This is a genomic window from Sphingomonas sp. Ant H11, from assembly GCF_000797515.1.
Classification (GTDB): domain Bacteria; phylum Pseudomonadota; class Alphaproteobacteria; order Sphingomonadales; family Sphingomonadaceae; genus Sphingomonas.
The window spans coordinates 1-55853 of record NZ_JSBN01000043.1 but is presented as its reverse complement, the minus strand read 5'-3'; the positions used below and the strand labels follow the sequence as shown (position 1 = coordinate 55853).

Genomic DNA, 55853 nt, shown 5'->3' with positions numbered 1-55853 from the left:
ATTGCTCCTCGCCGTCGGTGCAGGACGGGCAGTGGCCGCAGCTGTCGACCATGCAGCCGACCCCGGCGATGTCGCCGACCGCGAATTTGGTGACGTTGCTGCCGACCGCAGTAACGCGACCGACGATCTCATGCCCCGGCACGCATGGGTATAGCGTGCCGCCCCATTCGCCGCGCACGGTGTGCAGGTCGGAATGGCAGACGCCGCAGAACAGGATGTCGATCGCTACGTCGTCGGGCTGAGGATCGCGGCGTTCGAACGAGAAGGGCGCGAGCGGCGCGTCGGCGGCATGCGCGGCAAAGGCGTGGGTGGTGGTGGTCATGCGAAATCCTTTCGCCGCCGCTACGCGCGGGCACGGAGCGGCTGTGCTTGGATGGTGGTGTGACTAGGCTGCGGTAACTCGCCCGTGATCGACATCGTTCCCGCCTGCGGTCGGGAAAGTTTCCGTCCACCAGCGCTCGACCTGCGTGCGCTCGGCCGCGCTCAGATGCAGCCCCAATTTGGTGCGGCGGAGCAGGACGTCGTCGGTGCTGCGCGCCCATTCGCGATCGTGCAGCCAGCGCGCCTCGAGCTCGGTCAAGCCCCCGCCGAGATCTGCTCCGAGCGCGGCTTCATTGTCGATGCCGTCGAGCATTTCTGCGAGGCGCGAGCCGTAAGCATGCGCCATGCGCTCCGACTGCGCATCGCCCAGAAAAGGCCACCGCGCGCGGACCTGGGCCAGGAACTGCGCAAAGTCCGGAATCGCGCCGCCGGGAAACACCCGCGCCCGCGTAACCGGATGCGCGGTGAAGCCCATCGGGCCCGACAGCTTGCCCAACGCCTCTTCGGCGAGATGCCGCGCCGTCGTGATCTTGCCGCCGAAGATGGAGAGCAAGGTCGGGCCGTTGGTGTCGAGCTCCAGCACGTAATCGCGCGTCACCGCCTTGGCTTCGCTCGCACCATCGTCATAAAGCGGGCGCACGCCCGACCAGGTCGAGGTGACGTCGGCGGGGCTGATCTGCCGGACGAAATGGCGGTTCACTGCCTCGCAGAGATAAGCGATTTCGCCCGCGTCGATCTGCGCGTCTTCGGGGGCATCGACCGGAATGTCGGTGGTGCCGATCTCGGTAAAGGCCCCCTGATAGGGGATGGCGAAGACGATGCGGCCATCGGGCTGCTGCAGGATATAGGCGTGGTCGCCCTCGAACAGGCGCGGCACGACGATGTGGCTGCCCTTGACCAGCCGCACGCCCGAGGCGGCGTTGACGCCGAGGCGCCCGAGCAACTGATGCACCCACGGCCCGGCGGCATTGACCAGCGCGCGGGCGGTGACGGTGCGTCCATCGGACAGCGTCGCACGCCAGACATCGCCCTCGCGCCGCGCCGACTCGAGCGCGGTGCCGACCGCAATTTCGGCCCCGTTGGCGGCGGCATCGACCGCGTTGAGCACGGTCAGGCGCGAATCGTCGACGAAGGCGTCCGAATAGACGAAGCCCTTGCCCGCACCCTTGAGCGGCGCGGTGAAGGCGGTGTCGCTCCGCCGCAGCCCGCGCGAGCGCGCCAGCGTCATCTTGCCGCCCAGAAAATCATAGAGATAGAGGCCGAGCCGTACCATCCACCACGGCCGCAGCGCATTTTCGTGCGGCAGGACGAAGCGCAGCGGATGGATGATGTGCGGCGCGGCCTTCACCAGCCGCTCGCGCTCGCGCAGCGCCTCGGCGACGAGCTTGAACTCATAATATTCGAGATAGCGCAGCCCGCCATGGATCAGCTTGGTCGAGGCCGAGGAGGTGTGCGCGGCGAGATCGTCGCGCTCGACCAGGAGGACCTTGAGGCCAAGCAAGCTGGCCTCGCGCGCGATCGCACAGCCGTTGATACCGCCGCCGACGATGAGGAGATCGTATGTCACCGCTGTCCTGTATCGCACTCGCGCGGCGGATGCGACTGCGGTTTGCGGGAGCCGCGATGCTGACACAATTGCAGGTCTAATTCTGTGGTAACGTTCCAGCTCTTCGAAGGGGCCGACGATGCGAGTAGTGTCTCTTTCGCTTATTTGGCTCGCCGCACTAAGCCCGGTTGCGGCGAGCGCCACGATCGACTCAAGCGCAGCAGCGACCGCACCGGCATCGCACGATATGTGCACGACGCCTGCGGGATGGGCAAAGCCGTTTACCCATGTCTACCACCTGCGAAATCGAGCCAAGCTCGTCTTTGTCGGGGTGGAGCATACCGACGATATCACAGACGAGACGCACCGGCAGATCAAGGCGGCGGTCGAGCACTACAGGCCAGGGTTCGTCTTGGTCGAGGGCGTGTCTTCGGCCAAAAGCGGGTTCGACTGGTATCTGAAGGATATCGCCAACCTTGCACGGCATCGAACGGACGGCGGTGCTGCATCGGAGAATCTGTACGCCGTAAAGCTGGCGCTGGACAGCGGTGCACACTTCTCCGGCTGGGATTTCAGCCCGGATCAGGATTATAAGGTCCTCGTCGAAGATAAGGTCGCCATCGCCGATGCGCTCGGCGCGCATTTGTTACGGTCGAAGGTAAACCCTTTTGATGCCCGGAACGCCGCGGGAACGGTAGAGCGGCAAATGCGCTATGCGGCTACCGTCGCGCCGGTTGCCGGGTTCGATTATGCAGCGTGGTACCGCCAAGCATATGGCGACCAATACGATCCGGCGAACGGCACACCTTGCGGGAAGGGCATTGGCAGTCGGGTCGTAGCGGATCTCAGCTATCGCCGAAACCTCAACCTCACGAGCCTGATCGAGGCGCACGCGCAGCCCGGCCTAACCCTTCTTGTCGAAGCTGGAGCAAACCACTGGCTCGCGCTGAAGGATTGGCTTGCGACCCGATCATTGGCTTCGAGCTGAGTGGTCTCGGTAGCGGGCTCGCATTTGGTCGTTTGAACGGAAGCTAGCGCTCGGAAAATCTATAGATCTTGAACCAGTCCGACCTGCCCACCCTAGGCGCGGGGTAGACGCGGCTACTGTGCGGTGGATGCTCCTCGGCAAAGACAACGAGTCCGTCGTAAATGTCTGCCCAGCGTGCTGATTGATAGGTGTGATAGTCAGGCGCGGCGGGCGCGATGCCTCGGGCGCGCAAGGTTGCGCTGTTGAGATAGGCGGTCCGATTATCGCCTGGCGATGCCAGTTCCAGCGCGTCTGGCGGCGGTGCCGGGACTGGTCGGTTTTCCTTGCGGCTCCAGCGATACGATCCGCCCCGCGCTGAAAAAGCGAGCGCGAAGGCGCGGCTCGCATACGCTTGATGGAGGAGCGTTCCGAAGGTGAGGGCACCGTTTAGATCGGGGCGGATCGCCGGGCTCTTTGCGGCATGGAAGCTGTGCGTCCAAACGATGATACGGGTGCGTTTGGGCAGGTTGGCGGAAAAGCGAGCGAACGCGTAATACATCGCTCGATCCCGATCCTTCGCATAGTCCTCGGATGAAAGGCGATCGCGCGCGAGTTGACGATCGATGCCGTCGAGCATTTCGATCCGCTCGGCGGTTTCTCCCTCGGCAAGGTTCTGCTTGGAGAGCGCGCTGCGCATATCCATGGCACATGCATCGATCCGGTTCTTAAAGTCTGGAGAATTTGGATGGTCATCATCAAAAGCGAGGTACGTGCGTCGATGGAAAGCCTCGACACAGGCCGTCCTGCGATCCACCGGTAACCCTTGGGTCAGCAGCGCCGCCATCGTCTCGTTCGCGAACGGCTGCTCAAAACCGCCCAATTGGTCGTCCATCCCGCCAAGCGTGATCCGGCCAGCCATCGCCTCGGTGTACAGGAAATGCGTCAGCGGCTTGATCTCAGCCTCGAACTTCCAGAGTCCGCCGATCGCGTTGCCGACCATCGCTTCAGTCGCCCGGCCATCGCGCCTCGCGCGGTTGAAACCCAGGAACTCGTAGAGACTGCCCTCGAACACGACGGCGCGAAATCCGCATTGTTTCACCAGCCGCTCGACAAGCGCCACCTTGAAGGCTTCGGTATGCCCATCTGCGTGCGTGGCCTCCCCCAGAACCCCGACGTCGCGATGACACAAATCTCGCATCACCGCATGCATTGCCGGTCGGTCGGTGCGCTCTACCGGCGCAAGTGCGGACGCAAACGCAGCGGGTATGACAGAGGGGACGAGCACGAGCAGCGTCACGAACGCCAGCATTGCCAAATGCGTCCGGCGCAGCCACCGCATCGCCATTCTCCCAAAGATGCGGAGAGGCTAGGGTCAGAGCGGGCGATTGTCGACAGGGCGCGCTGGTGCGCCGCTCACCGCGAGCGACTCAGTTGACCCCGCCCCCAAGGCGCTGTATGCGCACCTCCGCTTGACCGGGGCTTGCTCCGGGACAGTGCTTGAACATTGCTGGATGCATTCCAGGGCCCAGGGGGTGGTTTCACGCCCAATGGCCCTTTTTGTATTCCCCATTTTGTTCGGGGGGGCGTGATGGCTCCAGCAAAGTAACCAACAGTCAAGGTGAAGAGATTCAATGCCGACGATCAACCAGTTGGTCCGCAAGGGCCGCGATCCGCAGAAGGCCAAGTCCAAGGTCCCTGCCATGGAGCAGAACCCGCAGAAGCGTGGCGTTTGCACCCGCGTCTATACGACGACCCCTAAGAAGCCGAACTCCGCACTGCGCAAGGTGGCCAAGGTCCGCCTGACCAACAGCCGCGAAGTCATCAGCTACATCCCCGGTGAGGGCCACAACCTGCAGGAGCACTCGGTCGTGCTGATCCGCGGCGGTCGCGTTCGCGATCTTCCCGGTGTGCGCTACCACGTTCTGCGCGGCGTGCTCGATACACAGGGTGTGAAGGATCGTCGCCAGTCGCGTTCCAAGTACGGCGCCAAGCGTCCGAAGTAAGCCGGTCGGCTCACATAGCCGATCCTCGTATGGCTGAAGTTTAGAAGGAAGAATTGAAATGGCACGTCGTCGTCGCCCAGAAAAGCGTATCATCCTCCCCGATCCTAAGTACGGTGATGAGGTCCTCTCGAAGTTCATGAATTCGGTGATGCTTGACGGCAAGAAGTCCGTCGCGGAACTGATCGTGTACGGCGCGATGGAAACCGTCGAAGCCCGTGCGAAGAAGGATCCCGTCGCGGTTTTCCATGACGCGCTCACCAACGTGAAGCCCGGCATCGAAGTCCGCAGCCGCCGCGTCGGCGGTGCGACCTATCAGGTCCCGGTCGAAGTGCGCCCCGAGCGCGCCCAGGCCCTGGCGATCCGCTGGCTGATCGCCGCTGCGCGTGCGCGCAGCGAAAACACCATGTCGGCACGCCTGTCGGGCGAGCTGATGGATGCCGCGAACAACCGTGGCAATGCCGTGAAGAAGCGCGAAGACACGCACCGGATGGCGGAAGCCAACCGCGCCTTCTCGCATTATCGCTGGTAAAGACTATATGAGGGCGAAGGGATATACCTTCGCCCTCATTACCGTTCGCCCTGAGCTTGTCGAAGGGCTGCACTTCCTCGGAAGATAGGGCAGGGCCTTCGAAGGCTTGGCCCGAACGGTGTTGAGAGTGCACCTTTCAGAATTTTGACTGCCGCACAGGCACCAGGAGTGACGTATCATGGCCCGCAGCCATCCGTTGAACATGTACCGCAATATCGGCATCATGGCGCATATCGACGCCGGTAAGACGACGACGACCGAGCGTATCCTGTATTACACCGGCAAGTCCTACAAGATCGGCGAAGTGCATGAAGGCACCGCGACGATGGATTGGATGGAGCAGGAGCAGGAGCGCGGGATCACGATCACGTCGGCTGCTACGACGTGCTTCTGGAACGACCATCGCATCAACATCATCGACACCCCCGGCCACGTCGACTTCACGATTGAAGTCGAGCGTTCGCTGCGCGTGCTCGATGGCGCGGTTGCGTGCTTCGACGGCGTTGCCGGTGTTGAGCCGCAGTCGGAGACGGTGTGGCGCCAGGCGGACAAGTACAAGGTTCCGCGGATGTGCTTTGTCAACAAGCTCGACCGTACCGGTGCCTCGTTCGACCGTTGCGTGGAGATGATCAAGGATCGTCTCGGCGCGCGTCCGGCGGTGCTGTATCTCCCGATCGGCCTTGAGAGCGATTTCAAGGGTCTGGTCGACCTGGTCGAGAACCGCGCGATCATCTGGCTCGAAGAGTCGCTGGGCGCGAAGTTCGAATATCAGGACATTCCCGCCGACATGGCTGACGCTGCCGCGACCGCGCGCAGCGAGCTGATCGAAATGGCCGTCGAGCAAGACGACGACCTGATGGAAGCGTATCTCGAAGGCACCGAGCCGACGACCGAGCAGCTTAAGGCGCTGATCCGCAAGGGCACGCTCAGCTTCTCGTTCGTGCCCGTGCTGTGCGGCTCGGCGTTCAAGAACAAGGGCGTGCAGCCCTTGCTCGACGCCGTGGTCGATTACCTGCCGAGCCCGCTCGACGTTCCTGCCATCCAGGGCCTCAAGCTCGACGGCGAGACCCCCGATTCGCGTCCGGCCGACGACAATGCGCCGTTCTCGGCGCTGGCGTTCAAGATCATGAACGATCCGTTCGTGGGTACGCTGACCTTCGCCCGCATCTATTCGGGCAAGTTGGAGACCGCGTCGCAGGTCACCAACTCGGTCAAGGACAAGAAGGAAAAGGTTGGCCGCATGCTGCTGATGCATGCGAACGACCGTGAGGACATTCAGGTGGCCTATGCCGGCGACATCGTCGCTCTGGCGGGGCTGAAGGACACGACCACCGGGGACACGCTCTGCGCCTCCAACGCGCCGATCATCCTCGAGCGGATGGAATTCCCCGAGCCCGTGATCGAGCTGTCGGTGGAGCCGAAGACCAAGGCCGACCAGGAAAAGATGGGCATCGCGCTCAATCGCCTGTCGCGCGAGGATCCTTCGTTCCGCGTGTCGTCGGATGCCGAGAGCGGCCAGACCATCATCAAGGGCATGGGCGAGCTCCATCTCGAAATCCTGGTCGACCGCATGAAGCGTGAGTTCAAGGTCGAGGCGAATGTCGGTGCGCCGCAGGTGGCGTATCGCGAGTATCTCGCAAAGCCGGTCGAGCTGACCTACACCCACAAGAAGCAGTCGGGTGGTTCGGGCCAGTTCGCAGAAGTCCGCGTCAAGCTGACGCCGGGCGAGCGTGGTTCGGGTTTCGTGTTCATCGATTCGGTGAAGGGCGGCAACGTCCCGAAGGAATATATTCCTTCGGTCGAAAAGGGCATGCGCGAGACCGCCGAGACCGGATCGCTGATCGGCTTCCCGATCATCGATTTCTCGGTGGAGCTGACCGACGGCAAGTATCACGACGTCGACTCGAGCGCGCTGGCGTTCGAAATCTGCGCCCGTGGTTGCATGCGTGAAGCCGCGCAGAAGGCCGGTATCAAGCTGCTCGAGCCGATCATGAAGGTCGAGGTCGTGACCCCGGAAGATTATCTGGGTGACGTTATCGGCGACATGAACAGCCGTCGTGGCCAGATCCAGGGCACCGACAGCCGCGGCAATGCGCAGACGGTCGAGGCGATGGTGCCGCTGGCCAACATGTTCGGCTACGTCAACCAGCTGCGGTCGTTCACGCAGGGGCGCGCGCAGTACAGCATGCAGTTCTCGCATTATGACGAAGTCCCCGCCAACGTTGCCGACGAAGTTAAGGCGAAGCTGGCGTAAGGCACCCCGCCCGGTGCTAGGGCTGGCGTAACCTGAAAACTCCCGCTATGGGGCCCCCTTCGCGTGGCGCTGTGGCGAACCGAAAACGATCAATAAGGTAGGAAAAATGGCAAAAGCAAAGTTTGAGCGGACCAAGCCGCACCTCAACATCGGCACGATCGGCCACGTCGATCACGGCAAGACCTCGCTCACGGCTGCGATCACCAAGGTGCTCGCGGAAACCGGCGGTGCGACGTTCACCAGCTATGCCAACATCGACAAGGCTCCCGAAGAGCGCGAGCGCGGCATCACCATCTCGACCGCACACGTCGAGTATGAGACGACCGAGCGTCACTATGCGCACGTCGATTGCCCGGGCCACGCCGACTATGTGAAGAACATGATCACCGGTGCGGCGCAGATGGACGGCGCGATCCTCGTCGTTTCGGCGACCGACGGCCCGATGCCGCAGACCCGCGAGCACATCCTGCTCGCTCGCCAGGTCGGCGTGCCGACGATGGTCGTGTTCATGAACAAGGTCGATCTGGTCGACGATCCCGAGATCCTCGAGCTCGTCGAGCTGGAAATCCGCGAATTGCTCTCGTCGTATGATTTCGACGGCGACAACATCCCGGTCATCCAGGGTTCGGCCGTGTGCGCGCTCGAAGACAAGCAGCCCGAGATCGGCCATGACGCCGTCCTCAAGCTGATGCAGGCTGTCGACACGTACCTGCCGCAGCCCGAGCGTCCGCTCGACAAGCCGTTCATGATGCCGATCGAAGACGTGTTCTCGATCTCGGGTCGTGGTACGGTCGTCACCGGCCGCGTCGAGACCGGCGTCGTCAAGGTTGGCGAAGAAGTCGAGATCGTCGGCATCAACGACACCCGCAAGACCACCGTCACGGGCGTCGAAATGTTCCGCAAGCTGCTCGACCAGGGCCAGGCAGGCGACAACATCGGCGCGCTGATCCGCGGCGTTGGCCGTGAAGAAGTTGAGCGTGGCCAGGTGCTCTGCAAGCCCGGCTCGATCAAGCCGCACACCGACTTCCAGTCGGAAGTGTACGTGCTGTCGAAGGACGAAGGTGGCCGTCACACGCCGTTCTTCGCCAACTATCGTCCGCAGTTCTACTTCCGCACCACGGACGTCACCGGCACCGTCGAGCTGCCTGAGGGCACCGAAATGGTTATGCCTGGCGACAACATCGCGCTTGGCGTCAAGCTGATCGCACCGATCGCTATGGACGTTGGCCAGCGCTTCACGATCCGCGAAGGCGGCCGTACCGTTGGTTCGGGCATCGTCTCGGGCATCTCGGCCTAAGCGTTACAAGAAAAGTACAGCCCGCACCTCCAAAGGGAGGTGCGGGCTGTTGCTATTTTATGGAGGCCGCTGTAGTGGCCCGCCTCCAGTTTTGGTTTTGAACAGCAAGAGCCCCGCTACGGGGCCCGCTCTTTCGCATCGGTAGGGACTATGGACAGCAATATCCGCATCCGCCTCAAGGCGTTCGATCATCGCGTGCTCGATCAGGCGACCGGCGACATCGCCGACACCGCGCGCCGCACCGGCGCTCTCATCCGTGGTCCCATTCCGTTGCCGACGCGCATCGAGAAGTTCACCGTGAACCGCGGTCCGCACATCGACAAGAAGTCGCGCGAGCAGTTCGAAGTCCGCACCTACAAGCGCATGCTCGACATCGTGCAGCCGACCCCGCAGACGGTCGACGCGCTTATGAAGCTCGACCTCGCCGCAGGCGTTGACGTCGAGATCAAGCTGGCCTAAAGGCCGCTCTTCCGAGAGATTCGGCCCCGGATTCGGGGCCAAATAGACGGGATACCGCCGGGCTTGCCCGGGTCTGCGTCCCCCGACACGCTCCACCGCCAACGCGGGGAGCACCAGCCCGGGTCGGGGCCGCAGTATAAAATAAAGTTTGGGCTGAGTACGCACCCTTCGGAATGGTCCGAGGGGTGCCTCTGCATTGAATGGAGCATTGATCATGCGCACTGGCGTGATCGCGAAAAAGATGGGGATGACCCGCTGGTTCCAGGACGATGGGCGCCATGTGCCCGTGACCGTTCTGGCGCTGGAAAATCTGCAAGTTGTGGCCGTTCGCGAGGCCGATCGTGATGGGTATGTCGCAGTCCAGTTGGGCGCGGGTACCGCAAAAGCAAAGAACGTTGCCAAGCCGCAGCGTGGCCATTTCGGCAAGGCCGAAGTTGAGCCCAAGGCGAAGCTCGCCGAATTCCGCGTGAGCGAAGATGCGCTGCTCGAAGTCGGCGCGACCATCTCGGCCGACCATTATGTCGCTGGCCAGATCGTCGATATCCAGGGCGTGACCCAGGGTAAGGGCTTCCAGGGCGGTATGAAGCGTTGGGGCTTCGGCGGTCTGCGCGCAACGCACGGCGTTTCGGTCTCGCACCGCTCGCTGGGTTCGACCGGTCAGCGCCAGGATCCGGGCAAGGTCTTCAAGAACAAGAAGATGGCCGGGCACATGGGCGACAAGAACCGCACCCAGCAAAATCTCGAAATCGTTTCGACCGACGTCGAGCGTGGCCTCATCTTCGTCAAGGGCTCGGTCCCTGGCTCGAAGGGTGGCTGGTTGCTCGTCAAGGATTCGGTGAAGGTCGCGCGTCACGCTGATGCGCCGTATCCCGCCGGCCTGAAGCAGGTCGCCAACAACAACGACACCGCTCCCGCCGAGACGCCTGCTGACGTCGCGACCGTGGACGCGACCGACGGCCAGGAGGGCTGAACATGAAGGTCAAGGTTCAATCCTTCGCCGACACCGCAGGCGCGGACATCGAGCTCAACGACGAGGTCTTCGGCCTCGATCCGCGCGCCGACATCCTGCACCGCGTTGTCACCTGGCAGCTCGAAAAGCGTCGCGCGACCGCAAGCGGCACGCGTGAGCGCGCTGACGTTGCTCGCACCGGCAAGAAGTTCGGTCGCCAGAAGGGCGGCGGTACGGCTCGTCACGGCGATCGCCGCGCTCCGATCTTCGTCGGCGGTGGTAAGGCGCACGGTCAGCGGACCCGCGACTTCAACCCCGGCCTGAACAAGAAGGTTCGCGCGCTCGGTCTGAAGATGGCGCTGTCGAGCCACGCTCAGGCGGGCACGCTGGTTGTCATGGACAGCCTGACGGTCGCAGAGAGCAAGACCAAGACGCTGATCGCGGATTGGGCAAAGCTCGGCACGGGCAAGACCGCGCTCGTCATTGACGGCGCAGCGGTCGAGACCAGCTTCGCGCTGGCAGCGGGCAACCTGCACACGATCAACGTGATGCCGGCGGCTGGTGCCAACGTCTATGACATCCTTAAGCACGACACGCTGGTCCTGACCCGCGCTGCCGTCGAAATGCTGGAGGCGCGCTTCAATGGCTAAGCAGAAAGCCGCGATCGACGCGCGTCATTATGACGTGATCGTCGCACCGCACATCACCGAAAAGGCCACTTTGCTCAGCGAGCATAACGCGGTCGTCTTCAAGGTCACTAACGACGCGACCAAGCCGCAGATCAAGGCTGCAGTCGAGGCGCTGTTCGACGTGACCGTCCTGGGCGTGAACACGATCGTCCAGAAGGGCAAGACCAAGAAGTGGAAGGGCGCGCCCTACACCCGCTCCGACATCAAGAAGGCGATCGTGACGTTGAAGGACGGCCAGTCCATCGACGTGACGACGGGGATCTGATCCGATGGCATTGAAGCATTATAATCCGACCAGCCCGGCACGACGCGGACTCATCCTCGTCGACCGTTCCGGCCTGCACAAAGGCGGCCCCGTCAAGGCGCTGACCGAAGGCAAGCGCAAGACCGGTGGGCGCAACAACAAGGGCCATGTGACCTCGCGCGGCATCGCCGGCGGCCACAAGCAGCGCTACCGCATCATCGACTTCAAGCGCCGTAACTGGGGCGTCGATGGCGTGGTCGAGCGGATCGAATATGATCCCAACCGCACCGCCTTCATCGCGCTGATCAACTATGGTCAGACCGCCGATGGCAAGGAAAACGTCGCGTACATCATTGCGCCGCAGCGCCTCGCCGTTGGCGACAAGGTGATCGCGGACAAGAAGACCGACGTGAAGCCGGGCAACGCGATGGAACTGGGCCAGATGCCGGTTGGCACGATCGTCCACAACGTCGAGATGAAGCCGGGCAAGGGCGGTCAGCTCGCACGGTCGGCCGGCACCTATGTGCAGGTCGTCGGTCGCGACAAGGGCATGGTCATGGTCCGCCTCAACTCGGGCGAGCAGCGTTACATCCACGCCAATTGCATGGCGACGGTTGGCGCGGTTTCGAACCCCGACAATGGCAACACCAACCTCGCCAAGGCGGGTCGCAATCGCTGGTTGGGCATCCGCCCGCTGACGCGCGGCGTCGCCAAGAATCCGGTCGACCATCCGCACGGCGGTGGTGAAGGCCGGACTTCGGGCGGCCGTCATCCGGTTACCCCGTGGGGCAAGCCGACCAAGGGTGCGCGCACCCGTCATAACAAGGCGACGGACAAGATGATTATCCGCAGCCGTCACGCCAAGAAGAAGGGCTAAACGATGGCTCGTTCCGTCTGGAAGGGTCCGTTCGTGGACCTTCACCTGCTGAAGAAGGCAGAAACCGCGCAGGAAACCAACGCGCGTGGTGCGATCAAGACCTGGTCGCGCCGCTCGACGATCCTGCCGCAGTTCGTTGGCCTGACCTTCAGCGTCTATAACGGCCGCAAGTTCGTGCCGGTTTCTGTCAACGAGGACATGGTGGGCATGAAGCTCGGCGAGTTCGCGCCGACGCGCTATTTCCCCGGCCATGCCGCGGACAAGAAGGGCAAGCGCTAATGGCTAAGGCAAAAGCTCCCCGCCGCGTGGCGGATAACGAGGCGCTGTCGGTCGGCACGCAGATCCGTGGTTCCGCGCAGAAGCTCGGCCTCGTCGCGGCATTGATCCGTGGCAAGAAGGTCGGCGATGCGATGAACATCCTGCAGTTCTCGACCAAGGGCATGGCGGTTGACGCGCGCAAGGTGCTGGCGTCGGCCATCGCCAACGCCGAGAACAACCACAATCTCGACGTCGACTCGCTCGTCGTCGCAGAGGCTTCGGTTGGCAAGTCGATCGTGATGAAGCGCTTCGCGACCCGCGGTCGTGGCAAGTCGACGCGCATCCTCAAGCCGTTCAGCCGTCTGCGCATCGTCGTGCGCGAGCAGGAAGAAGCATAATGGGTCAGAAATCGAACCCGATCGGTCTGCGCCTGCAGATCAACCGCACCTGGGATAGCCGCTGGTATGCCGAGGGCGCCGATTACGGCCGTCTTCTGCTCGAAGATCTCAAGATGCGTGCGTACATCCTGAAGACGCTGCCACAGGCTGCGATCTCCAAAGTGGTCATCGACCGTCCGGCCAAGCTGTGCCGCGTTTCGATCTTCGCTGCCCGTCCCGGTGTCATCATCGGCAAGAAGGGTGCGGACATCGAAAAGCTGCGCCGTACGCTCGGCAAGATGACGACGTCCGACGTCAGCCTGAACATCGTCGAAATCCGCAAGCCGGAAGTCGACAGCAAGCTGGTTGCGCAGGGCATCGCCGATCAGCTCGAGCGTCGTATCGCCTTCCGCCGTGCCATGAAGCGTGCGGTGCAGTCGGCGATGCGTCTCGGTGCCGAGGGCATCCGGATCAACTGCGGCGGCCGTCTTGGCGGCGCCGAGATCGCACGGTCGGAATGGTATCGCGAAGGTCGCGTGCCGCTCCACACGCTGCGCGCGAACGTTGATTACGCTGAAGCGACTGCACACACCGCCTATGGCGTGTGCGGCGTGAAGGTCTGGATCTTCAAGGGCGAAATCCTGGGTCATGACCCGATGGCGACCGACCGGCTGATGATGGAAGCACAGACTTCCGGCGTCCGGCCTGATCCGCGCCGCTAAGGAATAGATCATGCTGCAACCGAAAAAGACCAAGTTCCGCAAGGCCTTCAAGGGCCGCATCCATGGCGACGCCAAGGGTGGCACCACGCTCAACTTCGGGTCGTACGGCCTGAAGGCGATGGAGCCGGATCGTCTCACCGCACGCCAGATCGAGGCGGCTCGCCGCGCGATCACGCGTCACATCAAGCGCCAGGGCCGTTTGTGGATCCGCGTTTTCCCGGACGTTCCCGTCTCGGGCAAGCCCGCTGAAGTCCGCATGGGTAAGGGCAAGGGTTCGCCGGAATATTGGGCAGCCCGCGTCAAGCCCGGCCGTATCCTGTTCGAACTGGACGGCGTTCCGGGCGACATCGCGGCAATGGCGTTCAGCCGTGCAGCGATGAAGCTGCCGATCAAGGTGAAGGTCGTTGCCCGTCTCGGCGACACCTCGCATCTGGGAGTTGCATAACATGGCGAAGATCGACACGCGTCGCTCCGACCTCAAGGCGAAGACCGAGGACCAGCTGGGCGAAGAGCTCGGCAACCTGAAGCGCGAGGCGTTCAACCTCCGTTTCCAGGCCGCGACCAACCAGCTCGAAAAGCCGAGCCGGGTCAAGGAAGTCCGTCGCGACATCGCTCGCATCAAGACCCTGCAGTCCGCGCGTTCGCGCGACACTGCGGCAAAGTAAGGATTTAGACATGCCAAAGCGCGTGCTGACGGGGCTGATCGTCTCCGACAAGGGCGACAAGACGGTGGTCGTGAACGTGGAGCGTAAGGTCAAGCACGCGCTCTATGGCAAGATCATCCGCCGTACGAAGAAGTATCATGCCCATGACGAGGGCAATGAGTTCAAGCAGGGCGAGACCGTGCGGATCGAAGAGACCGCGCCGATTTCCAAGCTGAAGACCTGGAAGGTGATCGATCGGGTCAACACCCACGCGACGCCTGACCGGGTCGACGTCGACGCATAAGAGCGGGGCCGCGTTAGCGCGGCTCCATTGATCGAGGCGGGGTCCGGTCGGTATCGGCCCCAGATGAGAAGGAAGCGGATCTATGATCCAGATGCAATCCAATCTCGAGGTCGCTGACAACAGCGGCGCGAAGCGGGTTATGTGCATCAAGGTGCTTGGCGGGTCCAAGCGTCGTGTTGCAGGCGTTGGCGACATCATTGTCGTCAGCGTGAAGGAGGCTGCGCCCCGCGGCCGCGTGAAGAAGGGCGACGTGCACCGTGCCGTCATCGTGCGTACGGCGAAGGACATTCGCCGGGCCGATGGCACCGTGATCCGCTTCGATTCGAACGCAGCCGTGCTGGTCAACAAGAACGAGGAGCCGATCGGTACCCGTATCTTTGGCCCAGTGGTTCGCGAACTGCGCGGCAAGAAGCACATGAAGATCATCAGTCTCGCGCCGGAGGTGCTGTAATGGCGACCGCAAAGATCAAGAAGGGCGACCGCGTCATCGTTCTGTCCGGCAAGGACAAGGGCAAGACCGGTGAAGTCACGCTGGCACTTCCGAAGGACGGCAAGGTCGTCGTTTCGGGCGTCAACGTTGCCGTTCGCCACGTAAAGCCGAGCCAGGGTGACCCGCAGGGTGGCCTGAAGCGCGCCGAAGCGCCGCTGCACGTCTCCAAGGTCGCTCACGTGACCGCCGACGGCAAGCCTACGCGCGTTCGTTTCGAGACCCAGGACGGCAAGAAAGTCCGTGTTGCGGTCAAGACCGGAGACAAGATCGATGGCTGATGCAGCTACCAAGCCCCGGATGAAGGGCATCTATGACGACAAGATCGTCAAGGCGATGACCGAAAAGTTCGGCTACAAGAACGCCATGGAAGTTCCGCGCATCGACAAGATCGTGCTGAACATGGGCGTTGGCGAAGCCACGCAGGACAAGAAGAAGGTCGACCAGGCCTTTGGCGAAATGGAATTGATCGCAGGGCAGAAGCCCGTCGTGACCAAGGCCAAGAAGTCGATCGCACAGTTCAAGCTGCGCGAAGGCATGCCGATCGGCGTGAAGGTTACCCTTCGCCGTGAGCGCATGTACGAATTCCTGGACCGTTTCATCACGATCGCACTTCCCCGCGTTCGCGATTTCCGCGGGCTCAACCCCAAGTCGTTCGACGGACGCGGCAACTATGCCTGCGGCCTGAAGGAACAGCTGGTGTTCCCGGAAATCAGCTATGACCGGATCGACAAGATCCGCGGCCTGGACGTGATCGTGGCGACCACGGCGAAGACCGACGAGGAAGCGCGCGAGCTGCTCCGTCTGTTCGGTTTCCCGTTCCCGATCGAAGACGCTGACACCGAAAAGAAGGCGGCATAAGATGGCGAAGGTAAGTTCTGTCAACAAGAACGAGCGTCGCAAGATGCTGGTCAAGAAGTACGCCCCGAAGTACGCGGCGCTGAAGGCGATTGCCGCCGACACGACGCTCAGCGACGGCGAGCGGATCGAAGCCCGTCTCAAGATGGCTGAGATCCCCCGCAACGGGAACCCGACGCGCATCCGCAACCGCTGCGAGCTGACCGGTCGTCCGCGCGCATATTATCGCAAGTTCCGCCTCTGCCGTATTCAGCTGCGCGATCTGGCCAACAAGGGCCTGATCCCGGGCGTTACGAAGTCGAGCTGGTAAGGATCAACAGATGGCATTGACCGATCCCCTGGGTGATATGCTCACCCGCATCCGCAACGGCCAGCGCGCGCGCAAGGACTCCGTCCTGACGCCGGGCTCCAAGCTGCGGGCCCGCGTGCTCGACGTGCTCCAGCGCGAGGGCTACATTCGTGGCTACACCGAAGAGCAGATGGGCCCTGCGGCCGGCATCCGCATCGAGCTGAAGTATTTCGAGGGCCAGCCCGCGATCAAGCACGTCGCTCGCGTGTCCAAGCCTGGCCGTCGCGTCTATTCGGCTTCGACCGAACTGCCGCGGGTCATGAATGGCCTTGGCATCACGATCGTCTCCACGCCTCGCGGCGTTCTGTCCGACGCCGAAGCGCGCGAACAGAATGTCGGCGGCGAAGTCCTCGCGGAGGTGTTCTGATGAGCCGCATCGGTAAAAAGCCGGTCACGATCCCGAGCGGCGTGACCGCGACGATCGAAGGCCAGCAGCTCAGCGTGAAGGGCCCCAAGGGCACCCTCGCCATGCCGCTGCGCGAAGAGATCAGCTATGTGCTTGAAGATGGCGGCATCGCCGTCAACCCGGCCAATGAGACCAAGCGCGCTCGCGCATTTTGGGGCATGCAGCGCACGCTGGTGCAGAACCTCATCACCGGCGTGTCGGACGGCTTCACCAAGAAGCTGCTGATCAACGGCGTGGGCTACCGCGCTGCGGTTCAGGGCAAGACGCTGAACCTCAAGCTCGGCTACAGCCACGACGTCAACATCGACGTGCCGGAAGGGATCGAAGTCAAGACCCCGGACAACACGACGGTCGAGATTTCGGGTTCCGACAAGCAGAAGGTCGGCCAGCTGGCCGCTGAAATCCGTCGCTGGCGCAAGCCCGAGCCGTATAAGGGCAAGGGCATCAAGTACGACGGCGAGTTCATCTTCCGCAAGGAAGGGAAGAAGAAGTAATGTCGACCAAGGGTATGTCTCTCTTCGAGAAGCGGCGCCGCCGCAACCGCACCGCGCTCCGCGCGCGTGGATCGGGCCGTCCGCGGCTGTCGATCCATCGCTCGGGCCGCCACATCTATGCGCAGATTATCGACGACGCGCAGGGCGTGACGATCGCAGCTGCTTCGACGCTGGAAAAGGACGTGCGCGACACGTCCGGCGCCAACATCGACGCAGCAGTGGCCGTCGGCACCCGCATCGCCGAGGCCAGCAAGGCGGCGGGCGTGACGCAGGTCGTGTTCGATCGCGGTGGCTTCCTGTTCCACGGTCGCGTCAAGGCGTTGGCGACTGCCGCGCGTGAAGCCGGATTGGAGTTCTAATTATGGCTGACGACAACATTCCAACCGAAGCTACGGCAGCTCCCGAAGGCGCAGCCGCTCCCGACGCCCGCGGTCCCCGCGGCGGTCGTGGTCGCGGTGGCCCCGGCGGCGGTGGCCAGAATCGTGGCGGCCGTGACAACCGTGGCGGTCGCGACAATCGCGGTCGTGGCGGCCCCGGTGCCGATGATGGCGGCGAAGAGCTGATCGAGAAGCTGGTTCACATCAACCGCGTCTCGAAGACGGTCAAGGGCGGTAAGCGCTTCGGCTTCGCAGCTTTGGTCGTCGTGGGCGACGGCAAGGGCCGTGTCGGCTTCGGTCATGGCAAGGCACGCGAAGTGCCCGAAGCCATTTCCAAGGCGACGGCTGCTGCCAAGAAGGCAATGGTCCGCGTTCCGCTGAAGGAAGGCCGCACGCTGCATCATGACGGTAACGGTCACTTCGGTGCCGGTCTCGTCACGCTGCGCTCGGCACCGCAGGGAACGGGCATCATCGCCGGTGGCCCGATGCGCGCCGTGTTCGAATCGCTCGGCGTTGCCGACGTGGTGACCAAGTCGGTCGGTACGTCCAACCCGTACAACATGATCCGTGCGACCTTCGAGGCGCTGACCAGCCAGGTGAGCCCGAAGTCGGTTGCGCAGCGTCGTGGCAAGAAGATCGCCGATCTGCTCGGCCGTGGCGGTGCGGAAGCGCCCCAGGCTGAAGCCGAAGCGATCGTGGAGTAAAGACCCATGGCAACCATCAAGATCACGCAGACCGGTTCGCCGATCCGCCGCGAGAAGGACCAGCGCGCAACGCTGATCGGTCTCGGCCTCAACAAGATGCACCGCACGCGCGAGCTGCAGGACACGCCCGAAGTTCGTGGCATGATCCGCAAGGTCGCGCACATGGTGAAGATCGAGGCGTAAACTTCTTCTCCCTCTCCCCACAGGGGAGAGGGAGAAGAAGTAGACAAATCCGGGGCAGGGGGCTAACGGCCCCCTTCCTCATTTATCCAGCGCGTCAAAAGCGAAAGCGAGTGCACACATGAAACTTAATGATATCCGTGACAACGCCGGTGCGCGTAAGTCGAAAATGCGTGTCGGCCGTGGTATCGGTTCCGGCAAGGGCAAGACCGCAGGCCGCGGCCAGAAGGGCCAGAAGAGCCGCGAGGGCGTTTCCATCGCCGGTTTCGAAGGCGGCCAGATGCCGCTGCACATGCGGTTGCCGAAGCGTGGCTTCAACAACATCTTCGCCAAGGATTATGCTGAGGTGAACCTCGGCGCGATCCAGGTCGCGGTTGACGCGGGCAAGATCGAAGCCGGTGCGAGCCTCGACCATGACGCGCTGAAGGCCGCTGGCCTGGCACGCGGTGGCAAGGACGGCGTCCGTCTGCTCGGCAAGGGCGAACTGACCACCAAGCTGTCGTTCACGGTTGCCGGCGCGTCCAAGGGCGCGATCGAAGCGGTCGAGAAGGCCGGTGGTTCGGTCGACGTGATCCACGTCGTTCCTGCCGCTGAAAAGGCTGCCGCCAAGAAGGGCGTCAAGTATCGCGAGCGCAAGGCGCACAAGGAATCGTTTAAGGCGTAAGCCGGACGATCTGATACTCTTTGTCCCGAACAGCGACCCCGCTGTTCGGGACAAATCGTTTAAGGGATCTCGGCTTCTAGACGCGCTCTGTCGCTCCCTCCGTTCGTTTCGAGCGAAGTCGAGAAACAGGTATCAGGCGCTGCGCGGGGTTTCTCGACTAGGCTCGAAACGAACGGATAGGGGTAGGTTAGCGCGATCTCTTCGCGCAACCCATTAGACAAGCCCGCTTGGGCCCCTATATGAGCGGCGGGGCGGTAAAACGTTTCCCGCCCTTTTTGTTTCCGCCGCTACTGCATCCAGGACGATAGACGCACATGGCATCCGCAGCCGACCAGATGGCTTCCAGCATCAGCCTGTCGAAATTCGCACAGGCGACCGACCTCAAGAAGCGGCTGTGGTTTACCATCGGCGCTTTGATCGTTTTCCGCCTGCTCAGCTATGTGCCGCTGCCGGGGATCGATCCGACTGCGCTGACCGAACTGGCCAGCCGTACCAGCGGTGGCGTGCTCGATTTCTTCAACGCGTTCTCGGGTGGTTCGCTCAAGCGCGCCAGCTTGATCGCTTTGGGCGTCACGCCCTACATCACCGCCTCGATCGTAGTGCAGCTCGCGACCTCGCTGTCGCCGACGCTCGCCGCGATCAAGAAGGAAGGCGAGAGCGGGCGCAAGCGGCTCAACCAATATACGCGCTACGGCACCGTCGCGCTGACCATCATCCAGGGCTATTTCCTGACGCTCGGCTTCGAAAGCCAGGGCGTCGTCGTGAACCCCGGCCCGATGTTCATCATCGGCTCGATCGTCAGCCTAGTCGGCGGCACCATGTTCTTGATGTGGATCGGTGAGCAGATCACCAGTCGCGGCATCGGCAACGGCATGTCGCTGATCATCATGGCCGGTATCGTCGCGAACTTGCCGACGACGCTCTACACGCTGGCCGAGGGCGGCCGCGCGGGGAACCTCGATGGGTTCAAGATCCTCGGCATCATCGTCGCGGTGGCGGGCCTGATCCTGTTCATCTGCTTCATGGAGCGCGCGCAGCGCCGCATCCTGATCCAATACCCGAAGCGCCAAACGCAGCGCGGCATGCAGGCCGATCGCAGCCATTTGCCGCTCAAGATCAACACGGCAGGCGTGATCCCGCCGATTTTCGCCTCGTCGCTGCTGCTGATGCCGCTGACGGTGATGCAGCTTGCGGGCAAACAGCCGACGGGCGGCAAGGAAACCTGGTGGGGCGATGTCGTCATCGGGCTCAACCAATATCTGCAGCATGGGTCGCTGGTGTACATGCTGCTCTACGGCGCGGGCATCGTCTTCTTCTCGTTCTTCTACACCGCCGTGGTGTTCAACCCGGAAGAGACCGCCGACAATCTCAAGCGCTATGGCGGCTTCATCCCCGGCATCCGCCCGGGCAAGAACACCGAGGCGTATTTCGACTATGTGCTGACGCGTATCACCGTGATCGGTGCCGGGTATCTGGCGATCATCTGCCTGTTGCCGGAATATCTGGTGTCGGCGCTGTCGATTCCCTTCTACCTTGGTGGCACTAGCTTGCTGATCGTGGTCAACGTAACAATGGATACGGTGACGCAGATTCAGAGCCATTTGCTTGCGCATCAATATGGCGATCTGATCAAGAAGGCGAAGCTGAAGGGCGGGCGTCTCCGCTAAAAGCGGGACGCGAGTCGCCACGGCGATTGGGGAGAGCGTATTGAACATCATCCTGTTGGGGCCGCCGGGAGCCGGCAAGGGCACCCAGGCCAGCCATCTCGAGGCGGATCGCGGTATGATCCAGCTTTCGACCGGCGACATGCTGCGCGCCGCGCGCAAGGCCGACACGCCGCTCGGCCATCAGGTTGCGGCGGTGATGGATTCGGGCGCGCTCGTATCCGACGAGATCGTTTCCGCGTTGATCGATGACAAGCTTGGCACGCTCTCGCCCGAGCAAGGCACGATCTTCGACGGATATCCGCGGACCGCGGCCCAGGTCGAATCGCTCGATACGATCCTTGCCCAGCATGGCCGCAAGCTCGACACCGTGATCGAACTCGACGTGAACGAGGATGCGCTCGTCGCGCGGATCGTTGGTCGTTATACCTGCGCCACCTGTGGTGCGGGCTATCACGACAGCTTCAAACAGCCCAAGATCGCGGGCACGTGCGACGTGTGCGGCGGGCATGAATTCAAACGCCGACCCGACGATAATGAGGAAACCGTGCGCACGCGCATGGCCGAATATCGCGCCAAGACCGAGCCGATCATCCCGATCTACCAGGCGCGCGGGTTGCTCGCGCGGGTCGATGGCATGGGCGACATTGCCGATGTGACGGGCGCAATCGAGGCGATTCTCGACGCTGGCTGATCGGTTGGCTCAAAAGACAATGCGGGCTCACGCTGGCGGTGCGTGAGGCGTTTCTCGGGCGAATGACATTTTCGTCACCTCAGCGTCATCGCGTTGGATACGCGACCGGCGCATGAAGGGCGCAGGCCATGCACGCTGGCCGGAAATGTATTCACGAGATCGACACTCGCACTCCCGGGAGTGTCGTTGGCCGGCGGAAGGCATGCTTTCCGTCGGCCTCATTTCATTCTAGGCACGAGGAAACCGCCCGGAATGCCGCCTGTGACCCGCAAGATTCTGATCGTTGAGGACGATAGCTCCACCTCCGCCTATCTCGCCAAGGGCTTGAGCGAGGCGGGCTTTGCGGTCGAATCCTGCTCCGATGGGCGCGACGGATTGTTTCTGGCGAGCGAGGGCATTTTCGATCTCATCATCGCCGATCGCATGTTGCCGGGGCTGAACGGCATTGCGATGCTCGGCGCGATTCGCGCGGCCGGGGTGCGCACGCCGACCTTGATTCTCTCAGCGTTGGGGACTGTCGACGACCGGATCGACGGATTGAATGCCGGTGCCGACGATTATTTGGTGAAGCCGTTTTCCTTCGCCGAGCTGACCGCGCGCATCGATGCGATCTTCCGCCGCGTCGATCGTGGTGCGGGGGAGGGGCAGGCGACGCGCTTGTCAGTCGGTGATCTGGAAATCGACTTGCTCGGGCGCACAGTCGCCCGCGCGGGGCGGCCAATTCAGCTTGCGCGCGCGAATTCAATCTCCTCGAATATCTCGCGCGCCATGCCGGACAAGTGGTCACGCGCACGATGATGTTGGAGAAGATCTGGAACTATCATTTCGATCCCGGATCGAACGTGGTCGATGTGCATATCGGGCGGTTGCGTCGCAAGCTCGAGGAGGGCTTCGCCGCGCCGATCCTGCACACCGTGCGTGGGGCCGGGTATCGGCTCTCGGTCGAGCCATAGCCATTTCCCTGTCGTCCCGCCTGTCGGTAACCGCGCGTATTGCGCTGCTGGCAATTCTGCTGGGGCTCACCTCCAATGTCGCACTGGTGGCGTTCGTCTGGAAGCTTGTCCGCGACCAGGCGATCGACGAGTTGCGCCGCGATACTGTCGAGGAATCGGAGGGGCTGGTGGCGATCTATCGCGCCGGCGGCCTCCCCGCGCTGGCGCGGACGATCGACGAGGGGCGCGCAAATGGAGATCGTTCGCGCATCGTCGCGGTGATCGCTGCTGATGGGCGGCGCGTTGCTGGCATCGGCCCGGCGATCGTCGGCAGCGGGGCACCGGCACCCACCATCTTCCGCATCGGACGCATGGGGGATTCAAGCCCGTGGCTGGAGCGCGAGGCGGGGTATGCGGTGCGCGAGGTCGGCCCGTACCGATTGGTCAGCGGGCGCTTGCTCGACGATTGGGAGCAGGAACAACAGGGGATCGAGCGCGCGCTTGCTGCGGCGATGCTGCTGTCGCTGGCTCTTGGCATTGGCGGCGGGCTGATTGTGACCCGCTATGTCGGGCGGCGGCTTGACCGGGTTGCCGATGTGATCGAAGGGGTGGCCAGCGGCGACCTGTCGCGCCGCGTGGTCAATCCGGCGGCCGGGCATCCGGGGGGTGGCGACGCGTTCGACCGACTGGCGACACGGCTCAACGCGATGCTCGACAAGACCGAACGGCTGATGACCGAATTGCGGATCGTCACCGATGGCCTGGCGCACGATTTGCGGTCTCCGCTCGCGCGGTTGCGCGCCAAGGCCGAGGTGGCGGTGCTGCAGGCCGATCCGGCACAGCGCGAGGCGGCGATGGGCGGGCTGCTGATCGAGACCGATCTGGTGATGCGGATGCTGTCGACGATGATCGAGATCACGCGCGCCGAATCGGTCCCGCGCGACCGTCTGGCACCGATCGACCCGGCCGCGTTGATGGAGGAGATTGCCGAGCTTTACGGCCCGGTGATCGAAGATTCCGGCATGCGGTTCGAGGTCGGGATTGAGGCGCACCCGCCGCAGATCGTGCTGCACCGCGAGTTGATGACGCAGGCGATCGCCAATTTGATCGACAATGCACTGCGCCATGCGGCACAGGGTGGGGAGATCCGGCTCGGGCTGGTGATCGGTCCGGACGAAGCGCGCTTTCAGGTTGCCGATCGCGGCCCAGGCATCGCCGAGGCTGACCGTGCGCAGGCGCTGCGTCGGTTCGGGCGGCTGGATGTCGCGCGCAGTGTGCCGGGGGCGGGGCTCGGCATGGCGCTGGTCGAGGCGGTCGCCGGCTGCATGGCGGGCGTCTGGAACTGGGCGACCACGCGCCCGGCCTGATCGTGGCGATCGTCATCCCACTGACGGCGTGATCGGGCGCTTGACAGCAGGTGAGTCGGGTCTTAACGCACTTCCATTCCGAAACACCGGTCTCCGGCGGCGCATGTTTGCGCTCGCCGGTGTCGTGCGTTACGGTAGGCAACGCGATGAGATGGGGTCCGCAGCCATGCGCACCCTGTGGAGCAGGAGAACAAGTTCATGGCACGTATCGCCGGGGTCAACATCCCGACCAACAAGCGCGTTGTTATTGCGCTCACCTACATTCACGGCATTGGCGACACCAAGGCCAAGGAAATCGTCACCAAGCTCGGCATCCCGCTGACCGCGCGCGTGCAGGACCTGACCGACCAGGAAGTCCTCCACATCCGCGAGACCATCGACGCCGACTATACCGTCGAGGGTGATCTTCGTCGCCAGGTTGCGATGAACATCAAGCGCCTGATGGATCTGGCCTGCTATCGCGGCCTGCGTCATCGCAAGGGCCTGCCGGTTCGTGGCCAGCGCACGCATACCAATGCGCGCACTCGCAAGGGCAAGGCCAAGCCGATCGCCGGTAAGAAGAAGTGAGCTTGAGCCGCGGGTGACCGCGGCTCGCTCCTCGACGAAGGATTAGGGACAGACAATGGCACGTGAACCACAGCGCATTAAGCGCCGCGAACGCAAGAACATCACCTCGGGCGTTGCCCATGTGAACGCAAGCTTCAACAACACGATGATCACGATCACCGATGCCCAGGGCAACGCGATCAGCTGGTCGTCGGCAGGGGCGATGGGCTTCAAGGGCTCGCGCAAGTCGACGCCGTACGCCGCGCAGGTCGCAGCGGAAGACGCCGGCAAGAAGGCCGCCGAACATGGCGTCCGCACGCTCGAAGTCGAAGTGAAGGGCCCCGGTTCGGGCCGTGAGTCGGCGCTGCGCGCATTGCAGGCCGTCGGCTTCCAGATCACTTCGATCCGCGACGTGACCTCGATCCCGCACAACGGCGTCCGCCCGTCCAAGCGTCGTCGCGTCTGACTTCGTCTCGACCGTGCGCGGTTGATCGCGCTGCACGGTTCGATTCATATATGGCCGGGATTGCCCCATTCCGGCCCAAAACCAAGGGATAGCCTATGTCCGTCAATGCAAAGAACTGGCAGGAATTGAAGAAGCCGTCCGGCCTCGAAAAGAAGCCCGGCGGAGACGGCAAGCGCAAGGCGACCTTCATCGCCGAGCCGCTGGAGCGTGGCTTCGGCCTGACGCTGGGCAACGCGCTGCGTCGCGTGCTGCTGTCCTCGCTGCAGGGTGCGGCCGTCACCTCGATCAAGATCGAGAACGTTCTGCATGAATTCTCCTCGCTCGCGGGCGTTCGCGAGGACGTAACCGACATCGTGCTGAACGTGAAGCAAATCGCGCTGCGCATGCAGGGCGAGGGGCCGAAGCGGCTTCAGCTTTCGGCAACGGGCCCTGGCCCGGTCAAGGCGGGCGACATTGCGGTTTCGGGCGACATCGAAGTGATGAACCCGCAGCTGGTGCTGTGCCACCTCGACGATGGCGCGACGCTGAACATGGAACTGACCGCCGATGTCGGTAAAGGCTATGTCGCAGCGGTTGCCAACCGTCCGGCAGATGCGCCGATCGGCCTGATCCCGGTCGATGCGCTGTATTCGCCGGTCAAGCAGGTCAGCTACAAGGTCGAGAACACCCGCGTCGGGCAGGAACTCGATTATGACAAGCTGACGCTGACGGTCGAGACCGACGGCACGATCACACCTGAGGACGCGGTTGGCTATGCCGGTCGCATTCTGCAGGACCAGCTCGCTTTGTTCGTGCACTTCGATGATTCGTCGGTCACGCGCGCAGCCCCGATCGGCCATGCTGCCCCGGCGGCGACCGGTGGCGAAGTCGCTGGCGACACGCAGCAGATCAACCGCTACCTGCTCAAGAAGGTCGACGAGCTCGAACTGTCGGTGCGCTCGGCCAACTGCCTCAAGAACGACAACATCATCTATATCGGCGATCTGGTCCAGAAGACCGAAGCCGAGATGCTGCGCACGCCGAACTTCGGCCGCAAGTCGCTCAACGAGATCAAGGAAGTGCTCTCCTCGATGGGGCTGCGCCTCGGCATGGAAATCCCGGGCTGGCCGCCTGAGAACATCGAAGAGATGGCCAAGAAGCTTGAACAAGAGATTATGGGCTAAGGCACGTCGCCCCGGCGAAAGCCGGGGCTGCCTCGCGCAAGTGCGGAGCGAGTGCCCCATAACGAAACGGCTCCGGCCTTCGCCGGGGTGACGGTCATTTGGGTGGGCGAACCGTCCCCACCTGGTCTGGGGTTCCGTCAAACGGCCCCTTAACGAACGAAGGAAATTATCATGCGTCATCGCGTAGGCGGTCGTAAACTGCAGCGTACCTCGGCACATCGCATTGCGTTGTTCCGCAACATGTCCGCTGCCCTCATCAAGCACGAGCAGATCACCACCACCGTCGCCAAGGCGAAGGAACTGCGTCCTTACGTTGAAAAGCTGATCACGCTGGCGAAGAAGGGTGGCCTGTCCAACCGTCGCCTGGCGCACGCCCGGCTGCTCGACGATGCGCAGCTGGTTAAGCTGTTCGACGTTCTGGCGACGCGCTATGCCGATCGTAACGGCGGCTACACCCGCATCATCAAGGCCGGCATCCGCTTGTCGGACGCATCGCCGATGGCGATCATCGAATTCGTCGACCGCGACGTCAGCGCCAAGGGCCAGGATTCGGGCCCGGTGCTGAATGACGGTGAGTATGACGAGGCGGCATGAGCTTAGCGTAGCTAAGCACCGCTTTTCGCCTCGTCCGGCCGACGGCGCATAAAGCGCCGTTCGACGGCGTGGCTTCGCCACGACGCGGATGTAGCGGGTGATGCGATCAAGAGATTGAGAAAGGAGCCGCACTCGGTAGAGTGCGGCTCCTTTTTTCGTTTTGGAGCCCTACATGCGCTTAACCCTGCCGCTGATCGCTCTCGTTCTCGCGGCTCCCGCGCAACTACAGGCCCAGACCATGCAATATCCCGAAACCCGCCGCGTGACCCAGACCGACGAACAGTTCGGCGTGAAGGTCGCCGATCCGTATCGCTGGCTCGAAAACGATGTGCGCACCGATGCCGAGGTCGCGAAATGGGTGGCGGACGAGAATGCCGTCACCAACGCCTATCTGGCGACGCTGCCCGGCCGCGACATCTTTGCGGCGCGGTTGAAGACATTGCTCGATTATGAGCGTTTCGGCGTGCCGGTGAAGAAGGGCGGCCACTATTTCTATACCCACAATAGCGGCCTGCAGAACCAGGCGGTACTGTATGTGCGCGACAGCGTTGACGGTGCCGGGCGGGTGTTGATCGACCCCAATGGCTGGTCGAATGACGGCGCGACCGCGCTCGCCGAGTGGAGCCCGTCCGAGGACGGCAAGAAGCTCGCTTATGCGGTGCAGGATGGCGGCACCGACTGGCGCACGGTCAAGGTCCTCGACGTGGCCACCGGAGCGGTTTCGGACACGATCGAGTGGGTGAAATTCTCCGGCCTGGCCTGGGCTAAGGATGGCTCGGGCTTCTATTATTCGCGCTTCGCAGCACCGGCGGCGGGGGCGAAGTTCCAGGCGCTGAACGAGAACCAGCAAATCTACTTCCACAAGCTCGGCACCGCGCAGGCGGCCGACCCGCTGATCTACGCCACGCCCGAGAGCCCCAAGCTCGGCCACACCGCGCAAGTGACCGATGACGGCAAATGGCTGGTCATCACGACGCATGAAGGCACCGACAACCGCTATCAGATCACCGTCATCGATCTGACCGCGCCCACGCCGGTGCCGCGCACGATCTTCAAGGGGCTGGACTATGAGTGGAGCCTGGCGGGCAATGTCGGCGGGAATTTCTATTGGGTGACCAACAAGAATGCGCCGCGCGGCCGGATCGTCGCGACCAATCTTTACGCGCGCTCGGCCGAAGTGCCCGAGCAGGAACTCGTGGCGCAGGGCAAGGATGTGCTCGCCGGTGCCTCGCTGGTCGGTGGTAAGTTGCTGGTGTCCTACCTCGCCGACGTGAAGAGCGAGATTCGCCGCTACACGCTGGAGGGCAAGCCAGATGGCGTAGTGCCGCTGCCTGGCATCGGCGCGGCCGGGGGCTTTGGCGGCGAGGAGGGCGATCCCGAGACCTTCTTTGCCTTCACCAGCTTCGCCACGCCGACGACGATCTATCGCTATGACGTGACCACCGGGCAGGCGACGCCATGGGCCGCGCCGAAGGTGGCGTTCGATCCGGCGCGTTACACGGTCGAGCAGCGCTTCTACGCGTCGAAGGACGGCACGCAGGTGCCGATGTTCATCGTCCGGCGCAGTGATGTCACCGGACCGGCCCCGACGCTGCTCTACGCTTATGGCGGCTTCAACATTTCGGTGACGCCAGCGTTCTCGGCGACGCGGCTGGCGTGGCTGGAGCAGGGCGGGGTGCTGGCGGTCGCGAACATTCGCGGCGGTGGCGAATATGGCAAGGCGTGGCACGATGGCGGTCGCCTGGCCAACAAGCAGAATGTGTTCGACGACTTCATCGCCGCGGGCGAATATCTGAAGGCGCAAGGCATAACCGGTACGGACCAGCTTGCCATCCAGGGCGGATCGAATGGCGGCTTGCTGGTGGGCGCGGTGACCAATCAGCGGCCGGACCTGTTCGCGGCGGCGCTGCCCGCAGTGGGCGTGATGGATATGCTGCGCTTCGACCGCTTCACCGCCGGGCGCTATTGGGTCGATGACTATGGCTATCCCTCGAAGGAAGCCGATTTCAAGACGCTCTACGCCTATTCGCCCTATCACAATATCCGCGCGGGCAAGGCGTACCCGGCGATCCTGGCCGAGACCGCCGATACCGACGACCGCGTCGTGCCGGGGCATACCTTCAAATATACTGCGATGCTGCAATCGCTCGATCTGGGGCCGAAGCCGCGGCTGGTGCGGATCGAGACGCGCGCAGGCCATGGCTCGGGCAAGCCGACCGACAAGGTGATCGCCGAAACCGCCGACGCCTGGGCGTTCGCGGCGAAGTGGACGGGGCTGACGGTCAAGCCGGTCGAGTAAGCCGCGCGGCAGGGTGGGGGGAGGCTTACCCCTCCCGCCACACCAGCAATTGGTTGCCGTCATGCACCCCGGCGATCCGCACCGGGGTGCCCGCTGGAAGATCGAGCGGCGTGTCGAACGGATAGAATTGCGCACCCCAATGCGATTTGGCGGCGGGGCCCGGGCGGTTCTCATAGGTGCCCTCGGCGTCGAGATCGAGCCGGATCCACTGCACGATCCCGCAGACGGGCGTGCCGTCGCTGACCAGCGTCGTTTCGGCACGGTGCGGCTCGCGCGCGGCCTTGCCGGTGAAATCGAACGCCAACAAGGCGGCGGGCGCGCTGTGTAGTGAGAGCGTCGCGTCGCTGACTGCGACGTTGCGCGGCACCTGCGCCAGCGTGTTGAACCCGTCGAGATCGAACCCGGCGACCTCCGCCATGTGGGTTTGAGCCGCTCCGCTCCAATTGGCCAACGCGACCATCACTGCGCCGCCCTGTGGGATCATCTGCCCGCCGGGAGCCAGCAACCGCGATGCCGCATCCGCCAGCGTGTTCAGCACACCTTCGGCGAGCAGGTTGTTCGAGACGATTTCGGACACGATCACATCGGCGCGGCCCTCGAGATCGGATTCGAGATCAAGTTCGGTCGAATTGCCGGTGACGACGCGAATACGGTCGGCATAGCCATTGGCGGCGACGATGCGCGTCGCGGAATCGGCGATTGCGGGGTTTTCCTCGCACGCAACAACGCGCCCCGCGCCGGCGCGCGCGGCCATCATCGACAGCAGGCCGCTGCCCGCGCCGATATCGAGCACATGCGTGCCCGGCGTCACCGCTCGCCGGATTGCGGCATCGAAAGCGGCGTTGCGCGGTTCGTCGCGCAGCATATTGAAATGCCAGCGCGGCACGCTTTGCCCAATCAATTGCTGAGTGCGCGCGGCGACCTCCCCGTCATCGGGGGCGAGCGCGCGGGCTTCGGTCGCCAGCGGAAAAACCCGGCCGCGCAGTCCGATCTTCGATGCAAGCCCGGCGAGCGCGGCGAGTTTGCGCCCGTCCCGCCCGGCGGCCTCCACCATCGGTTCGAAACCGGCGCGCGCTACCGCTTTCATGCCTCGCTTGTTGTTCATGCCGTTTCCAAAGCTCTTCCCCCCGCCGCGCGTATCTGCTATCTGGCCGCATGACCCATCAGACCGACTCCATCCTCATCGTCGATTTCGGCAGCCAGGTAACGCAATTGATCGCGCGGCGCGTGCGTGAGGCTGGCGTCTACAGCGAGATCGCTCCCTTCACCACCGCCGATGCGGCCTTCGCCCGGATGAGCCCCAAAGGCGTGATCCTCTCGGGCAGCCCGGCTTCGGTTCTGGAGGAAGGATCGCCGCGTATCCCGCAGGCGATTCTCGATAGCGGCGTGCCGATCATGGGCATTTGCTATGGCCAGCAAGTGCTGATGCACCAGTTGGGCGGCAGCGTGACGCTCGGCGAAAGTGGCGAGTTCGGTCATGCCGTAATCGAAGTGACCGACCATTGCGCGCTGTTCGACGGCGTGTGGCAGCCGGGCGAAAAGCACACTGTGTGGATGAGCCATGGCGACAAGGTGACCGCGCTCGCCCCCGGCTTCCGCCCGGTCGCGGTCAGCCCCGGTTCGCCGATCGCGGTCGTCGCGGACGAAGCGCGCAAATATTACGCCACGCAATTCCACATGGAAGTGGCGCACACGCCCGATGGCGCCAAGCTGATCGCCAATTTCGCGCGGCACGTCTGCGGCCTGACCGGTGACTGGACGATGGCCGAATTCCGCGCCGCCAAGATCGCCGAGATCCGCGCGCAGGTGGGCAAGGGGCGGGTGATTTGCGGCCTGTCGGGCGGTGTCGACAGTGCGGTCGCCGCCGTGTTGATCCATGAGGCGATTGGCGCGCAACTCACCTGCGTGTTCGTCGATCACGGCCTGATGCGCAGCGGCGAGGCCGAGCAAGTCGTCTCGCTGTTCCGCAACCATTACAACATCCCGCTGGTGCATGTGGATGCCGAGGCGACCTTCCTCGAAGGGCTGGCGGGCGTCACCGATCCCGAGGCCAAGCGCAAGTTCATCGGCGCGGCGTTCATCGATATCTTCGAGGCCGAGGCCAAAAAGGTGGGCGGGGCCGATTTCCTCGCGCAAGGCACGCTCTACCCCGACGTGATCGAAAGCGTGAGCTTCACCGGTGGCCCGTCGGTGACGATCAAGAGCCACCACAATGTCGGCGGCCTGCCCGCGCGGATGAACATGCAGTTGGTCGAGCCGCTGCGCGAACTGTTCAAGGACGAAGTGCGCGCGCTGGGCCGCGAATTGGGGCTGACCGAAGCGTTTGTCGGGCGGCATCCGTTCCCCGGGCCGGGCCTCGCGATCCGCATTCCGGGCGAAGTGACCAAGGAACGCTGCGACATCCTGCGCAAGGCCGATGCGATCTATCTCGAGGAAATCCGCGCGGCGGGCCTCTACGACACGATCTGGCAGGCGTTCGCGGTGCTGCTGCCGGTGCGCAGCGTCGGCGTGATGGGCGACGGGCGCACCTATGACAATGTGCTGGCGCTGCGCGCCGTCACCTCGACCGATGGCATGACCGCCGAGGCATTCCAGTTCCCGGGTGACTTCCTGCCGCGCGTGGCGACGCGGATCGTCAACGAGGTCAAGGGCATCAACCGCGTTACCTATGACTATACGAGCAAGCCGCCCGGCACGATCGAGTGGGAATGATTTCTGCCCCTCCGACAGTATCCGTTTGTACGCTCCAACACGACATAAAACATTGAAATATAACGATAATCGTATCAGCGTCTATCGCTCTCTATCGAGGGGCATTGCTCCGATTTGACGGTATAGCAGACGGTATGGGGAAACTTGTCCGACCTGGGATTTTGCGATACCGTCAGGGTTAAGAGAGCTGCTGACGGTATTTTTTCTGGCACTAGAAGGCTGATATAAAACGGGAATCATGCTTCTAGCATCACCTGTTTTGGCCTGACGGTATAATTGGCGCCTCTCTCCAGTTTTTGCACGGTTTTGGAGGCCCCCATGCTCACTGACGCTGCGATTAAGGCACTGAGATCACAGAAAAAATTATACAAGGTGAGCGATCGTGACGGTATGTACGTTGTGGTGCAGCCGTCGGGGGCGATCGTGTTCCGATATGACTACCGCCTCAACGGACGTCGCGAGACGCTGACGCTCGGCCGATACGGCCCAGATGGCCTCTCGCTTGCCAGGGCTCGCGAGAAGCTGATCGATGCGAAGCGGGCCATTTCAGAGGGCCGGTCCCCTGCTCAAGAGAAGCAGCATCACAAGCGGCGGCTGAAGGAGGCGAAGCGGTTCGGCGAGTTCGGCGAAAAATGGTTCCAGGAGTCGCGCATGGCAGAGAGTACACGCGCCATGCGGCGCTCGATCTATGAGCGCGACATCTTGCCGACGTTTCGAAACAGGCTTCTGACAGAGATCATGCCCGACGATCTCCGCATGATGTGCGGGAAAGTGAAAGAACGCGGGGCTCCAGCCACGGCCGTCCATGTGCGGGACATCGTGAAGCTGATCTTTGCGTTCGCGATCTTGCATGGCGAGAAGGTCGCGAATCCGGCAGATGAAGTTGGGCCCGCGTCCATCGCGACCTTCGTATCGAAAGACCGTTCGCTGTCTCCTGCGGAGATACGCATCATGCTCGGTCAACTCGAGCATGTACCGACCCTGCCGACTGTAAGGCTGGGGATGAAGCTCTTCCTTCTGACGATGGTCCGGAAAAGCGAACTGCAGGACGCGACTTGGGATGAGGTCGATTTCGAGAACGCCGTCTGGGCGATACCCAAGGAGCGAATGAAGCGGTCGAAGGCACACAATGTCTACCTGTCACAGCAGGCCGTCGACATCTTCATCGCCCTGAAAACTTGCGCGGGCAACTCGCGGTATGTCCTTCCGTCGCGATATGACGCTGACGCTCCGATGTCGCGGGCGACGTTCAACCGGATCACGACCGCAGTCGTTGTCAGAGCGAAAAAGGAGGGGCTGCCACTCGAATCCTTCACTGTTCACGATCTTCGACGCACAGGCTCGACCCTGTTGAATGAGCTCGGCTTCAACAGTGACTGGATCGAGAAGTGCCTGGCGCACGAAGACGGAAGGTCCTCGCGGGGTGTCTACAACAAGGCGGAGTACGAGCATCAACGCCGGCACATGATGCAGGAGTGGTCCAATCTGGTGGACGCCTGGGTCTTGGGGCGGAAGTATGTTCCGACTTTGCTCCCCGCCACGATGGAGCTGCTTGAGCTTGAGCCTAGTGTTTGACGGGCCGCGAACGGCGCAATCTCACATCGGGACAGGGAGCGCGCTTAGCGGTGTTAGCCCGAGAGGCGTGGCGTCGAGTGTCGAGCCAGGCTTCGACCTCTGCTAAGTCCCAGACGACGCAGCGCGAGGTGAGATAGAAGCGCTGCGGGAACTCTCCTCGCTGCTCCATATCGTAGATCGTGCTGTCGGCAAGCGGCACGATCTCCCGCAACTGCTGCCGACGAATTGTTCTGCGGGCGACATGCGGGGCAGCACTCATACTCTATCTCCACGCTTTTGCTCTTGTGAAGATAGAAGGCGATAGATCTTCCGCTTTGAAGCCCCGGCGTGAACGTGTGCGGAAATATCGGGCCGTAGCGTGCAAATTGGACGGGTGGTCCCGGAGGGCAGGTGTCGTCCAAGAGCGTACACTCAGCCTTCGGCTCATATTCGAAGAGTCGCCGTCCGTGGAAATTTAGCCCGTTTGACCACACGATCCACTTCAAAATCCAGTTCCGAGAGGAGTGCCGGTTCGACCCCGGCCACCCGCACCACCAGTTAACGTTTCGCGGAGGACTGCCAAGGCAACGATCGCCGGCGTCCCCGGTGATCGACGAGTTGGCGGATGAGATACCAATGAAGAAACACCAGAGTCGGCTCGCCCCCGTTTCGCGCGATCGGCATTGAGCCGCATAGGTCTGGCGATTCGTCCCCCCCCCAGATTTCCGCTGAGGACCTGACGATTATCCATCTGAGCTAGGCTTCCGACTCAATCATCGATCGCCTGATACGCGGAGGTCCAGAAATCCAGCACTACCGGATGCAGCGCGAGGGCACCCGGTCGGCATTGCGCCATCAGGATGCCGACCAAGTCCTCAACGGGGTCGATGTACAGCGACGTGCTGAAGACCCCATCCCAGCCGTAGCGTCCGGGCACGCTGGCCACGTCGTCACGCCGGGTTACAATCGAAACGCCGAGCCCCCAGCCGCGTGAGCCCCAGAATCTCGGAAAGAATGGCGACGCCGCTTTTGGTCGGCCGTCAAATGGTCCGTAGTCATCGCCTCGATCGACAATCGGGACAGGATCCGCTCCTTTCCGTAGGCACCATGGTTCAGCAGCATGCGGCCGAATGCGAGCATGTCGTTGGCGGTGGACACGAACTGGTCGCCGGCGCCCGATTCGAACGCGCAGAGTTGCGCCAGGAGTGCGACACGCGCCTCTTCAAGGGGGGTGATGACGCCGGTGACGAAGTCCGTCTGATAGCAGGTCGCCACCCGCTCGAGCTTGGTCTCCGGCAGCGTGAACCCGCTATCGATCATACCCAGCGGCTCAAAGATGCGCGCCCGTAGAAAGTCCGACAGCGGCATGCCGGACGCACGCGCGATCAGCACGCCCAGAATCTCGGCGCTCGCGTGATATAGCCACCGCTCGCCAGGCTGGCTGGCAAGCGGCAGGCGTCCCAACGCCTGCAGATACTCGTCAGGCGTTCCCGGAAAGTAGAATGTGCTGAGCGGCAGGCGGGCCTCGGTCATAGCCGCCTGCAGGGGACAGGTAGGCGAGAGAAACCGGACTTCACCATAGCCTGAGCGATAGGTCAGCAGGTCGCGCAACGTAATTGGGCGTGTGGCAGGGACCGTGTCTTCGAGCGCGCTGTTGATCGTGCGCAGAACCTGTCGGTTCGCCAGCTCCGGGAGGAATTCGTCGACCGGATCGTCCAGCCTGAGCCGGCATTCCTCGACCAGGATCATCGTCGCCACCGCGGTGATCACCTTTGTCACCGAAGCCATGCGGAAGATCGTGTCGCGCTGCATCGATGCCGCGGTGTCAAACCCTAGGGTTCCGATGGTATCGACGTGCTCCGAGCCTCGTCGAGCGACCACCGCCACCAAGCCGGGCAACTGGCCGCTATCCACATGGCGGCCAAGGCTGTCGTGCATTCGAATCAGCCGCGATTTGGATAGGCCCGCGGTTTTCGCATACTGCGACGAGAATAGGTTAGCCGCCTTGCGTGGCCGGGGTTTTTCCGGAACCTGTCCAACCACGATCCGCTCCTCCCGCGATCCAGGCGAAGGCGCCACCGAGTAGCCAGCCCGTTCGTACGAAGTATAGCGGAGCTGGCACCCTGGGCCAAGCAAACCGCAGGTCATATTGACCGCAACGAAACTAAACAGCCAAGCGTGAATCGTGTCGACGCGTGCTTGCTCATGCGTCGGTTGTTGGCGTCCTCTTGTAACGTCACTTGACTGCTCCTATGTGCGGATTGCGGGCCGGGCCCCTCTGGCGATCCTGATGATCGTGATGTCGGACCGCATCGAGTGCGCTCGATGCCCGGGTCCGATGTTCACCGCTCCCGCTCGAGCTGCGCTCCGTAAAAGGAGGCGGTATTTGGAATTTCTGTTTCTTGAGTGGCTCGGCAAGCCCGCCTGGATGTGGCTCGGCTTCGTCGCGATAGTTGGCGTGCTGCTGGCGCTCGACCTCGGCGTCCTGCATCGCAAGCAGAAGGAGATCGGCGTCGGCGAGAGCCTAGCGCTTTCGGCAGGCTATCTTGCTCTGGGTGTAGGATTTGCGGGCCTCGTCTGGTGGCAGCTGGGTGAGACTGCCGGCATCCAGTATCTCACCGGCTTCGTGGTCGAGAAGAGCCTCGCGCTCGACAACGTCTTCGTCATCGCGCTGATCTTCGGGTTCTTCGCGGTGCCGCGCCAGTATCAGCACCGCGTGCTGTTCTGGGGCATTCTGGGCGTGATCGTGCTGCGCGCGATCATGATCGGCATCGGGGCAACGCTCGTCGCCGAGTTCGGCTGGGTGCTCTACCTGTTCGCCGGATTTCTGATCCTAACCGGCATCAAGATGCTCGCCTTCGGCGACAAGGAAATGGACCTAGCCGCCAACCCGGTGCTGAAGTTCGTCCGCCGCCGTTTCCGCGTTACGGACGAGCTGCACGGCGAGCGCTTTCTCGTGAAGCTGCCCGATCCCAAAACCGGCAAGCTCGTGCGCTACATGACGCCGTTGTTCCTCGCGCTCATCCTGATCGAGATCGCCGACGTGATCTTCGCGGTCGACTCCGTGCCGGCGATCTTCGCGATCACGACCGATCCCTACATCGTCTACACCTCGAATATCTTCGCGATCCTGGGACTGCGCGCGCTGTATTTCGCGCTGGCGGCGGTGCTGCACCGCTTCGCCTATCTGAAGCAGGCGCTGGCGGTGCTGCTGATCTTCATCGGTTCGAAGATCTTCGTCGCTGACCTGCTCGGACTTACAAAGTTCCCACCGGCCTGGTCGCTCGGGGTCACCTTCGCGATCCTCGCTTCGGGCATCGCCTATTCCCTCTGGCGCACCCGCAATCCCGTCCCCACCCTGACAGGAGAATCCTGATGCCCCTGCTGCTGTGCCCCAACGACAACGGATCGATGCAGACCGTACAGCGGTCCGGCATCGAGTTCGACATCTGCCCGACCTGCCGAGGCGTCTGGCTCGATCGTGGCGAACTTGAAAAACTGCTTGCTGGGGGGCGTGAAGCCGAACCCGACGACCGGCCGGTGCATGGCCAATCGCCACGATCAGCGTTCGAACAGCGTCACGACGGCCAGCGCGACTGGGACGATGACGACGGCTATCGGCGCAAGAAAAAACGGTCCAGCATCTTCGACATTTTCGACTGACCAGCAATCACAGTCAGCGCCCAAAGGCCCAATCACGAAAGGACAGACCATGCCATATCGACGTTCGCTTGGCCGCTTCTCCAAACGCTCCTGGGAAGAGTTCGGCGACGAGGTTCACAGGCGCGGAACGAGCATCTGATGGAGGGCATCGTCGCGGGGTGCGCGCTGGTCGCCTACGCTGACGGCTGGGTGACGACCGAGGAACATGATCGGATGCTGGGCTTGCTCCGCGGATTCCAGCCGATCGCCGCCTTCGGACTCGACGATGTCGCCGCCACCTTCGAAGCGATGACCGAGCGGTTCACCTCCGACCGGAAAGGCGGCGAGGCCGCCGCGTTCGAGGCCGTCGCTAGGGTCAAGGGTGCGGCGCGCTACCCGGCTTTGCTGGTCGAGGCATGCTGCGCGATCGCCGCCGCCGATGGCGGCTTTGATGCTGACGAGCGCCGGGCGGCCCTGCGCATCTGCGAGGTCCTTGGGCTCGATGCCGCCGAATTCGGTATTGCGGACGCATCGTAGATCGACACGTGTCGGCGCAAACGCGTGTTCAACGTCTGAACTGCGCGACCGACCAAGGGTGACGATACATAAAACAGAACGATGTCTTGCAAACTTTGTAGTCAACTGAAGGCGTCGTCGCGTCTACCTTGAGCACAGCGGAACCTACGAGCCAATTCTGACTGTCTCGCCATGGATCCTGGCGGGTTGGAACAAGCCTGGTCACGGGACGCCAGCAAGCCGCAGGATGCGCGCGGGCTTCGTGGCTGAGAGGGCGAATCTTGAACGATCATCGGGAAGGCGTTGAAGAGGGTCGAGCGCGACGGTGGGTTCGGATGCGGACAAGAAGGGCTTGCCGAGTCGGCATACGACCGTGGGTCCCGAGCGTGCGCCACATCGCTCGTTCCTGTACGCGATGGGCCTTTCAGCCCGAGAGATCGCCCAGCCATTCGTCGGCGTCGTCACGACCTGGAATGAGGCGGCGCCGTGCAACATCTCGCTGTCCCGCCAGGCGCAGGTTGTGAAGAAGGGGGTAGCGGCGGCCGGCGGCACGCCGCGCGAGTTCACCACCATCACGGTCACCGACGGCATCGCGATGGGTCATGCCGGGATGAAGGCCTCGCTCGTCAGCCGCGAGGTCATCGCCGACTCGGTCGAACTCTCCGTGCGCGGTCATTGCTATGACGCTCTCGTTGGGCTCGCCGGGTGCGACAAGACCCTGCCGGGGCTGATGATGGCGATGTTGCGCCTCAACGTTCCCTCGGTATTCCTCTACGGCGGCTCGATCCTGCCGGGTCGGTTTCGCGGAAAGGACGTGACCGTGCTCGACGTGTTCGAGGCCGTCGGCGCCAACGCCGCCGGAACGATGAGCGATGCGGACCTCGCGGAACTCGAGATGGTGGCATGCCCATCGGTGGGCTCGTGCGGCGGTCAATACACGGCCAACAGCATGGCTTATGTGTCGGAGGCGATCGGTCTCGCCCTGCCGGGTTCGGCTAGCACGCCTGCGCCTTACGAGTCGCGTGACCGCTTCGCGGACGCGTCCGGTCGCGCGGTGATGGCACTCCTCGCACGGGGCCTCAGGCCGCGCGACATCGTCACGCGCCAGGCGCTAGAGAACGCGGCCGCGGTCGTCGCCGCAACCGGCGGATCGACCAACGCGGCGCTCCATCTGCCGGCGATGGCGCATGAGGCCGGCATCGCCTTCGACATTTTCGATGTCGCCGCGGTGTTTCGGCGCACGCCGTTGATCGCCGATCTGAAACCCGGCGGACGCTATCTCGCCAAGGACGTGCACGACATTGGCGGCGTGCCGATGGTGCTGAAAGCCCTCCTCGACGGCGGCTTCCTGCACGGGGATTGTCTGACCGTGACCGGCCGCACCTTGGCCGAGAATTTGGAAGGCGTGCGTGTGCCTGACAATCAGGACGTCGTCCACCCGACGACGCGGCCGCTGTCGCCGACCGGGGGCCTGGTCGGCCTTTCGGGAAATCTCGCGCCTGAAGGGGCGATCGTAAAGGTGGCGGGCCTGCGCAGGCTGGCCTTCAGCGGCCCTGCGCGGGTGTTCGACCGCGAGGAGGACGCTTTCGCAGCGGTGATGCACCGGCGCTACCAGGCGGGTGAGGTGCTCGTCATCCGCTATGAGGGGCCACGCGGCGGGCCCGGCATGCGCGAGATGCTGTCCACCACCTCGGCGATCTATGGCCAGGGCATGGGGGAGGACGTGGCCTTGATCACCGACGGCCGCTTCTCTGGCGCGACGCGGGGCCTGTGCGTCGGGCATGTCGGGCCGGAAGCTGCGGTCGGCGGCCCGATCGCGCTGATTGAGGACGGCGACATGATCGAGATCGACACCGAGCGCGGAACACTGTCTGTGCGGCTCGATCCTAAAGAGCTGGCGGCGCGCCGTGAGCGGTGGCAGCCGCGCCGGCATGCCTTCCAGTCAGGAGCGCTGTGGCGCTACGCGCAGACTGTCGGACCCGCCGGCAAGGGCGCGGTGACTCATCCCGGAGCGGCTGCGGAAGAGCATGTCTATGCCGATATCTGAGCCAGGCGCCACAGCCGAGAACATGGAGTCGTCCGCCGCGCAGCGCCTGATCCTTCGCCAGCCCGACGACTGGCATGTGCATCTGCGCGACGGCGCGATGCTCGCCGCGGTCGTCAACGAGACCGCCCGTCAGTTCGCCAGGGCGATCGTCATGCCCAACCTCGATCCGCCGGTGACGACGGTGGCCGCGGCGCAAGCGTATCGCGAGCGCATCCAGGCTGCCGTCACGCCGGGTCTCGCCTTCACGCCACTGATAACGGCCTATCTGACCGACGACATCGACCCGGCGGAAATCGAGCGCGGATTCAAGTCGGGCGTGTTCACCGCGGCAAAGCTCTACCCTGCCCATGCGACGACCAACGCCGCGCAAGGCGTGACCGACGTGGCTCGCATCTTCGGCGCCCTCGACGTCATGCAGCGCCTGGGGATGCCGTTGCTGCTCCACGGGGAGGTCACGGACCACGACGTCGACGTTTTCGACCGTGAGGCCGTGTTCATCGACCGCGTGCTTGCGAAGGTGGTTGCAGGATTCCCCGGGCTGAAGATCGTCCTCGAACACATCACCACCGCCGAAGCCGTGATCTTCGTCGAGGCCGCCGGGCCGAACGTCGGCGCCACGATCACGCCGCACCACCTGATGATCAACCGCAACGCGATGTTCGAGGGCGGCATCAGACCGCATCTCTACTGCCTGCCGGTTGCGAAACGCGAGCGGCATCGTCTGGCGCTGCGACGCGCGGCGACCTCGGGAAACCCGAAGTTCTTCCTCGGCACCGATTCAGCGCCGCACGCGGTCCGTGACAAGGAGTCCGCCTGCGGCTGCGCCGGCATCTTCAACGCGCCCGTCGCCCTGCAGAGTTACGTGACAGTGTTTGACGAGGAAGGGGCGCTGGACCGGTTCGAAGCTTTCGCGTCAGAACATGGTCCCCGCTTCTACGACCTGCCGCTCAACACGGGCTTGATCGTGCTCGAACGGACACCGTGGCGGGCCCCATCGGTCTTCGCCGCCGCCGGCGACCAGGTCGTGCCGTTCCAGGCCGGCGCGTCCATGGCCTGGACGTATCGGGGACTGATCGATGCGCCGACATGAGCCAGCCGCAACCGACGAACCACGTCCTTACGCAGGTCGCAGCGCCGTGCTCGCCACCATGCATCGCAAGGAAGATGCGATCGCCCCGGCCCTGAACACGACACTTGGTCTTGTCGTCGTACCCGCGTCCGGTCTCGATACCGATCAGCTCGGGACGTTCTCCGGCGAAATCGCCCGACAGGGGACGATGCTCGAGGTCGCGGTGCGCAAGGCGAGGCTGGGCATGCAGGGCGCCGGATTACCGCTGGGGCTCGCCAGCGAAGGCTCGTTCGGTCCCCATCCGGCGATCCCGTTCTTCGCGGCTGGCATGGAACTCCTGGTGTTCGTCGATGACGAGAGGGGGATCGTCGTCAGTGAAAGCCTGATCGCCGACGCGACCAACTTCGGCCACCTCGTTGTCGCGCCTGGCGACGCCCTTGACCCGTTTCTCGAACGGGTTGGCTTCCCGAGCCACGCCTTGATCGTGCGGGCAAATGAGGGTTCGGTGACAGCCGCTCTCGCCAAAGGCATCACCGACCGGGAAAGCCTCGCGCGCGCGATCGCGACGGCCGCTGCCGAATCCTCGGATCGCCGCGCGCGTCTGGAAACCGACATGCGCGCCCACCTCAATCCGACGCGGATGAATAGCCTCGCGGCGCTGGCGGATCGTCTCGCTCGCCGGCTCGCGACACCATGTCCTGCGTGTGCCGCGCCCGGTTTCGGCCGTACGGGATCGCGCGTCGGCTTGACGTGCGAGGCGTGCGGTACGCCCACCGAGATGGTCCTCGCCGAGGAATATGGTTGTTCCGCGTGCGGTTGTCGTGAGGAGCGGCCTCGGTCCGACGGGTTGATCCGTGCGCCGGCGCAGTATTGTCCGGAGTGCAATCCATGAGGCACCGGGGCGCTTATCCCGCTTCGAGACCGACGTCGCGTCGGGGTGCTGCTCGGAGGGGTCAGTGGCGCAAAGGGCGGACCTGGTGGCCAGCTTTGGTCACGCCCGCCGAGGCCCGAACCGCTCCGCCGATCTCGGTGGTGGACTGTCCCTCGTGACAGACGGTCTGCGAGCTCACGACGCTGCGCTGGAGCGACTGCGCGCGCTGCACCCGCAGCTGATCGATCTTTCGCTCGTTCGCATGGAACGTCTCTGTGCGAAGCTCGGATGCCCTGAGCGTCGCCTGCCACCCGTGATTCATGTCGCGGGGACCAACGGCAAAGGGTCGACCATCGCGTTCCTGCGCGCCATCGTCGAGTCTGGCGGCTTGCGCACGCACGTCTATACCTCACCGCACCTCGTCCGTTTCGCGGAGCGGATACGGCTGGCCGGGGAACTGATTTCTGAGGATCATCTGGCTGAGGTGCTGGCGCGGATTGAAACGGCGAACGAGGGTGAGCCGATCACATTCTTCGAGATCACGACGGCGGCGGCGTTGCTGGCGTTCGCGGAGACGCCCGCCGATCTCTGCCTGGTAGAGGTGGGTCTGGGCGGGCGTTATGACGCAACCAACGTCATCGAGCGTCCGGCGATCACGGCGATCACGGCCGTCGCGCTCGACCATTGTGAGTTTCTCGGAGAAGGGATCGCCGAGATCGCGGGGGAGAAGGCCGGCATCATCAAACCCGGAGTTCCCTGCGTTTCCGCTCGCCAGGTCGAAAGCGCCTCGGTCGTGATCAGGCAAGCGGCCGAGAGCGCACGAGCGCCGCTTATGCTGGCTGGCCGGGATTTCGATTCATGGGCGGAAGGCGGCCGCATCCGCTATCAGGACGCTGCCGGAGTCATGGACTTGCCCCAGGGTCGTTTGATTGGCGCGCATCAGGTCGCCAATGCCGGGCTCGCGGTCGCCGTGGCCCGCAAGTTCGGCCTGCTGGACCCAGCCTTGGCTGAGGGGATGAGATGCGCCTCGTGGCCCGCCCGGATGCAGTCCTTGACGGCAGGCCCGCTGGCCGGACGAGCGTTAGCGCGAGGCGCCGATCTCTGGCTCGACGGCGCCCATAATCCTCACGCGTTCAGATCGCTGGCCCGATCGCTTCGCGACCTGAGAGCGAGCGATGGGCGGCCGTTGGCGGTCATTCTCGGCGTCCTCGCCAACAAAGACCTTGAAGGCATCTTCGCGGCGTTGTGTCCGATCCGTCCCCTAAAGCTGCTCGTGGTGGCATTTGATGCGAGCGCGGCGGCCGATCCGGCGATCCTGTTGGACGTGGCGCGGCGTGCGGGGCTTTACGCGGAGGCTCGGCCGGATGTCTCAACGGCTCTCGATGCGGCGCTTTCGGACGACGGGCCGCCGCCGCATGTGGTCATCTGCGGTTCGCTCTATCTCGCCGGAGAGGTCTTGGCGCTGGATTCAGAAACCTGGCCAAATTGAAAAGCTGACGGCGTCATAGGCAGAACCCGAACTAAGCGACGGTATCACTTTCCGTTTGCCGCCCGCATGAGCAACTCCCCGAGCAAGGGATTCGGAAAGCGGCGTTTCTGGGTGATCGCGTAGAACGTCTCGCTGAGGTTCGGGACGGGACAGACCTCCACGAGCAGGCCGGCAGCGAGCTCGTCGCGCACCACGATTGGCGGCACGAGCGCCAGTCCGTCGCTGTCGCGAGCCAGTAGCCGCAACATCGCCATGTCGTCCACTTCGGCAAATATAATCGGGCGCACACCGGCGAGTTCGAGGATCCGGTCGAACCCGATGCGGATCTCGCTGTCGAGACTCGGTAACAGGATGGGTTGCGACCGCAGGTCTTCCGGGAAGCGGAACGCGACCGGTTCGGCGCGCGGGCGCCTTACCAGTGCGACCGGCTGCTGAGCGAGCAGATGGCTGCGAAGATCGGACCGCGCGTCGTGCTGCGGCGCGCTGTTGGCGAGCACGACATCGATCATATGCGCCTCAAGCTGGGCGAGGAGATCGCGCATGGTCCCTGAGCGGATGATCAGCTCGACGTCGGTCCGGCCCACGAGTGGGCTCAGGAACTCCAGCTGGAAGTTTCGCGAGAGCGTCGTCAACGCGCCCACTCGGAATGCTTGGCGCCGATCCACCGGCCGCCCTTTCATCGTGCTCACCAGCTCGTCGCCGGCCTGGAAGACGGTGTCTGCATAGTCGAGGGCGATCCGACCGGCCTCCGTGAGCACGAGGCGTTTTCCGGCTCGGTCGAACAGCGGATGGCCAAGCTGCAGTTCGAGCTTGCCGAGCTGAACCGAGAGGGCCGATTGCGAAAGGTTGAGGCGGTCAGCGGCGCGAGTGAGGCTGCCCTCATGAGCGATCGCCCAGAAATAGCGCAGGTGGTGATAGTTGAGAGTGGCCATGGCTGAGGAGTTTATGAAACAGAACGATATGTTGCAATCTTTGTATTTTATCGAAGCGCGAGCGGGGTGGTAGATAAGACAGATTTGTTCACCGCCAACAAAAATGGTTTTGCCATGAGGTCACTGGCATGAAGTGTGGGCTCCGCGGTCTCTTCCTGGACTTCGATGGTACGATCGCGGAAACCGAGCGCATCGGGCAACGTGTCGCCTACAATCGCGCCTTTGCCGAATTGGGGCTCGACTGGTTTTGGGACGAGGCGCTGTATGGCGAACTTCTCGCTGTGGCCGGCGGCAAGGAACGCCTGCGCTTTTATCTCGAACGCCAACGGCCTGAGCTTCTCGATGACGCCGACACTTCCGCCCTGATCGCTGAGATCCATCGTGCGAAGATCCGGCACTTCGCCGAGATCGCTCCGGCGATTCCGCTTCGGCCAGGCCTGTTGCGGCTGGTGCGGGAGGCGGACGCCGCCGGCGTCATGGTCGCGATCGCGACGACAGCGTCTAAGCCTGGCGTCGAGGCGCTGTTAAGCCAAGACCTGCACTTACCCGCCATGATCAACCTGATCGCGGCCAACGAAGCGGTTGAGCGCAAGAAGCCCGAGCCCGATATCTATGTCTGGGCGCTCGCGCGCTTGGGGCTTGAGGCCGCCGACTGCGTCGCAATCGAGGATTCGAGTGTCGGCCTACGCGCGGCGCTGGCGGCTCATCTGCAAACAATCGTCACGGTGAGCGACTACACGACGCGGGAAGATTTTGCCGGCGCAACAGCTGTGCTCTCGAATCTGGGGGAGCCCAATGCACCCGCGCTTTCGTTGCACGGTGCCCGTCCAGAAGCCGGAATTGTTGACTTGGCGTTCTTGGAGGAGATCCTGAATGCCGCGGGCCGCCAAGCTGTAGTGTAAACGTCGGCACCGTCGGGCAAGTCGAGACGTCGTTGGAATCCGCAAGCCATCAACGAGAAGCCGCAAGAGCCGCGCGGCTCCATCACATCCTTCTCCGCCATTTCCTTCGCTCGACACGACCGAGCCGGAGCGGGCAACCCGTCACGGCTCGGCCCAAGCGAACCCGGGGGAGCGCCGGTCGCGGACTAGTCCCGCGCTACACAATCCGGCGGAATTGCTGAACCGTTGCCCTTTCCTACGGTCGGACCTGCATCCCGCTAGCGATGAAAGGCGGGCGGTTTGCCGGATCACAGTTTTACGAAAGAGAATGATCTCTTGTAATCTTTGTATTTTATCGAAAACGTCGCGCACGATATTGCAGGGGTAGCTACTTCTTGGAGGCACCCATGTCTGCATCGCTGCTATGGCTCCTTGGCCTCGGTCCACTCACCCTAACGGCCGTCGGCATGGCACCGGTGGCCACAGTCGCGCGGCAACGCATCGCCGGGACCGCCTTTGCGGCAGGTCCGGCGGCCGCCTTCGCGCTCGCATTAGCGCTGACGGCGGCAGTCGCTGTCGCGTTTCACGGACCGCTGACGACGGGTACGCTCGGCATCAGCGGCGTCGGGCTGGGGATCTATATCGATGCATTGAGCGTGATCATGTTCGCGCTCGTCGCCTTCGTCGGCCTGATCGTCATCCTCTATAGCCGCAACTATCTCGACGGCGATCCCGGGCAGGGCCGTTTCACCCGCTGGCTGTGCCTGACGCTGGCGGCGGTGCTGCTGCTAATCGTCTCGGGCAATCTTTTCCAGTTCGCGCTTGGGTGGATCGCAACCAGCCTCGGGCTCAACAAGTTGCTGTTGTTCTATCCCGAGCGGCAGGCGGCGGTGCTCGCGGCTCGCAAGAAATTCCTCGCCAGCCGCCTCGGCGATCTCTGCCTGATCGCCGCGATGGTGCTGCTGCACCAGGCGTTCGGCAGCCTCGACTATGCGGTCCTCTTCGCGGGCGCGGAGGCGATGCGCGTCGGCGGAGACATTCCGACTGCCATCCACGCGGTCGCGGTGCTGCTGGTCGTCGCCGCGCTGCTGAAGTCGGCACAGTTCCCGCTGCATGGCTGGCTCACCGAGGTCATGGAGACGCCGACGCCCGTGTCGGCGCTGCTCCATGCCGGTGTGATCAATGCCGGCGGCTTCCTCGTGCTGCGCTTCGCCGATGTCATCTCGCTCTCAGCGCCATCGATGGAAGTCCTGGTCATCGTCGGCGGCGCGACCGCGCTGTTCGGGTCGGTCGTCATGCTCACCCAGACCAGCGTCAAGGTTTCGCTGGCCTATTCGACCATCGCCCAGATGGGGTTCATGATGCTGCAATGCGGCCTCGGCGCGTTCGCCGCCGCGCTGCTGCACATCGTCGCCCACTCGCTCTACAAGGCGCACGCCTTCCTCTCGTCGGGCAGCGTGATTGACCTCGCGCGGGCGTCGTGGTCGCCGAGCCCGGGCGGCAAGCCGCACCCGGCCCGGATGGCGATGATCGTCGGTCTGGTGCTGGCGGCGGCGCTGGTCGTGGGCACGCTGTTCGGGGCGACGATCACCGCCCAGCCCGGTGTGTTCGCGCTCGGCGCGGTGGTGATGCTGGGTCTCGCTCACCTCATCACCCAGGCCTTCGACGAGCGGCCGAGCCTCTATGTGGTCGCCCGGACGGTCGCGCTCGCCGTCGTGGTGTCGCTCGCCTATTTCGGGCTGCAATGGGCGGTGGAGCATGTGCTCGCCGGGTCGCTGCCCCCGGTGCAGGCGCTGCGCGGCCCTCTCGACCTCGTCATCGTCGCCCTGGTCGTCCTCGCCTTTGCCGCCGTGACCGTCTTCCAGAGCGTCTTGCCGGGCAAGGCCGATGCCCCGCGCTGGCAGGCCATCTACGTCCATCTCGCCAACGGCCTCTATGTCAACACGCTCGCCAATCGGCTGGTGCTGCGGTTCTGGCCCAGCCCGCCGCCGCCCACTGCGATCGTTTCCTCGACTACTGTCAGCGGAGTTCCCTCATGAGCCATGTCGTCGCCGTCGCGTTCGACCCGCCAAGCCCGGCCTGTGATGTGGAGCCATCGATCAGCCGGCAACGGCCGGCGATCGACGCCGCCATCGACCGGGCGTGCAACAAGATCGCGCCGCTTTGGCCGCTCAAGCACTTCGTCGCGGTCAATCCGTTCTTAGGCTTCAGCGACCAGAGCTTTTCGGCGACGAGCGCAACGCTGCGCCGTGTCGCCGGCGTCGACATGCTGATGCCGCGCAATTTCTATCGCGAAGCGCTGGCGGCGGGACGGATCGAGGATCGCGATCTGGAGGCGGCGATCGCCGCGACGTCCGGTCATGCGGCGCCGGCGAGCGATGCCGCCGCGCTGCGCCAGTCGGCGACGCGAGAGCCAGTGACGAAGAGGCCAAAAGCGGTGGTTGCGACTGTCGCCGAAGTTCTCGACGGCCTGGCGGCGGGCGACCGTCAGGCCTCGCGCACGGCCTTCATGATCGACGAGATCTCGAAGTGGTGCGCGGCTTATTTCGACGAAGGTCAGGCGGCCTGGAAGCTGCCGTCGCGGGCGCTGCCGCCTTACGCCGCCTGGCGCGCGGCGATGCGGTTCGACCGCAACCCCGAGACGATGGGGATCAAGGGCTTCCGCAAGGCTGTCGCCGCCATGCCCGACGATCCGCGCGACGCGATCGTCGCGGTCGTCGGCGCGCTCGGCATCCCCGATCGCGCGGTCGAGGATTATCTGCACCGCGCGCTGATCGATATCGGCGGCTGGGCCGCCTATGCGCGCTACCGCGTCTGGGACAACGCGCTTTACGGGCGCGACGACGACACCCTGGTGCAGTTGCTGGCGATCCGGGTGGTGTGGGGCTATGCACTGTTCCTCGAACGCGCGGACCCCGCCTTCAGAATTGCGTGGTCGAAGGCGATGGCTGAGGCCACCGCGCTGCCGGAGGACGAGCGCCTTGGCGACGATCCGGAGCTGGTCATCGATCTGATGCTGCACGAAGCCTATGAGGCCGCGTATCAGCGTCAGTTACTGGCGCGGCTCGGGCAGCACCTCGCCTCCCCCGCGCCCTCGAAGGCGCGCGCAAGGCGTTCCAGGCGGCGTTCTGCATCGACGTGCGCTCCGAGGTCTATCGGCGCGCGCTGGAGACCGTATGCCCCGAGGCCGAGACGATCGGCTTCGCCGGCTTCTTCGGCTTCCCGATCGAGTATGTGCCGATCGGCCGCGACACCGGCGGAGCGCAATGTCCGGTGCTGCTCAAGCCGGCCTTCGTCGTCTGCGAGGCGGTCGCCGGCGCTTCCGAGCCCGAGGAGGCGGAGATCCTCAATCGGCGCCTGCTGCGTCGTCGCGCCGCCAAGGCGTGGAAGGCGTTCAAGCTCTCGGCAGTGTCGTCCTTCACCTATGTCGAGACGGCGGGCTTGCTGTTCGCCGGCAAGCTCGTCGGCGACAGCGCGCGCCTGACCCGGACGGTCAGCGATCCCAACACCGATGGCCTCGACAAGAGCGTCATCGGTCGGATCGGTCCACGTCTGGAACCCCGTGCGGTGGGCGGCCGGCTGACCGGCTTCGACGACGCGCAGCGCGTCGCCATGGCCGAGGCCGTCTTGCGCGCCATGTCGATGACGAAAGACTTCGCGCGGCTGGTCCTGCTCACCGGGCACGGCAGCACGACCGTCAACAATCCCCATGCCTCGGGGCTCGATTGCGGCGCGTGCGGCGGCCACACCGGCGAAGCGAATGCCCGCGTCGCCGCAGCCATTCTCAACGATCCGGGCGTGCGCATAGGCCTCGCCGGCAAGGGGATCGACATCCCCGAGGACACCTGGTTCCTGGGCTGTCTGCACGACACCACGACGGATGAGGTCCGCATCTTCGACGCTGGCGATCTGCCCGCATCCCACGCCGCCGATCTCGCCGCACTGCGCGCGGCGCTCGCCAAGGCTTCCTCGCTGGCGCGCGCCGAGCGCGCGCTGGGGCTCGGGATCGACAACAAAACGGACGTCGATGATGCGGTGAAGGCGCGCAGCCGTGACTGGGCGCAGGTCCGTCCCGAATGGGGGCTGGCCGGCAACGCCGCCTTCATCGCCGCCCCGCGGGCGCGGACGCGCGGGCTCGATCTCGGGGGCCGCGCCTTCCTTCATGACTATGAGTGGCGCAAGGACGACGGGTTCGGCGTGCTCGAACTGATCATGACCGCGCCGATGGTCGTCGCGAGCTGGATCAACCTGCAATATTACGGCTCGACCGTGAACAACCGCGCCTTCGGGAGCGGCAACAAGGTGCTTCACAACGTCGTCGGGCAACTGGGTGTGCTTGAGGGCAATTCCGGCGACCTCAAGGTGGGATTGCCCTGGCAGTCGGTTCACGACGGCGAGCGCTTCGTGCACGAGCCGCTGCGGCTCAACGTTTTCATCGCAGCCCCCGAAGACGCGCTGAACGGCGTCATCGCGAAACACGCGGGCGTTCGCCATCTCGTCGACAACGGCTGGGTTCACCTCTTCCGGCTGGCCGACGATGGGCGGGTGATCCGCCGCTACGTCGGTGGGCTTCAATGGGAAGCCGCCGCATGACCGCACGGCTGTCGCACCTCGCTCGACTGGAATCGGAGGCGATCCACATCCTGCGCGAGGCCGTCGCCGACGCGCGCAAGCCGGTTATGCTGTTCTCGGCGGGCAAGGACTCGACCGTGCTCGCCCACCTCGCGTTGCGCGCCTTCTTTCCCGGCCGACCGCCGTTCCCGCTGCTCCATATCGACTCGACCTGGGAGTTCCGGTCGCTGCTCGACTTCCGCGACGCCTTCGCGCGCGAGCATGGGTTCAAGCTGATCGTCCATGCCAATGAGGACGGTCGCGCTGCCGGTCTCAACCCGTTCGATCATGGCGACCGCTATACGCTGGAGATGCGCACCGAGCCGCTCAAGGCCGCTCTCGACCAGGGCGGCTATGACATCATCTTCGGCGGGGCGCGCCGCGACGAGGAGAAATCACGGGCCAAGGAGCGCGTGTTTTCCGTTCGGAGCGCCGGCCATGTCTGGGAACCCCGCCAACAGCGTCCCGAGCTCTGGAATCTCTACAACACGCGGCTCGGCAAGGATCAGTCGGCGCGGGTGTTCCCGCTGTCGAACTGGACCGAAACTGACGTCTGGACGTATGCGCTCGTCTACGACATCGCGCTGGCGCCGCTTTATTTCGCGGCGCCCAGGCCCGTCGTGGAGAGGGGCGGGGGACTGATCGTCGTCGATGACGAACCCCGCATGCGACTGCGGGCCGGCGAAACCGTCGACACGAAGACCGTGCGCTTTCGGACGCTTGGCTGCTGGCCGGTGACGGCGGCGGTCGAATCCGACGCGACGGACCTCCGCTCCGTAGTCCAGGAGACTTTGGCTGCCAAGGGATCGGAACGTCAGGGCCGGATCAGCGACGGAGAGGATGGCGGCTCGCTCGAACAGAAGAAGCGGGAGGGGTATTTCTAAACATGCCCGCCGCCTCGCGCCCCTACGACGATGAACTGGCGGTGCTCGCGACGATGCACGCCAAGGAGCGGGTGATAGCGCCGCTGCTGGAGCGAGCGCTCGGTCTGCGTGTCAAGGTAAGCAACGGCATCGACACCGACCGGTTCGGAACCTTCAGCCGGGACGTCGAGCGGACAGGCTCGCAGCTCGATGCCGCGCGGGCCAAGATCACGGCGGCGTTCGCGGAATCGCCCGACGCCAGGGTCGCGCTCGCAAGTGAAGGCAGCTTTGGCCCGCACCCTTACATCCCGTTCGCGCCGCTCGCCCGCGAGATCGTCGTGCTCGCCGATCGCGCCCGCGGGCTTGAGCTCATCGGTCGTCATGCGGGCCTGAACACCAACTTCAGTCACGCGGTTGTTTCGGACGTGGCGGCGGCGCGCGCATTCGCCGAGCGGGTCCAGTTCCCCGCTCACGGCGTGATCGTCATCGGATGTACCGAGGGTCAGCCGGCACCTCAGCGCGCGCTGATCAAAGATATCGGCAGCGCGGCGGAACTCGACAACGCGGTGACGCAGGTGGTCGGCGTATGTGGTGCGGCCTTCGTCGAAACCGACATGCGCGCCCATCGAAACCCGAACCGCATGCGCGCCATCAAAGCCGCTGCCATCGATCTGGTCCGCCGGTATCGCAGCCAGTGCCCGGTGTGCTTGGCACCCGGGTTCGCCGTTACCGAGCGGCTTTCCGGTCTGCCCTGTTCGTGGTGCGGCGGGCCAACCTTGGCGATGCGGGCGGACGTGCTTTCGTGCGCAGCCTGCGGTCACCGGATCGAGCGCCCGGTTGCAGCGACAACGGCGGATCCAGGTCAATGCGGCGATTGCAACCCGTGACTGTCAGGTAAGCGAGGAGGTTCACATGGCAGAAGGAGGAAAGCGCCGCGACGGCCCAGAAGATGCCGATTCGATGATTGAATGGGTTTTGGCGAACCCTCGCATGAGCCTGTGGCTCAAGAACGCCCTGCGGAGCGCCCTTGACCAAGACCCCTTCGATGTTCTCAACGACCTCGAAATATTGAAACACCTGTCGGCGGCACGATGCCGATCGGCGCTGAACTCCTATTATGCTGAACACGACTGCGGCGCCGTCGAGTCCGTCAATAAGGACTGACAGTGCACGCGGGCTACGGGCGCAACAGCTAAAGAAGCTGACTAAACACCTTTGACGATTCCTTTTCACCGCTTGAAGGAAAGTGCTTTATGTTTGAACCGTCGCGGCGCATGCTCGGGGTAAGCGCTTTGTCTGCGTTGGCTATTCCCGCATTTTCGTGGGCGGGCGAGACTGCGGCCATCAGGTCAGCTACACGCGCTTTCGAACTGACATTTCTGAAGGCTCAGGATGGCGACACCACGTCGCTTGCGCGCTTCATCACGCTCAATTGGTTCGAGATGGACCGGATTGCGGTCGAGCGCGGAATTATCACCGAGTACCGCATGCTCATATCGAACGAGGCGGACCAGCCTTGGGACGTACTCGTCATCGTCGGGTATCCCTCGGAGGCGGGATACTCCGGCGTCACCGCGGAATTCGAGGCAATCAGGACAGCCCACGCGACCGCGACTGTCGATGGCAAGACGCTTGGCCAGCTTGGCGCGATCGTGAGTAGTCGGCGGCTGATCCCGGGATGAGCACGCACACAGACACAGCGACGACCTCAAGCCAACGTGGCGATCTCAAGACGCGATCGGTTATGCGTCGGACCTCATCGAAGGTGTGAGCCTGCGCCTCGCGAGATGAATGGAGGCGACATAAGGATGGAGCTTCGACACCTTCGCTACATGGTTGCGGCCGCCGAGCGGGGGAGCTTCCGGCGGGCGGCAAAAGCCATGGGGGTCCACGAGTCCGCCATCAGTCGCCGCGTGCGTGACCTTGAGGATGAGATCGGCGCGGCACTGTTTGTCCGCCATCACGGGGGCGTTCAACTCACCCATGCAGGCAGTCAGTTTCTCATCCGTGCGCGCAAGGCCCTAAGGCATATTGGTCATGCAGCGATGGATGCTGGATCGCACGGGCGTGGAGAGGCTGGAGCTGTTCGGATCGGCATATTTTCTTCTCTTGCTTCCGGATTCCTCGCTGACTTGCTTCGCGCCTTCATCGCGGCACATCCGGCCATCCGACCCGATCTTGTCGAAGGCGGCCCGTCTGCGCACATCAACGCTGTTCAGCGTCATGACCTCGACGTGGCATTCCTCACTGGCCAACCGAGTGCGGAGGGCTGTGATCTGGCACAACTATGGACGGAACGGGTTTATGTGGCGATCCCGGATGGTGATGAGTTGTCGAAGAAGCCGGTTATTTCGTGGGCGGCCCTTTACGAGCGACATTTCATCATCAGCGACACCGATCCCGGACCTGAAATCCATGACTATCTGGTCAAGCACCTCGCTGACCTCGGGCGTCATCCGAGCATCGAAAGCTATCGCGTCGGCCGAGATAATCTGATGCACCTCGTGGCCCTTGGGCGAGGTCTGACTTTGACAAGCGAAGCGACCATAGCGACGCGCTTCCCCGGTGTTGTTTACCGGCCGCTATCGGACGATCTCCTCACGTTCTGCGCCGTGTGGTCTCCCCGGAACGACAATCCGGCCTTGAGACGATTGCTCAGCCTCGCCAAGTCGCTTTCAGCGACCCAAAGGATCACCAGGTCACCCATCGAGGCCTAAGACTTGCGCTTCCAGGACGAAGTCGTCGAATGCGGTTCATCTACCTGTTGTCCGACGCGCTTTTGCGAATGCTCGATCGGTCGCCATGAACCGCTCGATCATCGGTGAAATCAGCTTGATCGGATCACCGACAGGCCGACCCGTCTCGCGCGCGAGCACCTCGGCGTAGGCGACCAGGTTCCGATGGACCGTCGCCGGCAGTTCGATCGACACCTTAGTCGGCTTGTCGTCGTCGAGGGCTCCCAGCTTTAACTTTGCCATGGTCAACCTCCATAGGGTTCGAGGACAAGGTCGCGGGTTACGATGACCCGCACGGGGAATCCCGGTCGGATCGTAAGCGTCGGCGCGACGTTGAGCTGACGACGAACGATCTGCTGGCCGGTATCATTAATGGTGTCCTGACCGCCGTTGCGGATTGCCTGAATCAAGCGATCTTCATCGTTGGTGGCGAGTTCGGCGCCCAGGCTGAGGAGGGTGGACAGACCGGCGGCTTTGGCCAGATCCCACCAGTGGTAGTCCACGCCGTCCTGTAGCCCGGCATAACCCTCAGCGTCCGCTCCGGGCTGGCGCTCCAGCACGATCGAGCGACCGTTCGGGAAGATCAGGCGGTTCCAGACGAGCAGCACCCGGCTCTGCCCAAACCCGACATTGTTGTCGTACTGACCGACGATGCGTGTGCCCTGAGGCACAAGCAGAATCCGGCCGGTCGGACTGTCGTAGACGTTCTCGGTCACCTGGGCGGTGATCTGGCCGGGAAGATCGGAGCGGATGCCGGTGATGAGCGCGGCGGAGATGATGGTGCCCGCCTGCAGGACGTTTGGCGACGCTGGCGCGGCAATACGATCCGGGGCGACGGTGCGCCGATCGGCGGCGGCATTCAGGAAGGCGAGCTGCCGATCCTGAGCGGTGGGCGTGGCGGGCTGTGGCGCGAGGCCGAGGCTGCTGAGATCAGCGCCGGTGGGGGCGTGGCAGCGGCAGTGCCGGGTGCCGGCGATGACAGCGGACGGCCCTCCGTACCGGCAAAGAGCTTGGCGGTGCGGGCGGTCTCGATCTCCTGGAGACGCCGCTGCTCCTCGGCGCTGAGGCCGGGGTTCGGTGTGGCGATGCCGGGCGCCGGCACCGGTTGGCCGCGGTTCTGCGCGTCCAGGATGGGTCGACCGAGATCGCCGGGGAGCGGCGGTCCCAGCTGCGGTACCCGACTGTAGTCGCGCGGGAGGCCGGCCAAGCCGTCCGCGGTCGAGCGGTTGTCGATCGAATAGAGCTCCTCGGCGGTTTTGCCGCGTCGCGGGTCTGAAGCGCGTAGATCAGCGCGCTGCCGAGCCCGACGCTCGCGACCAGCCCGATGCCGGCGAGCACCTTGCGTGACAGCCGCGTCACCCGCGGCGCTTCGGCGCGCAGGCGCATGGTCGAGGCAGCTTCCTGGGCGGCCCCTGTCAGCGGAGCCGCCTCGTCGTCTTTCGGGGCCTGCGGCTCGCTCACGATGTCGGCCTCCCGTCGGTGCGGGTGATCCGCACGCGCCTCTGGCGATCGCCGGCGCCGAAGCGCAGCTCGGCGGCCGCGAACAGGCGATCGACAATCATGTAGTTACTACGGACGCGGTAGTTCACGAGTTCGGAGGTGTCGCCCTCCGGGCCGACCACGAACAGCGGCGGCATCTCTCCCTGGGCGATGCCCCGCGGGAACTCGATGAAGACCTGCCGCCCGTCGTCATAGGCGCGGAGCGGCCGCCACGGCGCGCGGTCGCCCTCGATGGCGTAGCGGAAGTTGATGTTGGCGAGGTCGACGCCGGTGGCGACCGGCCGCGCCGCCTCGGCCTGCGCGTTCTGGCGGCGGAGCGCGATCAGCTGATCCTGCGGATACTGCCAGGAGACCGAGGCCATATAGGTCCGCTCGGTGGAGCGCAGCTCCATATGGTAGGTGCGCAGGTTGGTGTTGATGACGAGGTTCGTCATCAGATCGGCGCGGGTCGGCTTCACCAGGATATGGACTTGGGTGGTCGCGCCGGAGCCGCTCTGGGTGTCGCCGATGATCCAGCGCACCGTGTCGCCGGCGGCGACCGGCCCTGCGCCGACGAGCTGTTCGCCGGGCTGGAGCGCGATGTCGGTGATCTGGCCGACGGCGGTATAGACTTGATAGAGCGCGCCCTGCGTCCACGGATAGACCTGCATGGCGTTGATGAAGCCGTCGCGCACCGGCTGCACCCGCGCGGCCGCATTGGCCTGGTTGATCCGCGCGGCGGGATCGGTCGGTTCAGGGGGCCGGCGGCGTTCCTCGACCGGTTTCATCTGGCCGGGCAGCGGCAACGGCCGTGGCAGCTCCACCACCTGGACCGGCGCGGGTGGATCGACCGTCTGTACCGCGGGCGCGGCATCATCATAGGAGATCTCGGGCGGCTTTTGCGCGGTGGCGCAGCCGGCGAGCGGGGTTGCTGAGAGCAGCAAAGCCGCGAATGTGGACGTGCGGAAAGCCGGGTTTCCGGCTCTACGGAAAGACGGCTTCATTGCCCAAGCTCCCGTGACCAGTTGATGGCGTTGACGTAGATGCCGAGCGGGTTGGCGCGCAGCCGGTCGGCATTGCGCGGGACCTGCACGACGATGGTGAGGATGGCGGTCCAGCGGCTCGTCTCGGCGAGCTGGCCGTTCTCGTAGCGCCGCTCGGTCCAGGCGACGCGGAATGAGTCCGGCGACGCCCGGATCACGCTCGAGACGTCGATCGCGATTTGGATCCGCCCGACCTTGGCGAAGGGGTCGTTCGAGCGTGCATAGTCGTTGAGCGCCGCGGCGCCGCGATCGGTGGTGAAATCGTAGGCGCGCAGCCAATTCTGGCGGACGATGATCGGGTCGGCGGGGATCGTGCGGACCTGCTCGATGAAGCGCGCGAGATGGAAGGCGATCTGGGGATCGGTGGGCCGGTAGTCCGCGACCGCGGGCGCGATCGCCTGCGCCTGGCCGAGCCGGTCGACCTGCACTACCCAGGGCACGACCGTGCCGCGCGCCGATTGCCAGACAAGCGCGGCGGCGAACCCGGCAGACAGGATCAGCGAGCCGAAGGCCATCAGCCGCCAGTTCTTGGCCTGGACGCGGGCGCCGCCGATCCGGTCATCCCAGACCTGGGCGGCGCGCTGATAGGGCGTCTCGGGCTCGGGGGTCTTGCCGTAGTGCGTGGAAGGTCTTTTGAACATCAACGGTCGCTTTCGGAGAGGTTGATGGAGGCGCCGCCGCCATGGCTGTCGCCGCTGCGCACCGCGTGCGCGGCGGCCGTCACG

General features: G+C 63.9%; 61 protein-coding genes and 3 pseudogenes (1 of these 64 running past the window's edge). 52 read left to right on the top strand and 12 right to left on the bottom strand.

The genetic code is table 11. The features are described 5' to 3' along the window. On the bottom strand, positions 1-322 hold the 5' end (the start) of the coding sequence (locus NW75_RS09585; RefSeq protein WP_033964948.1) for an NAD(P)-dependent alcohol dehydrogenase. It extends 743 nt beyond the left edge of the window; 322 of the gene's 1065 nt are visible here — the first part of the coding sequence; its start codon is at positions 320-322; its stop codon lies beyond the left edge, outside the window. 63 nt (positions 323-385) lie between these two features. Beyond that, entirely contained in the window at positions 386-1888 is a 1503-nt protein-coding gene (gene glpD, locus NW75_RS09580; protein ID WP_033964947.1) for a glycerol-3-phosphate dehydrogenase, read from the bottom strand. Between the two features lie 118 nt (positions 1889-2006). Between glpD and NW75_RS09575 the strand changes: the two genes are divergently transcribed. Further along, positions 2007-2855, top strand: coding sequence for a hypothetical protein (locus NW75_RS09575; RefSeq protein WP_033964946.1), 849 nt, complete (start codon positions 2007-2009; stop codon positions 2853-2855). 43 nt (positions 2856-2898) lie between these two features. On the opposite strand, the gene NW75_RS09570 is transcribed toward NW75_RS09575, so the two are convergent. Beyond that, the gene (locus tag NW75_RS09570; RefSeq protein WP_197057782.1) at positions 2899-4173 is read right to left on the bottom strand and encodes an erythromycin esterase family protein; all 1275 of its coding nucleotides are present in this window, start codon (positions 4171-4173) and stop codon (positions 2899-2901) included. A gap of 292 nt (positions 4174-4465) precedes the next feature. On the opposite strand from NW75_RS09570, the gene rpsL reads away from it, so the two are divergent. From rpsL to NW75_RS09400, 34 genes and pseudogenes are all read left to right on the top strand, one after another. Next, the gene (gene rpsL, locus NW75_RS09565) at positions 4466-4837 is read left to right on the top strand and encodes a 30S ribosomal protein S12 (protein ID WP_010185487.1); all 372 of its coding nucleotides are present in this window, start codon (positions 4466-4468) and stop codon (positions 4835-4837) included. A 58-nt stretch (positions 4838-4895) separates the two neighbouring features. Continuing rightward, complete coding sequence (gene rpsG, locus NW75_RS09560) at positions 4896-5366, top strand: 30S ribosomal protein S7 (protein ID WP_010403744.1); 471 nt, start codon at positions 4896-4898, stop codon at positions 5364-5366. A 178-nt stretch (positions 5367-5544) separates the two neighbouring features. Further along, on the top strand, positions 5545-7620 hold the full coding sequence (gene fusA / locus NW75_RS09555) for an elongation factor G (protein ID WP_033964941.1): 2076 nt from the start codon (positions 5545-5547) through the stop codon (positions 7618-7620). A gap of 106 nt (positions 7621-7726) precedes the next feature. Then, on the top strand, positions 7727-8917 hold the full coding sequence (tuf, locus tag NW75_RS09550) for an elongation factor Tu (protein ID WP_033964937.1): 1191 nt from the start codon (positions 7727-7729) through the stop codon (positions 8915-8917). 150 nt (positions 8918-9067) lie between these two features. Further along, a complete protein-coding gene (gene rpsJ, locus NW75_RS09545) occupies positions 9068-9376 on the top strand; it encodes a 30S ribosomal protein S10 (RefSeq protein ID WP_007406109.1) in 309 nt (102 codons plus the stop codon). 214 nt (positions 9377-9590) lie between these two features. Then, the gene (rplC, locus tag NW75_RS09540; RefSeq protein WP_010403739.1) at positions 9591-10346 is read left to right on the top strand and encodes a 50S ribosomal protein L3; all 756 of its coding nucleotides are present in this window, start codon (positions 9591-9593) and stop codon (positions 10344-10346) included. A gap of 2 nt (positions 10347-10348) precedes the next feature. After that, positions 10349-10975, top strand: a complete 627-nt coding sequence (rplD, locus tag NW75_RS09535; RefSeq protein WP_033964934.1) for a 50S ribosomal protein L4 — start codon at positions 10349-10351, stop codon at positions 10973-10975. Further along, entirely contained in the window at positions 10968-11279 is a 312-nt protein-coding gene (locus NW75_RS09530; RefSeq protein WP_010403734.1) for a 50S ribosomal protein L23, read from the top strand. The genes rplD and NW75_RS09530 overlap by 8 nt, the downstream gene beginning before the upstream one ends. 4 nt (positions 11280-11283) lie before the next feature. After that, on the top strand, positions 11284-12135 hold the full coding sequence (gene rplB, locus NW75_RS09525; RefSeq protein ID WP_010403733.1) for a 50S ribosomal protein L2: 852 nt from the start codon (positions 11284-11286) through the stop codon (positions 12133-12135). A gap of 3 nt (positions 12136-12138) precedes the next feature. After that, positions 12139-12414, top strand: a complete 276-nt coding sequence (rpsS, locus tag NW75_RS09520) for a 30S ribosomal protein S19 (RefSeq protein ID WP_010164582.1) — start codon at positions 12139-12141, stop codon at positions 12412-12414. Continuing rightward, entirely contained in the window at positions 12414-12791 is a 378-nt protein-coding gene (rplV, locus tag NW75_RS09515) for a 50S ribosomal protein L22 (protein ID WP_010403732.1), read from the top strand. Before rpsS ends, rplV begins: the two co-directional genes overlap by 1 nt. After that, positions 12791-13492: a 30S ribosomal protein S3 gene (rpsC, locus tag NW75_RS09510; RefSeq protein WP_010403730.1), complete on the top strand. Its 702-nt coding sequence runs from the start codon at positions 12791-12793 to the stop codon at positions 13490-13492. Before rplV ends, rpsC begins: the two co-directional genes overlap by 1 nt. Positions 13493-13502: 10 nt before the next feature. Next, positions 13503-13937: a 50S ribosomal protein L16 gene (gene rplP, locus NW75_RS09505; RefSeq protein WP_010164579.1), complete on the top strand. Its 435-nt coding sequence runs from the start codon at positions 13503-13505 to the stop codon at positions 13935-13937. Position 13938: 1 nt separating this feature from the next. Beyond that, entirely contained in the window at positions 13939-14157 is a 219-nt protein-coding gene (gene rpmC / locus NW75_RS09500) for a 50S ribosomal protein L29 (RefSeq protein ID WP_010403727.1), read from the top strand. A 10-nt stretch (positions 14158-14167) separates the two neighbouring features. Then, positions 14168-14440 carry a 30S ribosomal protein S17 gene (rpsQ, locus tag NW75_RS09495; RefSeq protein ID WP_010403725.1) on the top strand — a complete coding sequence of 91 codons (273 nt, stop codon included), beginning with the start codon at positions 14168-14170 and terminating at the stop codon, positions 14438-14440. A gap of 82 nt (positions 14441-14522) precedes the next feature. Continuing rightward, the gene (rplN, locus tag NW75_RS09490; RefSeq protein ID WP_010164574.1) at positions 14523-14891 is read left to right on the top strand and encodes a 50S ribosomal protein L14; all 369 of its coding nucleotides are present in this window, start codon (positions 14523-14525) and stop codon (positions 14889-14891) included. Next, the gene (gene rplX / locus NW75_RS09485; protein ID WP_033964933.1) at positions 14891-15208 is read left to right on the top strand and encodes a 50S ribosomal protein L24; all 318 of its coding nucleotides are present in this window, start codon (positions 14891-14893) and stop codon (positions 15206-15208) included. The genes rplN and rplX overlap by 1 nt, the downstream gene beginning before the upstream one ends. After that, positions 15201-15788, top strand: a complete 588-nt coding sequence (gene rplE / locus NW75_RS09480) for a 50S ribosomal protein L5 (RefSeq protein WP_033964932.1) — start codon at positions 15201-15203, stop codon at positions 15786-15788. Before rplX ends, rplE begins: the two co-directional genes overlap by 8 nt. A gap of 1 nt (position 15789) precedes the next feature. Next, a complete protein-coding gene (gene rpsN / locus NW75_RS09475) occupies positions 15790-16095 on the top strand; it encodes a 30S ribosomal protein S14 (RefSeq protein WP_033964931.1) in 306 nt (101 codons plus the stop codon). A gap of 10 nt (positions 16096-16105) precedes the next feature. Next, on the top strand, positions 16106-16501 hold the full coding sequence (gene rpsH / locus NW75_RS09470; protein ID WP_033964930.1) for a 30S ribosomal protein S8: 396 nt from the start codon (positions 16106-16108) through the stop codon (positions 16499-16501). Further along, on the top strand, positions 16501-17034 hold the full coding sequence (gene rplF / locus NW75_RS09465) for a 50S ribosomal protein L6 (RefSeq protein ID WP_010403714.1): 534 nt from the start codon (positions 16501-16503) through the stop codon (positions 17032-17034). The genes rpsH and rplF overlap by 1 nt, the downstream gene beginning before the upstream one ends. Beyond that, the gene (gene rplR / locus NW75_RS09460; RefSeq protein ID WP_033964929.1) at positions 17034-17393 is read left to right on the top strand and encodes a 50S ribosomal protein L18; all 360 of its coding nucleotides are present in this window, start codon (positions 17034-17036) and stop codon (positions 17391-17393) included. Before rplF ends, rplR begins: the two co-directional genes overlap by 1 nt. 2 nt (positions 17394-17395) lie before the next feature. Next, a complete protein-coding gene (gene rpsE / locus NW75_RS09455) occupies positions 17396-18115 on the top strand; it encodes a 30S ribosomal protein S5 (protein WP_010403712.1) in 720 nt (239 codons plus the stop codon). A gap of 6 nt (positions 18116-18121) precedes the next feature. Continuing rightward, the gene (rpmD, locus tag NW75_RS09450; protein WP_010403711.1) at positions 18122-18298 is read left to right on the top strand and encodes a 50S ribosomal protein L30; all 177 of its coding nucleotides are present in this window, start codon (positions 18122-18124) and stop codon (positions 18296-18298) included. Positions 18299-18416: 118 nt separating this feature from the next. Next, positions 18417-18959 carry a 50S ribosomal protein L15 gene (rplO, locus tag NW75_RS09445; RefSeq protein ID WP_033964928.1) on the top strand — a complete coding sequence of 181 codons (543 nt, stop codon included), beginning with the start codon at positions 18417-18419 and terminating at the stop codon, positions 18957-18959. A gap of 314 nt (positions 18960-19273) precedes the next feature. Next, the gene (secY, locus tag NW75_RS09440) at positions 19274-20626 is read left to right on the top strand and encodes a preprotein translocase subunit SecY (protein ID WP_033964927.1); all 1353 of its coding nucleotides are present in this window, start codon (positions 19274-19276) and stop codon (positions 20624-20626) included. Between the two features lie 40 nt (positions 20627-20666). Next, positions 20667-21317: an adenylate kinase gene (locus tag NW75_RS09435; protein ID WP_033964926.1), complete on the top strand. Its 651-nt coding sequence runs from the start codon at positions 20667-20669 to the stop codon at positions 21315-21317. A 261-nt stretch (positions 21318-21578) separates the two neighbouring features. Beyond that, positions 21579-22270 (top strand): annotated as a pseudogene (locus tag NW75_RS09430) (response regulator transcription factor). Between the two features lie 86 nt (positions 22271-22356). Further along, positions 22357-23616 carry a HAMP domain-containing sensor histidine kinase gene (locus tag NW75_RS09425; RefSeq protein WP_231565085.1) on the top strand — a complete coding sequence of 420 codons (1260 nt, stop codon included), beginning with the start codon at positions 22357-22359 and terminating at the stop codon, positions 23614-23616. Positions 23617-23814: 198 nt separating this feature from the next. After that, positions 23815-24183: a 30S ribosomal protein S13 gene (gene rpsM / locus NW75_RS09420; RefSeq protein ID WP_033964976.1), complete on the top strand. Its 369-nt coding sequence runs from the start codon at positions 23815-23817 to the stop codon at positions 24181-24183. 55 nt (positions 24184-24238) lie between these two features. Further along, positions 24239-24628, top strand: a complete 390-nt coding sequence (rpsK, locus tag NW75_RS09415; RefSeq protein ID WP_010164557.1) for a 30S ribosomal protein S11 — start codon at positions 24239-24241, stop codon at positions 24626-24628. A gap of 95 nt (positions 24629-24723) precedes the next feature. After that, positions 24724-25791 carry a DNA-directed RNA polymerase subunit alpha gene (locus NW75_RS09410; protein ID WP_033964923.1) on the top strand — a complete coding sequence of 356 codons (1068 nt, stop codon included), beginning with the start codon at positions 24724-24726 and terminating at the stop codon, positions 25789-25791. 171 nt (positions 25792-25962) lie between these two features. After that, positions 25963-26385 carry a 50S ribosomal protein L17 gene (rplQ, locus tag NW75_RS09405; protein ID WP_010403700.1) on the top strand — a complete coding sequence of 141 codons (423 nt, stop codon included), beginning with the start codon at positions 25963-25965 and terminating at the stop codon, positions 26383-26385. A gap of 172 nt (positions 26386-26557) precedes the next feature. After that, positions 26558-28684, top strand: a complete 2127-nt coding sequence (locus NW75_RS09400; RefSeq protein WP_033964922.1) for a prolyl oligopeptidase family serine peptidase — start codon at positions 26558-26560, stop codon at positions 28682-28684. A gap of 25 nt (positions 28685-28709) precedes the next feature. Here NW75_RS09400 and NW75_RS09395 read toward each other — a convergent pair whose 3' ends face one another. Then, positions 28710-29789 carry a 50S ribosomal protein L11 methyltransferase gene (locus tag NW75_RS09395; protein ID WP_052192343.1) on the bottom strand — a complete coding sequence of 360 codons (1080 nt, stop codon included), beginning with the start codon at positions 29787-29789 and terminating at the stop codon, positions 28710-28712. 50 nt (positions 29790-29839) lie between these two features. On the opposite strand from NW75_RS09395, the gene guaA reads away from it, so the two are divergent. After that, positions 29840-31396 carry a glutamine-hydrolyzing GMP synthase gene (gene guaA, locus NW75_RS09390; protein WP_033964921.1) on the top strand — a complete coding sequence of 519 codons (1557 nt, stop codon included), beginning with the start codon at positions 29840-29842 and terminating at the stop codon, positions 31394-31396. Positions 31397-31714: 318 nt separating this feature from the next. Next, positions 31715-32971, top strand: coding sequence for a tyrosine-type recombinase/integrase (locus NW75_RS09385; RefSeq protein WP_033964920.1), 1257 nt, complete (start codon positions 31715-31717; stop codon positions 32969-32971). On the opposite strand, the gene NW75_RS23715 is transcribed toward NW75_RS09385, so the two are convergent. From NW75_RS23715 to NW75_RS09380, 3 genes are all read right to left on the bottom strand, one after another. Continuing rightward, complete coding sequence (locus NW75_RS23715) at positions 32961-33230, bottom strand: helix-turn-helix transcriptional regulator (protein ID WP_081988710.1); 270 nt, start codon at positions 33228-33230, stop codon at positions 32961-32963. The genes NW75_RS09385 and NW75_RS23715 overlap by 11 nt on opposite strands. Positions 33231-33719: 489 nt before the next feature. Beyond that, on the bottom strand, positions 33720-33896 hold the full coding sequence (locus NW75_RS25100; RefSeq protein WP_197057781.1) for a hypothetical protein: 177 nt from the start codon (positions 33894-33896) through the stop codon (positions 33720-33722). Between the two features lie 14 nt (positions 33897-33910). Then, positions 33911-34993: a serine hydrolase domain-containing protein gene (locus tag NW75_RS09380; protein ID WP_197057780.1), complete on the bottom strand. Its 1083-nt coding sequence runs from the start codon at positions 34991-34993 to the stop codon at positions 33911-33913. Between the two features lie 343 nt (positions 34994-35336). Between NW75_RS09380 and NW75_RS09375 the strand changes: the two genes are divergently transcribed. The 7 genes from NW75_RS09375 to NW75_RS09345 all read left to right on the top strand — a co-directional run bounded on the left by NW75_RS09375 (position 35337) and on the right by NW75_RS09345 (position 42584). Further along, positions 35337-36326: a TerC family protein gene (locus NW75_RS09375; protein WP_033964919.1), complete on the top strand. Its 990-nt coding sequence runs from the start codon at positions 35337-35339 to the stop codon at positions 36324-36326. After that, positions 36326-36613, top strand: a complete 288-nt coding sequence (locus NW75_RS09370) for a TFIIB-type zinc ribbon-containing protein (protein WP_033964917.1) — start codon at positions 36326-36328, stop codon at positions 36611-36613. Before NW75_RS09375 ends, NW75_RS09370 begins: the two co-directional genes overlap by 1 nt. Positions 36614-36751: 138 nt before the next feature. Continuing rightward, positions 36752-37129: a tellurite resistance TerB family protein gene (locus NW75_RS09365; RefSeq protein ID WP_052192342.1), complete on the top strand. Its 378-nt coding sequence runs from the start codon at positions 36752-36754 to the stop codon at positions 37127-37129. 304 nt (positions 37130-37433) lie between these two features. Continuing rightward, entirely contained in the window at positions 37434-39155 is a 1722-nt protein-coding gene (gene ilvD / locus NW75_RS09360) for a dihydroxy-acid dehydratase (protein ID WP_033964916.1), read from the top strand. Between the two features lie 22 nt (positions 39156-39177). Beyond that, on the top strand, positions 39178-40245 hold the full coding sequence (gene pyrC / locus NW75_RS09355) for a dihydroorotase (protein ID WP_033964915.1): 1068 nt from the start codon (positions 39178-39180) through the stop codon (positions 40243-40245). A gap of 46 nt (positions 40246-40291) precedes the next feature. Beyond that, positions 40292-41116, top strand: a complete 825-nt coding sequence (locus NW75_RS09350) for a DUF6671 family protein (protein WP_033964971.1) — start codon at positions 40292-40294, stop codon at positions 41114-41116. An 85-nt stretch (positions 41117-41201) separates the two neighbouring features. Further along, the gene (locus tag NW75_RS09345; protein WP_231565084.1) at positions 41202-42584 is read left to right on the top strand and encodes a bifunctional folylpolyglutamate synthase/dihydrofolate synthase; all 1383 of its coding nucleotides are present in this window, start codon (positions 41202-41204) and stop codon (positions 42582-42584) included. A gap of 44 nt (positions 42585-42628) precedes the next feature. Here NW75_RS09345 and NW75_RS09340 read toward each other — a convergent pair whose 3' ends face one another. Continuing rightward, entirely contained in the window at positions 42629-43516 is an 888-nt protein-coding gene (locus tag NW75_RS09340) for a LysR family transcriptional regulator (RefSeq protein ID WP_033964912.1), read from the bottom strand. Positions 43517-43644: 128 nt separating this feature from the next. On the opposite strand from NW75_RS09340, the gene NW75_RS09335 reads away from it, so the two are divergent. The 8 genes and pseudogenes from NW75_RS09335 (at position 43645) to NW75_RS09300 (ending at position 52588) form a co-directional block, all read left to right on the top strand. Continuing rightward, the gene (locus NW75_RS09335; protein ID WP_033964911.1) at positions 43645-44418 is read left to right on the top strand and encodes an HAD-IA family hydrolase; all 774 of its coding nucleotides are present in this window, start codon (positions 43645-43647) and stop codon (positions 44416-44418) included. 386 nt (positions 44419-44804) lie between these two features. Beyond that, positions 44805-46436, top strand: a complete 1632-nt coding sequence (locus NW75_RS09330; RefSeq protein ID WP_033964910.1) for an NADH-quinone oxidoreductase subunit L — start codon at positions 44805-44807, stop codon at positions 46434-46436. Continuing rightward, a pseudogene (locus tag NW75_RS28220) lies at positions 46433-48990 on the top strand (YbcC family protein). The gene NW75_RS09330 and the pseudogene NW75_RS28220 overlap by 4 nt, the downstream one beginning before the upstream one ends. Beyond that, positions 48987-49892 carry a sulfate adenylyltransferase subunit CysD gene (gene cysD / locus NW75_RS09320; RefSeq protein ID WP_033964970.1) on the top strand — a complete coding sequence of 302 codons (906 nt, stop codon included), beginning with the start codon at positions 48987-48989 and terminating at the stop codon, positions 49890-49892. Before NW75_RS28220 ends, cysD begins: the two are co-directional and overlap by 4 nt. Positions 49893-49894: 2 nt before the next feature. Beyond that, a complete protein-coding gene (locus NW75_RS09315; RefSeq protein WP_033964909.1) occupies positions 49895-50758 on the top strand; it encodes a DUF6671 family protein in 864 nt (287 codons plus the stop codon). A 25-nt stretch (positions 50759-50783) separates the two neighbouring features. Beyond that, complete coding sequence (locus NW75_RS09310; RefSeq protein WP_033964908.1) at positions 50784-51035, top strand: hypothetical protein; 252 nt, start codon at positions 50784-50786, stop codon at positions 51033-51035. A gap of 89 nt (positions 51036-51124) precedes the next feature. Beyond that, entirely contained in the window at positions 51125-51553 is a 429-nt protein-coding gene (locus NW75_RS09305; protein WP_033964907.1) for a hypothetical protein, read from the top strand. A gap of 105 nt (positions 51554-51658) precedes the next feature. Beyond that, on the top strand, positions 51659-52588 hold the full coding sequence (locus NW75_RS09300; RefSeq protein ID WP_033964905.1) for a LysR family transcriptional regulator: 930 nt from the start codon (positions 51659-51661) through the stop codon (positions 52586-52588). A 36-nt stretch (positions 52589-52624) separates the two neighbouring features. Here the strand turns inward: NW75_RS09300 and NW75_RS09295 are convergent, their stop codons facing one another. The 4 genes and pseudogenes from NW75_RS09295 to trbF form a co-directional block, all read right to left on the bottom strand. After that, complete coding sequence (locus NW75_RS09295) at positions 52625-52849, bottom strand: DUF2274 domain-containing protein (RefSeq protein WP_033964904.1); 225 nt, start codon at positions 52847-52849, stop codon at positions 52625-52627. Positions 52850-52851: 2 nt separating this feature from the next. Beyond that, positions 52852-53992 (bottom strand): annotated as a pseudogene (locus NW75_RS09290) (TrbI/VirB10 family protein). 71 nt (positions 53993-54063) lie between these two features. Further along, positions 54064-55089 carry a P-type conjugative transfer protein TrbG gene (gene trbG, locus NW75_RS09285; RefSeq protein WP_052192340.1) on the bottom strand — a complete coding sequence of 342 codons (1026 nt, stop codon included), beginning with the start codon at positions 55087-55089 and terminating at the stop codon, positions 54064-54066. Then, positions 55086-55769 (bottom strand): conjugal transfer protein TrbF, encoded by a 684-nt coding sequence (trbF, locus tag NW75_RS09280; RefSeq protein ID WP_033964902.1) that lies wholly within the window; start codon positions 55767-55769, stop codon positions 55086-55088. Before trbF ends, trbG begins: the two co-directional genes overlap by 4 nt. Between the last annotated feature and the right edge of the window lie 84 nt (positions 55770-55853).

Bases quoted from the DNA above. Each gene is read 5' to 3' on its own strand.
- NW75_RS09330 (WP_033964910.1), top strand. From the start codon at position 44,805: ATGTCTGCATCGCTGCTATGGCTCCTTGGCCTCGGTCCACTCACCCTA.
- rplN (WP_010164574.1), top strand. From the start codon at position 14,523: ATGATCCAGATGCAATCCAATCTCGAGGTCGCTGACAACAGCGGCGCG.
- NW75_RS09365 (WP_052192342.1), top strand. From the start codon at position 36,752: ATGGAGGGCATCGTCGCGGGGTGCGCGCTGGTCGCCTACGCTGACGGC.
- rpsH (WP_033964930.1), top strand. From the start codon at position 16,106: ATGGCATTGACCGATCCCCTGGGTGATATGCTCACCCGCATCCGCAAC.
- rplV (WP_010403732.1), top strand. From the start codon at position 12,414: ATGGCTAAGGCAAAAGCTCCCCGCCGCGTGGCGGATAACGAGGCGCTG.
- rpsL (WP_010185487.1), top strand. From the start codon at position 4,466: ATGCCGACGATCAACCAGTTGGTCCGCAAGGGCCGCGATCCGCAGAAG.
- rplR (WP_033964929.1), top strand. From the start codon at position 17,034: ATGTCGACCAAGGGTATGTCTCTCTTCGAGAAGCGGCGCCGCCGCAAC.
- rpsE (WP_010403712.1), top strand. From the start codon at position 17,396: ATGGCTGACGACAACATTCCAACCGAAGCTACGGCAGCTCCCGAAGGC.
- guaA (WP_033964921.1), top strand. From the start codon at position 29,840: ATGACCCATCAGACCGACTCCATCCTCATCGTCGATTTCGGCAGCCAG.
- NW75_RS09305 (WP_033964907.1), top strand. From the start codon at position 51,125: ATGTTTGAACCGTCGCGGCGCATGCTCGGGGTAAGCGCTTTGTCTGCG.
- NW75_RS09370 (WP_033964917.1), top strand. From the start codon at position 36,326: ATGCCCCTGCTGCTGTGCCCCAACGACAACGGATCGATGCAGACCGTA.
- NW75_RS09400 (WP_033964922.1), top strand. From the start codon at position 26,558: ATGCGCTTAACCCTGCCGCTGATCGCTCTCGTTCTCGCGGCTCCCGCG.
- trbF (WP_033964902.1), bottom strand. From the start codon at position 55,769: ATGTTCAAAAGACCTTCCACGCACTACGGCAAGACCCCCGAGCCCGAG.
- rpsM (WP_033964976.1), top strand. From the start codon at position 23,815: ATGGCACGTATCGCCGGGGTCAACATCCCGACCAACAAGCGCGTTGTT.
- pyrC (WP_033964915.1), top strand. From the start codon at position 39,178: ATGGAGTCGTCCGCCGCGCAGCGCCTGATCCTTCGCCAGCCCGACGAC.
- rplF (WP_010403714.1), top strand. From the start codon at position 16,501: ATGAGCCGCATCGGTAAAAAGCCGGTCACGATCCCGAGCGGCGTGACC.
- rpsK (WP_010164557.1), top strand. From the start codon at position 24,239: ATGGCACGTGAACCACAGCGCATTAAGCGCCGCGAACGCAAGAACATC.
- NW75_RS09315 (WP_033964909.1), top strand. From the start codon at position 49,895: ATGCCCGCCGCCTCGCGCCCCTACGACGATGAACTGGCGGTGCTCGCG.
- rplP (WP_010164579.1), top strand. From the start codon at position 13,503: ATGCTGCAACCGAAAAAGACCAAGTTCCGCAAGGCCTTCAAGGGCCGC.
- secY (WP_033964927.1), top strand. From the start codon at position 19,274: ATGGCATCCGCAGCCGACCAGATGGCTTCCAGCATCAGCCTGTCGAAA.
- rplE (WP_033964932.1), top strand. From the start codon at position 15,201: ATGGCTGATGCAGCTACCAAGCCCCGGATGAAGGGCATCTATGACGAC.
- rpsN (WP_033964931.1), top strand. From the start codon at position 15,790: ATGGCGAAGGTAAGTTCTGTCAACAAGAACGAGCGTCGCAAGATGCTG.
- NW75_RS09410 (WP_033964923.1), top strand. From the start codon at position 24,724: ATGTCCGTCAATGCAAAGAACTGGCAGGAATTGAAGAAGCCGTCCGGC.
- rpsS (WP_010164582.1), top strand. From the start codon at position 12,139: ATGGCTCGTTCCGTCTGGAAGGGTCCGTTCGTGGACCTTCACCTGCTG.
- NW75_RS09310 (WP_033964908.1), top strand. From the start codon at position 50,784: ATGGCAGAAGGAGGAAAGCGCCGCGACGGCCCAGAAGATGCCGATTCG.
- rplB (WP_010403733.1), top strand. From the start codon at position 11,284: ATGGCATTGAAGCATTATAATCCGACCAGCCCGGCACGACGCGGACTC.
- trbG (WP_052192340.1), bottom strand. From the start codon at position 55,089: ATGAAGCCGTCTTTCCGTAGAGCCGGAAACCCGGCTTTCCGCACGTCC.
- NW75_RS09385 (WP_033964920.1), top strand. From the start codon at position 31,715: ATGCTCACTGACGCTGCGATTAAGGCACTGAGATCACAGAAAAAATTA.
- rplQ (WP_010403700.1), top strand. From the start codon at position 25,963: ATGCGTCATCGCGTAGGCGGTCGTAAACTGCAGCGTACCTCGGCACAT.
- rplD (WP_033964934.1), top strand. From the start codon at position 10,349: ATGAAGGTCAAGGTTCAATCCTTCGCCGACACCGCAGGCGCGGACATC.
- NW75_RS09575 (WP_033964946.1), top strand. From the start codon at position 2,007: ATGCGAGTAGTGTCTCTTTCGCTTATTTGGCTCGCCGCACTAAGCCCG.
- rpsQ (WP_010403725.1), top strand. From the start codon at position 14,168: ATGCCAAAGCGCGTGCTGACGGGGCTGATCGTCTCCGACAAGGGCGAC.
- rplC (WP_010403739.1), top strand. From the start codon at position 9,591: ATGCGCACTGGCGTGATCGCGAAAAAGATGGGGATGACCCGCTGGTTC.
- NW75_RS09300 (WP_033964905.1), top strand. From the start codon at position 51,659: ATGAATGGAGGCGACATAAGGATGGAGCTTCGACACCTTCGCTACATG.
- rpsG (WP_010403744.1), top strand. From the start codon at position 4,896: ATGGCACGTCGTCGTCGCCCAGAAAAGCGTATCATCCTCCCCGATCCT.
- rpsC (WP_010403730.1), top strand. From the start codon at position 12,791: ATGGGTCAGAAATCGAACCCGATCGGTCTGCGCCTGCAGATCAACCGC.
- NW75_RS09295 (WP_033964904.1), bottom strand. From the start codon at position 52,849: ATGGCAAAGTTAAAGCTGGGAGCCCTCGACGACGACAAGCCGACTAAG.
- fusA (WP_033964941.1), top strand. From the start codon at position 5,545: ATGGCCCGCAGCCATCCGTTGAACATGTACCGCAATATCGGCATCATG.
- NW75_RS09530 (WP_010403734.1), top strand. From the start codon at position 10,968: ATGGCTAAGCAGAAAGCCGCGATCGACGCGCGTCATTATGACGTGATC.
- NW75_RS09395 (WP_052192343.1), bottom strand. From the start codon at position 29,789: ATGAACAACAAGCGAGGCATGAAAGCGGTAGCGCGCGCCGGTTTCGAA.
- tuf (WP_033964937.1), top strand. From the start codon at position 7,727: ATGGCAAAAGCAAAGTTTGAGCGGACCAAGCCGCACCTCAACATCGGC.
- NW75_RS23715 (WP_081988710.1), bottom strand. From the start codon at position 33,230: ATGAGTGCTGCCCCGCATGTCGCCCGCAGAACAATTCGTCGGCAGCAG.
- rplO (WP_033964928.1), top strand. From the start codon at position 18,417: ATGAAACTTAATGATATCCGTGACAACGCCGGTGCGCGTAAGTCGAAA.
- rplX (WP_033964933.1), top strand. From the start codon at position 14,891: ATGGCGACCGCAAAGATCAAGAAGGGCGACCGCGTCATCGTTCTGTCC.
- NW75_RS09570 (WP_197057782.1), bottom strand. From the start codon at position 4,173: ATGCGGTGGCTGCGCCGGACGCATTTGGCAATGCTGGCGTTCGTGACG.
- rpmD (WP_010403711.1), top strand. From the start codon at position 18,122: ATGGCAACCATCAAGATCACGCAGACCGGTTCGCCGATCCGCCGCGAG.
- NW75_RS09340 (WP_033964912.1), bottom strand. From the start codon at position 43,516: ATGGCCACTCTCAACTATCACCACCTGCGCTATTTCTGGGCGATCGCT.
- cysD (WP_033964970.1), top strand. From the start codon at position 48,987: ATGACCGCACGGCTGTCGCACCTCGCTCGACTGGAATCGGAGGCGATC.
- rpmC (WP_010403727.1), top strand. From the start codon at position 13,939: ATGGCGAAGATCGACACGCGTCGCTCCGACCTCAAGGCGAAGACCGAG.
- NW75_RS09335 (WP_033964911.1), top strand. From the start codon at position 43,645: ATGAAGTGTGGGCTCCGCGGTCTCTTCCTGGACTTCGATGGTACGATC.
- rpsJ (WP_007406109.1), top strand. From the start codon at position 9,068: ATGGACAGCAATATCCGCATCCGCCTCAAGGCGTTCGATCATCGCGTG.